Origin of the sequence: Bacillus cereus (assembly GCF_002561295.1) — a bacterium.
Lineage (GTDB): Bacteria > Bacillota > Bacilli > Bacillales > Bacillaceae_G > Bacillus_A > Bacillus_A cereus_S.
In genome coordinates this window covers 115344-173014 of the sequence record NZ_NTUG01000009.1, presented here as the reverse complement: position 1 = coordinate 173014, position 57671 = coordinate 115344, and the positions used below count along the sequence as shown (strand labels likewise).

Below are 57671 nucleotides of genomic sequence, written 5' to 3'. Positions count from 1 at the left end.
ACCAGGAAGTTCTGCTTTTATAACCAATTCATCGCCAGTTTCATATAGGTCAACAGGAAATGTTAATAAACGGTTTCCTTTTTGAAAAAAGTGATTCATATCTGCAATGACATCGCGTAGTGGTGTTTGTTCAAAAAAGTCGTCAATTTGTTTTAAGTAACTACGAATTGGTGGACGAGACGAAGAATCTTTTTTTTCATCACTCATGTTTTTTGCCTCCTAGAAATCAATTTGCAATATCATATGACAAATGTGTGCAAATGTGAGTGCCTATTTTTCATGTTTGTTTAAAAAAATTGGGTAAAATGTGAAATGGAGTGATTTTTTTATAGTTTTTGTCGCCATATTCAGTTGATTATGCTAGTATAAATAGGGTTGATATAGTAGTATAGAAACAGAATGAAAACTGAAAGAGGGTAAGAAGTATGTGTGGTTTTGTAGGATGTTTATGTGAAAACCCTAGAGAGTTTTCAGAAACAGAAAAACATCAATTTGAAAATATGAACACGATTATTTTCCACCGTGGTCCAGATGACGAGGGATATTTTCGTGATGAGCATGTACAATTTGGCTTCCGCCGTTTAAGTATCATTGACTTAGAGGCAGGACACCAGCCACTAACTTATGAAAATGATCGATATGTAATTATTTTTAATGGTGAAATTTACAACTATGTAGAATTACGTGAAATGTTACTTGAAAAAGGTGCAACATTTGCAACGCAATCTGATACAGAAGTTATCATTGCACTCTATGCACATATGAAAGAGAAATGTGTAGATTACTTACGTGGTATGTTCGCATTTATGATTTGGGATCGTGAAGAAAAGAAACTTTTCGGTGCACGTGATCACTTCGGTATTAAGCCGTTATATATCGCGCAGCAAGGTGATACAACATTCTTCGCATCTGAGAAGAAAAGTATTATGCACGTTATGCAAGATAAAGGGGTAAACCCAACTTCTCTGCAACATTACTTTACGTATCAATATGGTCCAGAACCAGAAACATTAACAACTGATGTTAATAAAATTGAACCTGGTCATTATTTCGTAAAAGAAATCGGTAAAGAGATGGAAATTCATCGCTATTGGAAACCGTATTTCAATGCTTCAAGTGCAACGAAAGAGGAGCACATTCAAGCGATTCGTGATGTGTTATATGATTCTGTAAAAGTTCATATGCGTAGTGATGTGCCAGTAGGTTCATTCTTATCTGGTGGTATCGATTCATCTATCATCGCTTCTATTGCTAGAGAGATGAATCCAAATCTTTTAACATTCTCTGTTGGTTTCGAGCGCCGCGGCTTCAGTGAAGTTGACGTTGCGAAAGAAACGGCAGAAAAGCTAGGTGTTACAAACCATAGTGTCTTCATTACAGCGAAAGAATTCATGAACGAATTCCCAAAAATCATTTGGCATATGGATGATCCTTTAGCTGATCCAGCGGCTGTACCGTTGTACTTCGTAGCTAAAGAAGCTCGTAAGCATGTAACAGTAGTTCTTTCTGGTGAAGGTGCAGACGAGCTGTTTGGTGGCTATAACATTTATCGTGAGCCGAATTCTTTAAAAATGTTCTCATATATCCCTACTCCAGGGAAAAGCGTCTTAAAAGCATTAAGTGGTGCCCTAAAAGAAGGATTTAAAGGGAAAAGCTTCTTAGAGCGTGGATGTACGCCAATTGAAGAACGTTACTACGGTAATGCAAAAATCTTCCGTGAAGAAGAAAAAGCTGAGTTAATGAAGTATTATAATGAAAGTGTTAACTACATGGATATCACAAAGCCATTGTATAATGAAATTAAAGATTATGACGATGTTAGCAAAATGCAATATATCGACATGTTTACATGGTTACGTGGGGACATTTTATTAAAAGCTGATAAAATGACGATGGCAAATTCATTAGAGCTTCGTGTACCGTTCTTAGATAAAGAAGTGTTTGACGTTGCGTCTAAAATTCCAACAGAATTAAAAATTGCAAATGGAACAACAAAAGCAATTTTACGTGAAGCGGTACGCGGAATCGTTCCAGATCACGTATTAGATCGTAAAAAGCTTGGCTTCCCAGTGCCGATTCGTCACTGGTTAAAAGATGAAATGCACGACTGGGCTGTTAATATTATTAAAGAAAGCAAAACAGAGCATTTAATCGATAAACAGTATGTATTAAACTTACTGGAGGCACACTGTGCGGATAAAGGTGATTATAGCCGTAAAATTTGGACAGTACTTGCATTTATGGTATGGCATCAAATTTATGTGGAACATAAATACGATACAAATGAATTTCATGAAGAAACAAAGCGTGCGTATAGCTTAGTATAAGTAAGAAAACCTTAAGATTGTATAACGATCTTAAGGTTTTTTTCATAAATATGTATGATGCTCGATACAATAAGAATAAGAGGGTGGACAAAATATGATTACGTTTGAAAAAGTGAATACAGAAACCAAAAAAGTCGTAGAAGAAATGTTTGCTTCACATGGTTTAAATAAGAAAGAAGTGCAATATTGTATAAAAGTTGATGATACATATATTGGTGTAATAGATTATATTGTACAAGGTGAGCATGCTATATTATCTAATTTAATTATTCATTTTGATTACCAAGGTTACGGATATGGAACAAATACTTATTTTACATTGGAAGAAATGATGAAGCATAGAAATATAAAGGATATTCAGGTGTTGCAAGGAGATGTAACGGAACAAGCTAAACCTTTTATAGAGGGACTCGGCTTTATATTGAACGGTGAAATGTATATAAAAAGCTTCTAGAAGGAAAGAAGATAGCTAAGGGGAGAAATGAATATAAGGCAGGTGGATGTATGACGATGACGTCTGGTTTTTTACTAATAGGGTGTTGTTTTATAGTAGCCGAACTATGCCAAATTTTCATTCGGAAAATGATGCGTAAAAAGCGTAAACCGTATGAATGGCAATACATTCCGGTATTTTGTATTCTGTTTTTTACTTTGTCTGTATTACAAAATATGACTCACTTTCCGCCGATGTTAAACATCTTTTTGAAATTTGGCTTAATATATAGTGGTAGTGGAATGATGATTCTATTTGGTTTATTTTGTATACGCCGTGTTCATTATCAGTCATACATATTCATTTTAAATTGGCTCAATAGAGACGACGGAAACCGCCTTACATAAGGGGGGTTTTTGTTTGGAACGAAATGTTTACGTTGTACATAATATAAAATAGGACGAGCATAAATATAAGTTCTATTAAATATAGAAAGGAAAGGATGTATGAAGTTAGTTATAGATGCAGGTCACGGCGGATACGATTCCGGTGCTGTTGGAAATGGTTTGGTTGAAAAAAATTTAACACTTCAAATTGCTAAACGTGTTCGGGATATATTGCTTGCAACTTATACAATTAATATTAAAATGACACGTGATAGTGATGTTTTTATCTCGTTATCAGAACGTGCAAATATTGCTAATTCTTTCGGAGCAGATTTTTTCATCTCATTTCATATTAACAGTGGTGGTGGAACAGGTTTTGAAAGTTATATTTATAATGGATTATCAGATAGTAGTTCTGCAGCAGCTAAACAGAAAAAGATGCATGCGGCAGTTAATCCTGTTTTAACAAAATACGGTTTGCGCGATCGTGGTGCGAAAAAGGCCAATTATGCAGTACTAAGGGAAACAGCTATGGATTCCTTATTAACAGAAACGGCTTTTATTGATACAACATTTGATGCAAATCTATTAAAAAATCCGCAGTTTATAGAAGATTTATGTCAAGCATATGCGAGAGGAATTGCCGAAATTTTAGGATTAACGGCAAATCCCAATCCATCAAATCCCAATCCATCAAATCCACCCCCTCAAAAGCTAGGTGTAGCCTATATTCGAGGAAAGAACGTGAATTTAAGAAGAGGCCCCTCAACATCATCCTCAGTGATTCGGCAGTTGAATTCTCCAGAGTCTTACGTAGTGTATCAAGAAAATAACGGTTGGCTCGATTTAGGTGCAGGCCAATGGATATATAATGATCCATCGTATATTGATTATGTGAAATACGGGAATAGTGATGGCAGTCCAATTGGAGTGGCGAATATTCGCGGGAAAAATGTGAATTTGAGAAGAGGCCCGTCAACATCATCTTCAGTAATGCGGCAGTTGAATTCTCCAGAGTCTTATTTAGTATACGCATATCAAAATGGTTGGCTGAACCTTGGAGGAAATCAATGGATATATAATGATCCATCTTATATTGATTACAATCAATATTAAAATCTAAAAGATTATCAATAGAATCGAATAATGCCCTGCCTTGAAATTCTTGTAAACAGAAGAATTTAGAGGAGGGTTTATTTGTGAGAAAATATATGATAGAAAAGTATTCTAAAATACATTATTGACAACGATTATTTAATAGATTAACCTTTAAAGTGTGAATGATAATCAATTTCATCTAGGAGGAAGTATGATTCGAACTAAAAATATTTTTATGCTCTGCATTGTAATGTTAATGGTTATGATTATGATTGCAGGGTGCAGCAAAGAAGAGAAAAAAGAAATGAATACAGCAGCAAAAGGGAAAGATTCGTATGTAATTAAGCATGCGATGGGTGAAACAACGATTAAAGGAACTCCCAAAAGAGTCGTTGTCCTGACAAATGAAGGTGCTGAAGCTCTTTTATCAGTAGGAGTTACACCAGTTGGTTCCACAAAACCAAGAGCTGGTGATGAATGGTATCCGCATTTAGCAAAAGAATTGAAGGATACAAAGGTTGTGGGAACTGAGCGCGATGTTAATTTAGAGGCGATTATGAAACTAAAACCTGATTTAATTATTGGGAATAAAATGCGTCATGAAAAGGTATATGAACAACTAAAAGAAATCGCACCAACCGTTTATGCTGAAACACTACGTGGAGATTGGAAAGAAAACTTCACATTATACACAAAAGCAGTAAATAAAGAAAAAGAAGGCAATACAGCCTTGGATGATTATAAGAAGCGTATTGAAGGGTTAAAAGAGAAACTAGGAGATAAAGTAGATTCTAAAGTTTCTATTATTCGTTTCGTTCCAGGCGACGTTCGTATTTATCAAAAAAATTCATTTTCTGGTGTTGTTTTAAATGATATCGGATTTAAGCGACCACCACTTCAGGATAAGGATGATTTTGCAATAAAAGGTGTTACAAAAGAGCAAATTCCGGATATGGATGGAGACTATTTATTCTATTTCACATCTGATAAAGATACTGATAAAACGAATGAAGGAAATACAATAGCAAAAGAATGGACAGAAGACCCACTCTTTAAGCAGCTACAAGCTTCAAAAAATGAGAAAGTATTTGAAGTAGATGAAGTCATCTGGAATACAGCGGGTGGTATTAAAGCTGCAAATCTTATGTTGGATGACATTGAAAAATACTTTCTGAAATAAGTAAAGTAGAGTAAAAAACACATCGCTATGTAAAGGGATGTGTTTTTTATAGTTTTAAATAACAGAAAATTCTTTCTGTTAAACGAGATGAAGTTGTAAAATGAAATTAATAAAAGGGAAAGGAGTGGGGAAATAGTGAAAGGTGCTCATAAAGATTGGATTTTGTTTAATGGAAGAATTGTAAATACGAAGGAAGAACAGCCAATGGTTGCATTGGAAGAGAGAGGTCTACAATTTGGGGATGGGATATATGAAGTATTTCGTTTATATAACGGGAAACCTCACCTATTAGATTTACATTTAGAAAGATTTTTTAAATCTATGAAGGAGATTCAGCTTGTCCCACCTTTTACAAAAGAAGAATTAATGGAGCAACTTCAGCAATTAATAGAAAAAAACCAATTTCAAGAAGATGGGAATGTGTATATTCAAATTTCAAGAGGTATGCAGCCTCGAAATCATGTGTATGAATCAAATTTAGTGCCAACTTATTTCGCAAATATTGTTTCATTTCCGAGACCGATATCTGTAATGGAAAAGGGAATAAAAGTAACAGTGGCAGAAGATATTCGCTGGAAGTTTTGTCATATCAAATCTTTAAATCTTCTTCCTAATATTATGATTAAAAATAAAATTAATGAAGAGGGGTATCAAGAAGCGATATTGGTTCGGGATGGGATTGTAACAGAAGGCTGTCATTCAAATTTCTTTATTATAAAAAATAACAAATTAATCACGCACCCGGCAAATCATTTTATTTTACATGGAATTACTCGTCATCATGTCATTTCGCTGGCAAAAGCTCTGCATATTGAAGTAGAAGAACGAGAGTTTTCATTACAAGAAGTATATGAAGCAGAGGAGTGCTTTTTTACAGCAACACCTCTTGAAATCTTCCCTGTTATCCAAATAGGAGATGAGCGATTTGGTAAGGGGGAAAGAGGCATAATTACGAAGAAGCTACAAGCTGCTTATGAAGAGAGTATCGCACCGTTAAAGGTAACAAACTGAATGTATAAGTAGCAAAAGCACTAGCATTGTTTGATTATAGAAAGTTCATTTCCAATCTGAATTTTTTACGTTTGTTGAAGCGTATTGCTGTATCAAAAAGCTGGATAAAGAGAAGCTGGTATTCCTCCAGCTTTTTTTCGTGATATAATCAAGCGGAGGATGATTCTGACAAAGTTATAAAAGGGGATTGTATATGAACTATGAAGCATTTAAAGAAGTGATTCACGGAAGACGAAGTGTTCGAAAGTTTACAGAGCAAGAAGTATCAGTTCGTGATATAGAAGAAATTATTGATTGTGCTCGTTACGCACCAAGTGATACAAACTCACAAACTTGGGAGTTTATTGTCATCATGAATCGAGATAAAATTAAAGAGATTGAACAAATGACATGGGATGCTTTACATAAATTGGCTGCACAAGCAGCGGAAAAAGGTGAAGAAAAAGCAGGTAAATTACTTACGCGTTCGTTTGGTCCATATGCAACTGCTTTCTCTGATGCACCTGTTTTAATCGTATGTTTAGCTACACCTTATGAGTCGAAATTTCGTGAAAAAATATTTGATCCAATCAACTTTGTTCCAGATGCGGTATGGGAAGAAGAGGGGATTAAGAGTAGTTGTTTAGCTGCACAAAATTTAATGTTAGCAGCACATGCAAGAGGACTTGGGACTTGTCCGATGACAGGGCCTGTGTTATTAGCACAAAACGAATTGCGACAATATTTACAAATTGAGCCTGAGAAGCAAATTAATATGGTAATTTCACTCGGTTATCCGAAAGACCAGCCGAAAAAACTTGCCCGAAAAGAAGTTGAAGCTATTACAAAATTTATTTATTAGGGTTTTATGTGAAAAATTAGAAAAAGATATTGGTGCGCCCAATGTCTTTTTCTAATTTTTCTAGAAGGGAATATTTTTTGTTAATAATGGGCTAAAATGGAGAATAAGAAAGAATTTCTAATTGTTTCTTGAAAAAAATTAATGATGTTAAAAAAGAAAATGTGGTACAGTAATGGTGAACAGAATGTTTGTTCACGGAAGTTTAATAAACTGAACTTAGAACAGATAGTTATTTCTGTATAATGAATAAAGAATAAATTTACAGGGGGGATGAATTTTGAAGAAATTCATAATCGCTGGATTGTCTGCTTTGTTATTGGTTGGGTGTGGTGTTTCAAATGAAAAAAATGAGGTGCAGTCTGTAAAAGAAGAACAGGTTGTAAATGCAAGTGATGAGATTGTAATTCCTTTCCCAGACGGTGTAACTCCAATTGGTGAAGGAACGGTCAAGGTGATCACACCAGATGGTACTTCTGAAGATGGAAATATACCAACGGTATTTATAAAGAAGGATACCCTAATTCAGCAAGTTGAATTAGAGCTTACTAATTTTCAAAATGATAAAGAAACATTTGTATTTGTAGATAATATATTTGAAGATAAACATCATGTTACAAGCAAGACGCAGACAACCGTCGAATTAAAACAAAAAACGTTAGAGATGGGGCAACACACAGTAACTGCAGTTCAATTTGAAAATAATGACCCAACAGGAAAAGTCATTAATTTTGTACAAGCTCAATTTGAAAATAAACCAGCACTTTAACATAGACCGACAGGTTATATGTAACAAAAAAGCACATTACTGAAAAAGTAATGTGCTTTTTTGTGCTGTATATTTTTATGAAATAACCGAATTGATTGTCAGGTGAAAGGATAATGACAATATATATACCTATAGTATAAATACCTTGTAGGAATTTTGTGTGAAAATGTCGAACGTAGTATACTGCGTCGTAAAAACACGTTTTCTATTGTTTAACGTGAAACGAGTAAGGAGGAAAAGATGTAATGAAACGAGCTCTTATCAATATTGATTATACATATGATTTCGTGGCCGAAGATGGTGCTTTAACATGTGGGAAGCCAGGGCAAATGATTGAAAAGCCTCTTGTAGAGATTACCAAGCAGTTTATTGAAAATGGAGATTATGTTGTATTTGCCATTGATAAGCATGAGGAAAATGATTCCTATCATCCAGAGACACAACTATTTCCACCGCATAATTTAGCGGGTACAAAAGGAAGAAATTTATATGGAGAATTGCAAAATTTGTATAAAAAATATCACAACAATGAGAATGTATACTATATGGACAAAACACGTTATAGTGCTTTTGCTGGAACGGATTTAGAAATGAAACTAAGAGAAAGGGGTATACAAGAAGTTCACCTTGTTGGCGTATGTACGGATATTTGCGTTCTTCATACAGCGGTGGATGCTTATAATAAAGGGTTTCACATCGTTGTACACGAAAAAGCAGTGGCTTCTTTTAATGAACAAGGACATGAGTTTGCCTTAGGACACTTCAAGTCTTGTTTGCACGCAGAAGTACAGTAAGTGTAGATAAGAATAAGAGCTATGTTTGTTATCAGCTGGCTAAATATAAGAATAGACCTTTCATTTTGAAGGTCTATTCTTACGTAAGTACATATGTTTTATATGGACACAATTTGTTGTTGAATGATTTTTTTAATGAAAGGACTAAGATTTTCTGGTAATTGATTTAGATTGAAAAATTTTACTTCTAAAGATTCAATGCCATCAGCTTGTAAAATGCCGCCATTTATTTCTTTACACATATAAGCGATTGTGATGGGATAAAATTCATCACCATTCGGTAATTTTACAAAAAATTCTTTTCCAGAAAAAACACCTACTAAATCGAGTTTTCCAATTTCAATACCTGTTTCTTCGAGAACTTCACGCCTTCCTGCTTCTTCTGTTGATTCACCTAATTCAATAAATCCACCAGGAACACCCCACACACCACTTTTTCTCTTCTGAAGTAAAATTTGTCCTTGCTCATTTAAAACAGCAACAGCAACGCCTGCTAGATTAAGTGGTCGTGAACCCGCAATTTCGCGTAAGTCTTCAATATAGCCCATATTATTGTCCTCCAATAATAGATTGTAAATTTCAAATTATGTATTCGAGATGGCCCTACTGTATTCCTTTATATTTGGATTGTTAAAAAGTTAAAGAGGTAATGGTTCTCCAAAATTAAAAAATTTCACATACCATAATGTAATTTGTAGTTTTTAGAAATTTCTTAATGTTATAATGGTAATTGGTGATGAATATGGACTATGATGAAAAGCAAATGCGGCGGTTAGAGGCGTTAAAAGAAATTGCAGAGTTGTTAAATGAGGCAACGGATTTACAGGAAATGTTAGAGAAAGTATTGCATACTTTATTGCAAGTTATGAATTTACAAACGGGTTGGATCTTTTTTATTGATGAAAAAGGAACACATCGTATGCTTGTTGATAGGAATTTGCCACCAGCACTCACATGGCAGGAAAAGAAACCAATGTGTGAAGGAGATTGTTGGTGTGTAAATCGATTTGTAAATGGACGTTTAGAAAAGGCGACAAATATTATTGAGTGTAAACGAATTGAAGATGCGATTGAATATAATTGGGGCGAGACAGAGGAAATTACACATCATGCGACGATTCCTCTTCGTGCTGGGGCAGAGAAGTTTGGCTTATTAAATGTTGCTTCACCTCATAAAACACATTTTACAGAGGAAGAGTTGGCATTATTAGAAGCAATTGCATTCCAAATCGGAACAACAATACAAAGGATTCGGCTAGTTGAGAAAGAGCGTAAATATGTGGTTATAGCAGAGCGGAATCGACTCGCACGTGATTTACATGATTCTGTGAAACAATTGCTATTTTCCATTATGTTAACGGCTAGAGGGACTCTTGATATGACAAAGGACAAAGAATTGCAAGAGATGCTTAGTTACATAGGGGAACTATCGCAAGAAGCGTTAGAAGAAATGACATTATTAATTTGGCAATTACGGCCAGAAGGATTAGAAAAAGGGCTTGCAGAAGCCGTGCAAAATTATGGGAAGCTATTAGGTATTCAAGTAGCAATTCGAATTGATGGGGTTATTTCAATTGGTGATGAAATAGAAGAAGTGCTATGGCGTGTGAGCCAGGAAGCATTACATAATTGTAAAAAGCATGCTTCATGTGAGATGGTATCTGTTAGCTTGAAAACAGAAAATAGTAAGTTGAAATTTCAAATTGAAGATAATGGCATTGGGTTTGTTAGAGAAACAGTACGAGATTCGGCATTTGGTTTAAAAAGTATGAAAGAACGAATTGAACTGATGAAAGGAACATTGCGAATCAAAACGAAGCCGGGGCAGGGAACGAAGATTGAGATTCAATTACCTGTTTGAAAGGGAGAATAGCATTGAAAATTAAACTATTACTTGTAGAAGATCATCATATTGTTCGGAGGGGACTCGTATTCTTTCTAAAAACGAAAGAGGAATTTGAAATTATAGGGGAAGCGGAGAATGGGGAAGAGGCGTTAGCATTTGTCCAAAAAGAAAGACCAGATGTAGTATTGATGGATGTATCAATGCCAAAAATGGATGGAATTGAAGCAACAAAAAGATTGAAGCAACAAGACGCTACAATTAAAATTCTTATGCTAAGTAGCTTCTCAGAGCAAGATTATGTTCTTCCAGCACTGGAAGCTGGGGCGGATGGTTATCAACTAAAAGAAGTACAACCAGACCAACTTGTTGCTTCTATTATTGCTGTATATCAAGGTAATGCAAATTTTCATCCAAAAGTAACACCTGCTTTGTTAGGAATACTGTCGGTGAAAGAGGAAAAGCAAGATAGTTTTTCTATGCTGACAAAAAGGGAGAAAGAAGTACTTCGTGAAATTACAAAAGGAAGAAGTAACAAGGAAATAGCAGCAGAGCTCCATATTACAGAGCAGACAGTTAAAACACATGTGTCAAATGTACTTGCTAAATTAGAAGTGGATGATCGTACACAAGCTGCCCTGTATGCGGTGAAAAATGGTGTGGTATAGAAAAAATATATGACAATACCGAATAAAGGTTTTTCTTCTTTCAATTATTAGGTACAATAAAGTGAAACTGGTGGATTAGGAACTCATACGAAAGTATGAGTTCTTTTTATGTTTCTCATACTATTTTCTCAAGGCTTTTCCCTCTTTTTACTGTTATTTGTATGGAATTTTCTGATAGTATAGAGATAGAACCTAAAATAAAGGAGAGAAAAACATGAAATTAGTCGTAATTAACGGAACACCACGTAAATTTGGTAGAACACGTGTCGTTGCAAAATATATTGCAGAGCAATTTGAAGGAGAGTTATATGATTTAGCGGCAGAAGCGTTGCCTTTATACAATGGTGAAGAATCACAACGTGAATTAGAAGCAGTAACGAAGTTAAAAACACTAGTGAAAGAAGCTGATGGCGTTATCCTGTGCACACCAGAGTATCATAATGCGATGAGTGGCGCACTTAAGAACGCATTAGATTTCTTAAGCAGCAGTGAATTTGTCCATAAACCAGTCGCTTTATTGGCAGTTGCGGGCGGTGGAAAAGGTGGTATAAACGCGCTTAATAGCATGCGCACAGTCGCACGAGGCGTATATGCAAATGCAATTCCAAAACAAGTTGTATTAGATGGTTTATATGTGCAAGATGGTGAGCTTAGTGAGGATGCAAAACCATTAATTCATGATCTTTTTAAAGAATTAAAAGCATATATGGGTGTGTATAAAGAAGTGAAGAAGCAATTAGGGGTTGAGTGATAAGCGGCTACTTTGTTAGGAACCTTAAGATGAACTTTTAGGAGTTAATGGTCAATTATCCATTGGCTCTTAGATAATATGAAAACGATACCATTAAAACTGGTTGCAGATTCATAAGTAGTGATTGAAAACAAGGTGGGAATGAGGATGATTACACATTTTTCACTCGGGACGTCGAGTCTTGAGTTCATTCAAATGGTCCAGAAACATCTAAGACAAAGCGATGTACCATTTTATTTTCATAATAATGAAATATCGTTTGCTCAAGAAGGGTATTCTTTTTCTATACAACATACTCCACATTTTAAAGCTGATATTCCTAAAAAGTTGAAAATACCACTTTTTATTTAAGTGGTATTTTTTGAGTTGTTATTATTGATATGATTTTAGATAGTTGGAAAATCATAACATATATTTATAAGGGAGTAATCTAAAAACAGGTATTTTGACATGAGTCAAAAATACCTGTTGCTTCATCAACGATCTGGATACATTTCTTGTAAAAAACTGATAGATTGTTTAATTAGTGCTTTTAAAACAGTAATATCAATGTCTGCTACTTTATTAACGTATATACATGCCTTTCCAGATGTGTGTTTTCCAAAGTCTTTTAATAGTTCTTCTCGCTCAGGATCGCCAGTTGCGAAATATAGGCTAATTTTAGCTTTTCGGGGTGAAAAGCCTACTAATGGAGCATCCCCTTCATGACCAGATGCATATTTATAATGGTATGTACCAAATCCAATTATACTTGGGCCCCACATCTTTGCTGAAAAACCTGTTGTCTCAGTAAAGATATCTAATAACTGATATGCGTCTTCTCGTTTTTTTAGGCTATCAACACTTTCAATAAACTCGATTACACTATTGTTGGTTTCAGTTGTTTTGAGTTTATACATAAGAGAATCGCCCCCTTTTTAGATATAAGTTTTATTACATATTTTATTATAATACATACAGGATCCCATGTATTCTTAAAAGAAATAGAAGCTTTTGAATAAAAGTTTATTTTCTATTTTTACCAAAAAAAATAACACAAAATTATTTCATTTCATCTAACTTATCTTTTTTTCTAAGTAAATTTGCTTTTGTTACACCTCTAGAGATAATAAATAAAAATAAGTTAACTAAAACTAAAATGACATCTATACAAATGACCCAAGAATCATTTTTTATAAAAGAATTGGTTATAACCAATAGTAATAAGCTAATTCCTGAGATTAAACGTACTGTATTTTGTTCTATTTTTAACATAAAATCATCTCCTTTTCACCATAGTATAATATTTTAAATTTTATTTATATATATTATAAATAGATACACTAAATGTAACCTTTTATCCTAAATGAATGGGCAGAAATATATGCCTTTCAAGATGTAAGGGGCAATAAGGAAGTTAGGGATTTTACAGCCAGTGGGAGAGCTACACGCTGATTAAAGTTTCATATTATTTTGATACCACATGCGTTGGAAATAAGGAGAAACTTCCAATAAATCCATTGTATGACGAGAGAGAAAATACAAAATCTATAAGGGAACCATATAAAAAGAGGATGTGAAACAACATGGGAAAAACGAAAGCGTTAGGATCAGCGAAACATAAAGGAAATCAAACTCAGTGCCATACATCTTCTAAAAAAGGGCGTAATGCTCAAAACGCAGGACAACGCAGTCACTAAAAAATACTTCTGCCTCCCTTTCTTTTTCTATATAATATAAAGAAAGGGAGTGTAAGCTTATATATGAACAAATGGATTCTACTTGTTATCTTATTATTTCCACCATTATGCATGATGTATATGACATATCGAATGAAAAAAGTTGCTTATGAGAAAGTAAGTGATCACGCTCCATATGTATTAATTTTAGGTGCAAAATTATTTGGAGATAAACCTTCTTTATCTCTTCAAAATCGGTTAGATGTAGCCTTAATGTATGTAAACTCTCATCCAGAAGCAAAAGTAATTGTTTCCGGGGGACAAGGTGAAGATGAGGATATCCCTGAAGCCCACAGCATGCGAAATTATTTAATACAACACGGAATTGAAGAGGGGCGCATTTTTATTGAGGATCGTTCGACAAGTACTTATGAAAATTTAAAGTTTAGCATGGATTTATATCATGTAAAGCATGCGGTAGTTGTAAGTAATACATATCATCTATATCGAACAAAAATTATTGCTAAGCGTTTAGGAATGCAAATGGAATCACTCGCAGCACCGACGCCAAGGCGCTCAAAGAAGAAGGCATATATACGTGAATATGCAGCCATTATTAAAACAACATTATTCGACCATTAGAGCTCAAATAAGAGCTCTTTTTTTGTGCAAACAAGCGTATCATTTGAAATGGAGACAGGTTTCCATCAGAATGGAAGAAACAACAATAAGGGAGTTGTATTTGTGATTCGATTTGAACGCGTTTCAAAGATGTATAATGAAACGAAAGTGGTAGACTCGTTACATTTAGAAATTAAAAAAGGAGAATTCTTTGTCCTCATTGGTCCGAGTGGCTGTGGTAAAACGACGACGATGAAAATGATTAATCGTTTAATTGAAACAACCGAAGGAACCATTTTTATCGATGGAAAAAATATTCAAGATTATAATATTGACGAATTGCGTTGGGATATTGGATATGTTCTTCAGCAAATTGCGTTATTTCCTCATATGACAATTGCCGAGAATATTGCAATTGTGCCGGAAATGAAGAAGTGGGATAAAGAGAAGATTAGAAAGCGTGTGGATGAGTTGCTCGATATGGTTGGTCTAGACCCAGATGTATATCGAAACCGTATGCCTGATGAATTATCTGGTGGACAAAAGCAGCGTGTTGGGGTGGTAAGGGCGCTAGCCGCTAACCCGAAAATTGTTCTAATGGATGAACCATTTAGCGCGCTAGATCCATTAAGCCGGGAACAGTTGCAAAAGGATATTGTAAAATTACAGAAAAAAATCCAAAAAACAATTGTATTCGTAACACATGATATGCAAGAAGCGTTAACGCTTGGTGATCGTATTTGTGTGATGAGAAAAGGGGAAATTGTTCAATTGGATACACCAGAAGGAATCATACATAACCCAGCAAATGATTTTGTAGAAGAATTTATTGGAAATCGTGTTCGCCCCTGGTATGAAGGGAAGATTATTGAAGATGTGTTGCCACTTGTGAGTGGTGGACAAGTAGACAATGATGCTTCTCCTCTCTCTATATATGCTTCACTACAAGAGGCATTGATTCGTTTGGAAGTAGAAGAAGCTGTCCCAATTGAAAGAGATGGGCAATACGTGGGAGCGTTAACGAGCCGTCATATTGTGACGTATTTAGCTGCACAAATGAGGGAGAGGGGGTAAACTGGTGTCTGCATTATTACAAACGTTTCAAGAACGAAAAATAGAGTTATTTCATGCGCTGCTTGAGCATTTACAAATTTCACTTATTTCTTTATTCTTTGCGGTGATGATTGCAGTTCCACTCGGTATTTGGTTAACGAGAAGAGAACGAATTGCTGAGTTTATTATAGGCACATCGGCGATTATGCAAACAATCCCTTCATTAGCTTTACTTGGACTTTTAATTCCGCTTGTTGGCATTGGGAAAGTACCAGCAATTATCGCGCTGGTTGTGTATGCGTTATTACCAATTTTACGAAATACATATACGGGAATCCGTGAGTTAGATGAATCACTTATTGAAGCAGCAAAAGCGATGGGAATGAATAGTTTTAGAAGACTATGGAAGGTGGAACTTCCGCTTGCATTGCCAATTATAATGGCTGGAATTCGCACGGCAATGGTATTAATTGTCGGAACAGCTACATTAGCTGCTTTAATAGGAGCTGGAGGGCTTGGAAAGCTTATTTTACTCGGTATAGACCGAAATGACCATGCTCTTATCGTATTAGGGGCTATACCAGCCGCACTGTTAGCTTTATTCTTTGATGGAGTACTTCGGATGTTTGAAAGTACAGGGCGCTCTCCTAAGCGAATTATAGCGGCAATTTGTATTATCGCTGTAGTTATTGCCGCACCATTTCTTTGGAATACGCAAAAGAAAGATATTGTGATTGCTGGAAAGCTTGGATCTGAACCAGAAATTTTAATTCAAATGTATAAGCAATTGATCGAGCAAGATACGGATTTAGATGTAGAATTAAAACCAGGACTTGGAAAAACAGCGTTTGTTTTTGAAGCTTTAAAATCGGGAGAAATTGATATATATCCTGAATTTTCAGGGACTGCTTTATCTACTTTTGTAAAAGAGGATCCGAAAAGTACAAATCGTCAGGAAGTATATGAACAAGCGCGCCAAGGGATGGAAAAGAAATATAATATGGTAATGCTGCAGCCGATGGAATATAACAATACATATACGCTTGCAATGCCAAAGAATGTGGCAGAGCAATATAATGTGAAGACAATCTCAGATTTACGAAATGTTGCAGCAAATGTTAAGGCTGGATTTACATTAGAGTTCGCAGATCGGGAAGATGGATATAAAGGGATCCAAAAGTTATATAACTTCCAGTTTTCAAATGTCAAAACAATGGAACCAAAGTTACGTTATAGTGCAATAGAATCTGGAGATGTTACTGTCATTGATGCTTATTCTACGGATAGTGAACTTGAGCAATATGGACTACAGGTACTAGAAGATGATAAAGGACTATTCCCACCTTACCAGGGAGCTCCTTTATTAAGAAAAGAAACTCTTGATAAATATCCTGAACTTGAAAAGACATTAAATAAACTTGCTGGGAAAATTTCAGATGAAGATATGAGAAAAATGAATTATGAAGTAAATGTAAATGGTGAAAGTGCGGAAAAAGTAGCGAGACAATTTTTAGAAAAAGAGGAGTTAATTCATTAAAATTTGCAAAAAATATACAAATTAATAGCTAAGAATTAACCGTTCATAATAAAATGAACGGTTTTTTTGTGCATACTTATACATTTTTTCAAAAAAGTATTCCCTTTTTGCTCATTTTCTTTTAGAATAAGTAATGTTTTCCTGAAAAAATATAATAGAAACATCTATTAGAGAAAAAGGTGACTTTAATAGTTGAACGGATAAGCATAACACCTAGAATGACAGATGGGGTGGTACCAATAGAAAAGAAATTAGGATTTTTTCCATTAATCGCATTAGTAGTAGGAACAATGGTTGGCGGTGGTGTTTTTAGTTTACCGCATGATTTAGCAGTAGGTGCAAATAGCGGCGCAACGATAATTGGGTGGTGTATTACGGCATTGGGAATGATTCCGCTTGCGCTTGTATACCAAACGTTAGCAAGACAAAAACCAGAGCTTGAGGGTGGAATTTATAGTTATGCACGTGCAGGGTTCGGTGAATACATTGGCTTTAACAGTGCATGGGGATACTGGCTTGCAGGAATTTTAGGAAACGTAGCTACAATTATGTTATTGTTTAGTACGCTTGGATACTTTTTCCCGATTTTTAAAGGAGGGAATAATGTTGCATCTATCGTTGGTGCATCTCTATTATTATGGACACTTCATTTCCTTATTTTAATTGGGATTCGTGAAGCATCGATTATGAATTTTGTTGCAACAATTGGAAAATTGGTTCCGATTTTATTATTTATTGTAGTTATGGTTACAGCATTTCGTTGGGATACATTTACACATGATTTTTGGGGAGAGGGAACCGTTTCTATTTCTTCTGTCCTTGGTCAAGTGAAAAATACGATGCTTGTTACACTTTGGGTATTTATCGGTGTGGAAGGAGCAGTCGTATTATCTGGTAGAGCAAAAAATAGTCGTGATGTTGGGAAGGCAACAGTTGTTGGATTAATTTTAGTTATGTCGATCTATATTTTAATCTCAGTCCTTTCCATGGGGGCTATGACAAGGCAAGAACTCTCCGTGTTAGAAACGCCTTCAATGGGACATGTATTAGAACATGTTGTTGGACCATGGGGAGCAATTGCTATCAATATTGGATTGGTCGCTTCACTTGTTGGAACTTTAATTGGATGGTTCTTACTCGTTTCTGAAATTTCTCACGTGGCAGGAAAAGATGGTGTATTTCCGAAAGTCTTTACGAAGACAAATAAAAAACAGACACCGCATGCTGCATTATGGATTTCAAATTGTGTCGCACAAGTGATATTTATAATTGTTTTGTTTTCGGAATCAACGTATCAAATCATGTATTTTATCGCGTCTACATCTATTTTACTGCCGTACTTATTATCAGCACTGTATCAGTTAAAATTAGTTATAACGAAGGAACTGAAACATGCGAGGCTGAAAAGTGGAATACTTGCTTCAATTGCTTCATTATATTCCGTATGGCTGATTTATGCAGCTGGCTTGAAAAATTTATTACTCGTCTCAATCGTGTATGGTATTGGACTAGTTGTTTATATGTTTGCTCGAAAAGAAAAAGGAAATCGTTGTTTTTCTGGCATGGAGAGATATGTCATGGTTGTAATTGTGATTGCAGCAGTGGTATCGATTTATATGCTTGTAACAGGAAATATAAAAATGTAAAAAGAAAAAGTCCTTCTAAAGGACTTTTTTCTTTGGATACAAGGAATTTTATGTTATTTATAGAATATTTAATATATAAGATGTTTAGGGGGGATGAGAATGGAAGAGAAAGAACAACTGTTAAGAATTATCGAATTAGCAAGTGATTTGCGAAAAGTATTAGTGCAAGAATCTTTTTTTAATCATCATCCCGAACTACGTGGAGCAATTGAAAATTTGGCTTGTTCTGTAGAAACTTTAGCAAGCTTGCAGCATAATCAAGATGAAAATGCCGAGGATAAACTACGATATGTACTTGCTAAAATGAAAATTGCTAACAATGCAATTATGCAGGAGAAAAAAGCTTTTCCTTCTCATTAATATAAGTTTACTTTTTGTAACCTGACGGAGTATGTCAGGTTTTTTTTATTTCTAGTTTACCTTTACAGTTCATACAATAAGAATAGCATGGAAAAAAGAAGGTGAGTCGTATTGAAGTTACAGAAAGCTCTCCACTCAAGCTTTATAAAACGGATGTATCACATGAGGTTTCTTGGGAAGTTTGTTGAAGGTGAGGAGGAGAAAAAAGATACTTTTTCTGTACAGTGTCTTTCACAAATTCCTTCAATCTTAAAATCGCAATTTGAAGGCGAAACATATTTGTTTGAAGGGTTATATGCCAACAAAAAAAATGAGAGAATCTTTGCGGACTTGAAGAAAAAGAAGTTAGAAAGACAGTTGGTATTGTTTCGCCTTTATTATGATAGAGGGAATTTGTACGTTGAATTAATTTGTACAGAGCAACAAGAAATTGTGACTGGTGGATATAAGATCATTCCATCGCCAAGATTAGTAGGATATAAAAAAAGGGAATCTTTAGAACGAAAGCTAGGTAATGGGTATTTATCTTTTCTGATCCCTAAATTTCCAAATGATTTCGAACTGCCTGAGCTATTATGGTATGAAGGCAGATTATATGGAAATTTATCATTAAAAGCATCCATTAGTTCAATTGCATACTGCGAACAAAAAAAGGAATGTAAGTATATTGAAATTGATGATTGGAACAAATATATAGAAGTGAAAGCGGATGATCATTTGTATTTTGTACGGGAAAATATGTATGATCAGCTGCTAAAGAAAATTATCGAAGAGGGAAAACGGGTGGAAGTAGTAGACATAAAAGTGCAAAAAGAAGAACCCGAATGGAATGAGCGTGAATCAACCTTTATACAGTATGTACAGGATGTAATTAATGATAAAGGCCTATATTTAGATACGACGGATATTTTCAATTTTCACATTAGTGCAAAAACAAATCCATTAACAATTCTTGCGGGTATTCCGGGAATCGGAAAATCACGATTTGTGCAGGCATATGCAGAAGCGTTAGGGTTAACATATGGGGAAGAATTGCTATGGATTCCCATTTCTCCGTCTTATCAAGAACCGCATGATATACTAGGCTATCTTCATCCAAATGGAACGTATATTGAGAGTGAAACGAGGTTGATTCGGACATTATTAAAAGCATATGAAAATCCGAATCAACTTTATATGATTGTATTTGATGAAATGAATATGTCACATATTGAACATTGGTTTACACCATTTTTATCGATTCTGCAATTAGAAAAGAAAAATCGTATTCTTTCCTTATATGAGGAAGGGAATGAGATAGAAAATATAGTTCCGCCCAAAATTGAAATTGGTGAAAATATTATTTTTATTGGGACTGTAAATTTTGATGAAACAACGAAAGAGTTATCCGATCGTTTATTAGATCGCGCAAACCTTATTACACTTCAAAAAATTCCATTTTGTGAAATCAATATGCAGAAAAATCAAGGGATACAAATTCCGCCACTGCAAGTCACAACAGGAGAATTTCGTATGAGTTGGTTACGAAATAAAGAGATGATTGATGTGTTTTCTGAAGAAGAATTAGAACTATTAGACAAATTACATGCCTTAATATCATCACATGACGCATCGAAAGGCGTTTCTTTTCGATGTGCTGCTGCGATTGCAACTTATTTGCAAAATATCCCCCGAAAAGATAATCAATCTTATATGATTAGCCGAGAAGAAGGTTTTGATTTACAAGTAAAACAGCGTGTTTTAACAAAATTACGTGGCACGGAAATGACAATCGGCCCTCTTCTTCGTGAAGATGAAAAGAAAGGACTATCGTTAGTAGCATTATTACAATCACCACTTGCGAATTGCGTCTCTGCATTCGAACATTCTTTAGCTTATATAAGAGAAAAACGGCGGGAATTGGAGTTGTATGGGTATGCCAAATGAGGAGCAACATGAGACAGAAATTGTAGACACAAAAGATAAGCTCCCGTTTGTATTGAAATTAATTATTGGAACAGAAGGAAAGGGAGATTTTGTATTTTTGAATCGACTTTGTAAACATACGACAACAATAGCGCATTGTGTTTATAAAGTGCAAGAATTAAAAGCATTACGTTTGATGTTACATTGTCAAAAACCGCTTCGTGTTACTTTTATATGGAATAAAGTGTATGAAGGGCAAAAAGATAAGAAAGAATGGCAATATGAATTGCATGAAAAAAAACAAAAAGTATTGTTATATGAACATGGAAAAACAGATTATTTTTATCCATGGCGCTGTGGTTTGTATCATTTTGAGGTACAAGTGGAAGAAGAGGTATATTACGGAGCGTTTCAAATTGTTCCTAAAAATTTTTTTGATGACCAATTCGATACGATTCAAAGTTATGTGAAATCTATTTTGAATGAAATTATGTTAGATCGCGGTTATTATAAAAAGACATTCTCAACACTAATTGATATTGAAGATTCCTCCTATTTAATGCTACTTCGGGTGTTGCCACAAAAAATAAAAAAAATAAAACAGCTTTATAAAAAGATTGAAGAGAAAACAAAGTACATGGATAGCTATCAGTGGGAAATAAGGGAACGGAAATCGACAATGAAAAGTGTGATTATGAATGAAAAAAAGCTTCATGCCAAGTATTATAATCGACGGTTTATAGAACAAACAAATAGTTTAGAGAATGCTTTTTTAAAGTTTACAACGAAACAATTTTATCAATATTTGCTTGAAGCTCAGATTTTTTTACAAAAGACCATTGAAATATTAGAACGAGAAACACATATAAAAAAAGAAGAATATCAATCTGTGAAAACAATTATGAAAACGATTGAAAGAAACGGATCTGTAACGGATAGGGAGAAACAAAAATATCGGAATATTCATTTGTTGAAAGAGGCTGACTTACGGAAAATGTCTGTGAAAATACAAGAGTATAAAATTTTAAATCATATTTTACATCAAGCTGTACAGTACTTTCAAAGTTTGTTGAATTCTTCGTTTTGGAGAGGAATTTCTGAACGAACAAATATAACGATGCATGCTTTACCGGTTACACACCGTCAGCTGTTACATCATTTAGAATTTCTACCACGTTATAATCAACAATCTCCAGCTTTCCTATTTGTATATAAACCAACGTTTTTAGTTTATGAGTATTATGCGTTTTTTATCATTATTTCCATATTACAACAATTAGGATTTAAAGATGACATTCCATTACGCGAACAAATTCAAACTTATTTTTACTTAGATGGTTTACAAGACGGCACAACCATTGTTTTAAATCGTGAAAATATTCAAATCCATGTAGCGTTTAATGACTTAATTGAAACACATCCGCTCATTGCACTTAGTAAAGGTAGTCATTTTTATAATGGAGAAGATACGAAGAAGCCAGACATTCGTCTAGATTGTTATGTGAAGCAAGGCGAGCGGCATGAGTACCAATCGTCTATTATTATTGAAGTGAAATATAGTCCGATGTTTAATATTTTTCAACCTGTAGGAAATACAAAAGCAACAGAGCAAATGTATAAATATTGGTCTATTAAATATGTAGAAGAACAGGGTGGAAAACGTATTTTTCACCGAAGAGCGATTCACGAAGTGGTTTGTGTATACCCAGGTAGTCATATGCACGGGAAGAAAATAGAGGCAGGTTGTGGAGTTTTTCTACAATTATATCCTTATAAAACGAAGCAAGGGGAAGAAAAACTAGCTGGAAAGCATGGACTTGTGCAAATTTTTGAGAAGTGGTTAAAAAATATTGGAACATGAAAAGAAATCCTCTTCTGTGGAAAGGATTTCTTTTCATGTACTTTATATGAAGAGTGAGACATACACTGTATGAATAAAGAGAGTGTAATACCCGGGTGTTTCTAATGAATGTAAAGTATGTTTTATTATTGTAAAATTTTCACATAAATGCATAACTGGAATAGGAGATCGTTTAATTTAATAGAATGTATGATGTAGGAAATATTTTTAGGTTGCATACGAAGGTTTGTTCTTATATGATAGATGATGAAAGCGTTATCAAAAAAAGAGCGACGATGGGAGAGGCGGAGAAATATGTTCCAGCGTGTTCAAACAAAGGAAGAGCATTTTTGGTTCGAACAACTATGGGGAGATTTTTGTGAAGAGAGAGATTTAATGTTTGTAGAGCGCAATTTAAATCCATCACGATTTTTATTAATAGAAGGTGGACATTTTATCGGTACAGTAGAGTGTATGCGGTATTCGACACCTGAACATTCTAATTCTGAGTTTTTCTATCCGTTTTCTGAAAATGAATTAGTGAAAGGGTTAAAAAATGTTTATGAAATAGGGAAGTTAAGTATTGTGAAAACGTCACGCGGGAGAGGGCATTTCAAAAGGTTAACAGCTATTTTATTTATACATGCTCTAGAAATGAAAGCTGAGTGGTATATTGCTGTTGTTACAAAAAGAATGTATATGTATTTACTTACACTTGGTTTTCCAATTGAGCCAATTGATGACCCGTTTCCTTTTCATGATACACTGCAAGGAGTACCTGTTCGGATTCATGCACGGAAAGGGTTAACACATTTGTATTCTTTAAAAGAGTTCCGGGATATTATTCAAGGAAATGCCCATGCCCAGGCGTTAATTAAAGAAAATATTATGTTAACGAGATGATGTGTCACAAATTTTTATAAATTATTGTGATTGATATCACATCCTTTTCTCTTCATGTATATTACACTTTAGTTGTAATGAGTGATTAGGAAAGGGTGGGGGATATGTTTTGCTATCAATGTGAACAAACGCCAACGGGCGGATGTAAAGTAATCGGTGTTTGCGGAAAAAATGAAACAATTGCAAGTTTACAAGATACAATTGTATTTGGATTAAAAGGAATTGCTGCTTATCGTACCCATGCTGCACAGCTTGGATATACGGATCCATTTGTAGATGCTACAACTCATGAAGCTTTATATATGACACTAACGAATTCTAACTTTAATGAACAAGAACATATTGATATGGCTATGAAAGTTGGAAAATCAGCTTTACGGGTGATGGAGTTATTAGATGAGGCCCATACGAATCATTTTGGTATTCCAGAACCTGTTCAAATTACACAAAACCGTGTAGAAGGTAAGGCAATTGTTGTTACGGGCCATAATTTATTTGCATTAGAGGAATTATTAAAGCAAACAGAAGGAAAAGGAATTAATATTTATACGCATTCGGAAATGTTGCCAGCACATGGATATCCACAGCTGAAAAAATATGCACATTTAAAGGGGAATATTGGTAAAGCGTGGTATGATCAGAGACGTCTCTTTGAAAAATTTACCGGCGCGATATTAGCTACAACGAACTGTGTGATGCCAATTAAAGGTTCCTATTCGGATCGCTTCTTTTCGTATGATATTGCGGGCCTTGAAGGTGTACGGAAAATTGAAAATGAAGATTTTGCACCATTGATCAAAAAAGCACTGGAGCTTCCGGAAGTACATATGGAATCGGATGAACAGTTAGTAACAGGCTTTCATCATAATACAGTATTATCATTAGCGCCAGAAATCATTGATGCGGTAAGAGCAGGGAAGATTAAACGCTTTTTTGTTATCGCAGGTTGTGATGCTCCAGGTAAAGGTGGAGAGTATTATCGTGAATTAGCAACGTCACTTCCACAAGAAACGGTTATCTTAACGACTTCGTGCGGGAAATTCCGCTTTAATGATGTGGATTATGGTGTTGTACCAGGTACGGAAATACCACGTTACATTGACTTAGGACAATGTAATAATTCTATCTCCACAATAAAAATAGCAGCGGCTTTAGCTGATGCTTTTCAATGTGAAGTGAATGAATTACCAGTTAGTATTGTTTTATCTTGGTTTGAGCAAAAAGCGGTGGCGATTTTACTTGGCTTATTTAGCCTTGGAATTCAAGATATTCGTATTGGTCCAAAGGCACCTGAATTTATTTCACCTGGTGTCCTAGATGTATTACAAGAAACATTTGGTTTGAAGCTTATTACCACTGCAGCAGAAGATATAGATATGATGTTATCATAACAAAAAGGATGTCTTGTAATGAGACATCCTTTTTATCGTCCCGCAAAACTTTCATCAGTAGAAGTCTTTGTCGGTTGCGACCTTAATCTGGTTACATAAAAAAGCGCATGATATGTGACTAGGGGGGAGTCAATAATCATGCGCGAACAAACGATTGGAAAAGAACTAAAATCCAAATATACTTAAAATCATTTTGCGACGTTTCGGTTTTTCTTTTCGTTCATAAGTCGGCGTGATATCAGCTGTAATATCGGGTGTGATGTAAAGTGGTTCTTTTTTTTCAAGAGCAGCCTCTAATTGTTGAATTCTATTCATCATTTCTTCCATTTCTCTGCGATGTTGTAGTAATTGATAACTGACGACATCATCTGCTTTATCTAGCATTTTTTCCTCTATACGATTTAAACGGTGTGTAATTGTATTTAATTGTGTAACAAATTTTTCGAGATCAATTGCTAATTCTGTAGCTAGTGGCGCAGTTTGTTCGATTTGAGAACGATGATATTCCAACATTGTATCTAAGTCGTCTTGAGTGAAAATGAAATGACCATATTTGTTTTTTTCTATATTGAGATTCAATTGTTGTGCAATCCGAACCACTGCCTTTGGGCTAACACCTAACTTCTTCGCAATAACGGGCGTTTTATATTCCAAGGTAAATCCCTCCTATATATATCCTGTTGAATGATTTCGATGTAGGAAGTTTCTTCCCTGCATGAGTGACAAAAGAAGTGAGGAATCGGCAAAGAAAGTGCTTTTTCACGAGGAGTAGCTTTGTAGCATATAAATTCTTCTAAAAAGAGAGAAAAATGTCTATTTTTTTACGAAGATTCTTGTTTGACGGAAAGAAGATAATTAGATTATCATAAATATAAATATCCTCTTTATGTATGCATATAATGTATAAAAAGGTGATGGCGAATGTAGAAACTTGTAAGATGATAAGAAAAGATTTTTCGTTCGAATAAATTTAGTAGGAGGTGGCTTCCTTGCTTACAAGGTAAGTAAGGAAACGTATTTGGACATATATAGTATAAGTATGGTGATTGTTTTGATTGCTTTAACTGCATTTTTCGTTGCAGCTGAATTTGCAATTGTAAAAGTAAGAAGTTCACGCATCGATTCTTTGATTGCAGAAGGAAATAAGCGTGCAGCTTCTGTGAAAACAGTCATTACAAACTTAGACGAGTATTTATCTGCTTGTCAATTAGGGATTACAGTTACAGCTCTTGGACTTGGGTGGCTAGGAAAACCAGCAATCAAGCATATGTTTGACTCGCTTTTTGCGAGATGGGAAATGTCATCTCAGGTTGCTGATATGTTAGCTGTGACTCTCGTGTTTATGTTCATTACTTTTTTTCATGTTGTTGTGGGAGAATTGGCGCCAAAAACATTGGCAATTCAAAAAGCAGAACAAGTGAGCTTACTTGTTGCGAAACCCCTTATTTTCTTTTACCGAATTACTTTTCCGTTTATATGGCTTTTAAATGGTTCGGCACGATACGTGGCTAGAATATTTGGTCTAGAAACGAAAAAAGCGCATGAGGAAGTTCACTCAGAAGAAGAATTACGGTTGTTAATGTCGGAAAGTTACAAAAATGGAGAGATTAATCAATCTGAATATAAATATGTAAATAAGATTTTTGAATTTGACGATCGTATTGCAAAAGAGATTATGGTACCGCGGACAGAAATGCATATTTTAGATAAAGATATGCCTGTTACAGAAGCATTGCAAAAAATGTCTCATGAGAAATATACAAGATACCCAGTTGTTGATGGGGATAAGGATCATGTCATTGGTTTTGTAAACTTTAAAGATATTTTCACAGATTTTGTGAAACATAGTGGTTTTAGTAAAGAAACGGTAGAGCAGTATACGCGTCCTATTGTACTTGTTATTGAATCAATTGCAATTCATGATTTGTTCTTAAAAATGCAACGAGAACGTACACATATTGCTATATTGATTGATGAATATGGTGGTACATCGGGGCTTGTAACGGTCGAAGATATATTAGAAGAAATTGTCGGTGACATTCAAGATGAATTTGATATAGATGAAAAACCAGAAATTCAACACATTAGTGAAACAAAAACAATTTTGGAAGGAAAAGTTCTTGTTAGCGAAGTAAACGCATTATTGGGTTTATCGATTGATGACGATGACATCGATACAATTGGTGGATGGATTTTAACAAAGAATCTAGAAATTGTAGAAGGTGATGTTGTTGAAATTGGAGATTATAATTTTTGTGTTAAAAAATTAGATGGTCACTATATTAAACAAATAGAAGTGATAAAACGAGCGGTGCCCATTTTAATTTCAGAAACAGAAAATCGAGTAGCATTACAAGAACAGATAAGTTCGTAAACTTTACAGGTCAGCGTATTTACACATGATTTAACGAAAGTAATGGGTGCAATTGAGGTATGAGTAATGACATTCCAATTTTCTGAGTTACATGCTATATGGTGATGTGAAAGAGAAGGGGATTAAATATGGGATGGAAGAAATGACAGAACTGAAACAAATATGTATTAAAAAATAACAAAAGGTACACTTTCTATTTAAGGAAGTGTACCTTTTGTTTATCCCGTGTTACTGCATTTCTTGTTTGAAAATCGCATCTTCAACATAGATTTGTTCTTTATCTACTGCTGTACTATGTGCAAGAACTAAACCAATTGGTGTATGTGTGCCTTTATTTTGGACGATTGTAAATGGTACATTTTTTTCATTTGCCAATTTAATGTATTTTGATAAATGTGGGTAAGAGATGCTGCCGTTTACATACAGTTGTAATGATTGAGAAGTGCGCATGCTATTTGCTATTTCTGTGTAAACACTACTTTGCATCACTTGACCGATCGTTAAAGCGATTTCTACGCGTTCACGCAATGTGCTTAAGTACATATTACGTTCGTCTGGTTTGTTTTGCTTTTGGCCATGAATGCCTTCTTGGAGATAATCTTCCACATTTTTATTTACCATATTTTTCACACCTTTCATATCTTATTGTACGCAAGAAATGAAAAGGATGCAAAAAAAGTCATTTTAAATCCTGTATTTAAATTAATTTTATCAACAGAAATTAACAAAATGTGACAATAATCCCTTAACGAAACTTGTTTTTTGTGTTAATATTCAAACTATATAGGGTATGCGTCGCATGGAAATGGAGGGAATGGGGGTTTTTCCAATCGATAAGGATATTAAAGAAGTATTTTGTTCGCACTTGAAAAACAATAGGCACCAATTCGTAGAGAACTGGAAAAACAAAATGATAATTTCCGAAAAAGATCCATTTAAGCAAGAAGTAGCTCGGAATGGAGAGGAACTATTAGAGCTAATTATTGAACTTATTATGGAAGATAGGGATATAGCTCAGCTACAGCCGTTATGTGAAAAAATTGCAATTGAGCGAGCAGGGGCAGATGCTAATATTGGAGATTTTGTTTATAATGCGAATGTAGGAAGAAATGAACTATTTGAAGCAATGTGCGAATTAGATGTTAAAGCTCGAGAATTAAAACCAATTATGACAAAAATACATACTTGTTTTGACAAACTAATTTATTATACGGTTTTAAAATACTCGGAAATTATATCGAGAAATTTAGAGGAAAAACAGCAATATATTAATGAAACACATAAAGAAAGATTGACGATTTTGGGACAAATGTCAGCTAGTTTTGTTCACGAGTTTCGAAATCCACTCACCTCAATTATGGGGTTTGTGAAATTATTGAAATTAGATCATCCGAATTTATCATATTTAGATATTATTTCACATGAATTGGATCAATTAAACTTTCGTATTTCACAATTTTTACTTGTTTCAAAGAAAGAAATGTGGAATGAGTCTGAACGCTTTTGGCTAAATGATCTGTTTCATGACATTATTCATTTCTTATATCCAAGTCTAGTTAACTCAAATGTTTCAATTGAAAAAAACTTACCGTACCCTATTCCATTTGTAGGATACCGTAGTGAAGTGAGACAAGTTTTCTTAAATATATTAATGAACTCAATCGATGCCCTCGAAGTGCTTAAAGACGAACGGAAAATTATTATCGATGCATGTGAAGATGAAGAGAGGATTCATATTGTTATTAAAAATAACGGGCCAATGATTCCAGCAGAAAGTATTGAAACGATTTTCGAACCATTTGTCACAACAAAGAAATTAGGAACGGGTATCGGTTTATTTGTATGTAAACAAATTGTTGAAAAACATAACGGAGCTATTACATGTCGCTCTGATTCGGAATGGACAGAATTTCATATGTCGTTTCAAAAATAAAGGGGAAAATCTACACCAAAGAAGAGTGGTGTAGATTTTTTAATTTGTAAGAACTATAGCTTCTAATTTTGGAGAGTGATGTGAATAACCTACTAATGAAAATGTGTAAATTGTATTTGGTTCTACCTTTTGGTTAGGAATCGTTGCAAGTACTTCTTTTGTATCAGCAAGAGAAATTTCAATATCAGCTGTTCCAGGGCTCACCTGTAAATAATCAGTTACTTGTCTAAATAAGACATTTTCAAATAAATAATCGCCTCCTTTTATTAATACGTGAACGGCAGGAGTATCAGGTGAAAAATGTGAAAATCGTATTTTTGATTGGCCGGATTGTAATGGAGTATTATCAAGCATTGGTTGCAACTGTATATGTGTATCTGTACCGATTGCTGCAAGTGTATAAGAATGGTTACCCATCATAGGAACAAGTGCGGAAAAAATAGGTGTTTCATTGCCGACAGGTACAATATCAATTCGGTACTGCCCTTGAGATAAGGATAAATAAGGACTGTATTGTTTAAATGAAATATTTTTAATTATCCTCTGTCCATTCACCAAAAGATCAATAGTTGGTGTTTGAGGAGATGCATGGAATATTCTCATATAAGATGGCAGAGTTGCTTCTTGAGAATCACGTTTTTCATACGCATGTACAAGTTTCGTCATCGCATTATGATATTTCATATATAATTCCATATATTTTTTTTGATTTGTATATTGATAGTAACGAGTAAGCTGTTCATACAGAGCGGCCTCTTGTCCATATTTTTCAATTTCAGATTGTGCCATGTAAATTCCTCCTTTTTCATCACTATAACTATATGCGTCTGAGAAAAGGGCTTATGCAAGAAAATTGCTTCAAGATATAAAATGAAAACGGACAGTGCATCACGCTATTTGCGAGTAATCAGTGGAGGGAAGAAAAAATTACTGATTAAAGTTTTTGTTTACTTGATATCACAAATATTATCTCTATACAAGCGGGAACATCTCGTGCGAAATATAAAATTTCTAGCCGAGTTAGGGATTTTTTGATTTATCCCGCATTAACGGACAGTAACACTCCCACCTCAAAATTCAGCGGAAGCAATGTCCAGCTCTAGCGGCTAAAATCTCCAGCCGTTTCGCTCCCTCGGACGAGGCAAAAAGCGCCTCTNNAACTAATAATCAGTGGGGGTGGAAAAAACCCCCACTGATTAAAGTTTTACTTTATAGGCAAACGCACATACAAAGTGATAGTTGTCCTACATATTTTATTAAGGAAAATTAATTTTTAAGTACGGAGGGAGTGGAGCAAGTCATGTGGGGATATGGATACCCTAGCAGTTGTTGCGGATACGGTGGCTATGGCGGCGGAGGTTGCGGTACAGGTTCTGGATTTGCGTTAATAGTTGTATTGTTTATTTTACTAATCATTATTGGGGCAAGTTGCGTACGTTAATTACCAATAAAGAGCGTCATGCTGAACTGGTTAATAATCGTTAATCGGTTCTTTCTTTTTATTTAAATGTTTAAATATCAGTTGAACACGAGGTATTATGATATTGTACACAAAAGAACAAATGAAGAAGTTGCAGTGGGGGATTCGCTGTTGCATATGTACTTGGGAATTTGAAATTACATTGAATGTAAGCATGTGTAAGGTTACATAGGATTGTATTTATCCAGTATTAGAAAAAAATACAAAAAAACATCTTCCTGGCTTTTCTTAAGTAAATGGTACAGAAAGGGCAGGAAGAAAAATGGTTTATACTTTCATCAAATATGTCTATTAATTGTGTATACGCTGTTCTGTACTGATATCGAAAAAGTGGGCTTTCGCTAAACTAAAAGCTAGCGGAAGTTTATCGCTCGCTTTAATTTCTGAACGAGCGTTGATTCGTGCAACAAAGTTTTGACTCGCAAGTTTTCCATGAATCATCGTTTCAGCACCTAATAATTCAGCGACTTCAACTGTAATTTCGACGGTTGATTCAGGAGAAGATTGAAGAACAATTGGTTCATCATGAATGTCTTCAGGACGAATACCGAGTATAATTTCTTTTCCATTATATCCTTGTTTCTTTAATGTTTTTAGTTGACCATCTGGTACTTTAAAATGAATATCTTCGATGTGAAAATATTCATCTTTTAATGTTCCAGTAAAGAAATTCATAGCTGGAGAACCAATGAACCCACCAACAAAAATGTTTTCAGGAGCATCATATACTTCTTTTGGAGTACCAACTTGCTGGATAAGCCCATCTTTCATAACAACAAGGCGAGAAGCCATTGTCATTGCCTCTGTTTGATCATGTGTCACATATATAGTGGTCGTGTTTAAACGGCGATGAAGTTTAGAAATTTCAGAACGCATACTTACGCGCAATTTTGCGTCTAAATTGGATAGAGGCTCGTCCATTAAAAACACTTTTGCGTCACGAACGATAGCTCTTCCTAGCGCAACACGTTGGCGTTGTCCACCTGATAATGCCTTTGGTTTTCGTTTTAAGTAATCTTCAAGTCCTAAAATTTTTGCAGCCTCTGTTACGCGGCGATTAATTTCCTCTTTTGGAAGTTTGCGTAGTTTTAAACCAAACGCCATATTATCATAAACAGACATATGTGGATATAGTGCGTAATTTTGAAATACCATCGCAATGTCACGATCTTTTGGAGCAACATCATTCATACGTTCTCCATCAATATAAAATGAGCCATCAGAAATATCTTCTAGACCTGCAATCATACGGAGAGTCGTTGATTTCCCGCAGCCAGAAGGACCAACAAAGACGATAAACTCCTTATCTTCAATATGTAAATTAAAATCAGAAACAGCAGTCGTTTTATTATCATAAACTTTAAAAATATGATCTAATACAAGTTCTGCCAAGATTACTCACTCCTTTTTTTTTGAATTAATTGAATTATAAGTTTTTTTAGGGCGCAGGTAAATTGGCAGGTTGCACAAAAAAATGAGAGGTTTTTATGCAAGTTTACGAGATGTCTAAAGAAAGGAATGCCATGTAAACTGTTACAGCGCCTTCAAATGTTTTTATATTAATTCCCGTTTTTTCAATAAACTTGTCAATTCGATATTGCAAAGTATTACGATGTAAATATAATTGTTTTGCTGCAAGTGAGACATTTAAATTGCATTGGAAGAATACTTTCACACTGTCTATTAATTCTTTGTCATTTGAAATATGTGCTAATAATTGATTCGTGTACTTCTCTCTTTCTTCTTTCGGTAATGAGATTATTAATTGATAAGGAAGTAGTTGTTCAATGTGTATAATTTTTTTGAATAAATAGGGAGAAAGGAAAGAAAATAATTTTCGCTCCCATTGATACAGTTGAGCAATTTCATCTGTTTGCATGTAGTGCTTTCCAATAAAAAAGGTTAGAGATATAAAAAAATCTGTTTCTAATGTATCAAGGGCTGTTTGTAATGTATATTCCGATATATTTTCTTCTAAGATGAGAACGCCAGTTTGTGAAGTTTCCCATATTGTTGTAGTGGTGAAAGAAAACATAGACTGTAAAGCATCTTGAAATTCTTCTCGCTCAACTATCGGTTGCGTTGTGAAGAAGTGTAAAAAACGAATCGACACGATAGACATGTTTTTATTTTTATATAATGCTTCATACCACAATTTTTCTTTTTCCGTTTCATAAAATGTATCGGTATGAATGGGCGTTAAGATGGATGAAAGTAATTGCCGTTCCCTTTGATGTAAGCGAGATTTTCGAATTCCCACTTTGTTTCCTTCAACTAAAAACCAGTTATAATCTTCAGATAACACGACTTCATTGATCTTTATATCTTTCCCATAATATGTTTTTAATTGTTGAATCATCGGAACACTCCTTTTTATATGAATTAGGCTTCATTTTTGGCTATTCGTTAGTGCAGAAGAAGTTTGTTAAAGTATAAATGATATTTTTGGAAAAAACAGAAAAATTCATTTAAGAAGAAAAAGTTGTAATTGTATACTTCATAACAACTAGTAATGATAACATGATATATAAATAATATATCATGAAGAGGAATGCAGTGGTGATGGAAAAGGATGTTACGAGCGAAGTACATCAATGTCTGCACTTATTTGCCGATATAAAGAAGCATCCCAGTTGCAAGAAATAGATAGAGGCAGAAATAAACGAATTCTTATCTAAAACATCAATTGAAATACGAGGGCTTACGCTTACCATACAATAGAAAAAGTGAACCTATTGCAGTGGGATAAACTATATATAATAGAAGGAAAAAGATTTTATTGGAGAATACGGTTGGTATTTTAATTGTTGCATTAACTGAAATATACGACATGGCAGCCCACGTTACAAAATAGATGCGGCAATGTTGCCTCACATTAAAATAGTTCTTCTACGATAAAAAGTTAGAAGAACTATTTTAATTCCGCCATGAAGGGATAAGTGGCCATGGTTTGAAGATTTTACAAAAAATCAATTTGAAGCATTATGTTATGTGATGGAAAATCCCCATTAGCACACATTACCCCGATGTTGGAAAGCTTGAAGGTAAAACCAGAGTTGTCGTTGTTTGAGTTGGTGGAGAAAGCAGTGCTTGGACTAGTTAATAAGAAAGGGGACGAGAAAGAAAAAACTCCTTTATGATGCTAAAGGAGTTTGTAAGCTATGTTATGTTCATTGTTTGAATGAGGCTAGGATTCCAATCGTTGCGAAGTGCTTGCTGAGAACGCCATAAATTCGCTAATAATCTTGGCATCATTTGTTTAGAGGGGACAATATCATGAATTACATAATAAATAAAATATTGTAAATACAATGTTGAGACAACTGGAATATGAATATTTTCGTAATAGTATTTGTTCTCTGTTACCGTTGCGAATGAATGAGTTTCGGCACCAGCAATAAAACGTGTTTCTAAGCTATTATATGTATTTCTTATATAATGCAATGTTGCTGCAATTTGCGGATCATCTGCACCATCGACAAACGCAATCCTTGCTTGCTCTAATGAAGAAATACTTTGTAAATCATCAACGTAGATTGCAGTATGAGCGAATGCTTTATCAAAGCCATTTTCAAGCGATTTAAAATTTTCTTGCTGCAACCTTTGCTGTAATGGAGATGTTACGTGGGAATGTTTCATATATTCAGGAATGAATGTTTGTCTCGCGAGTTTGGCTTCCGAAAGTGTACTAACAGTGAATGATGTAAAGTAAAACCAATTATTACAATCGTCTTTTACAAGCATACATAAATATGGATGAGAATGTTTTATATAAGTTGAAAATCGTTTATGTGTATCAAAATTATAGTTTTCCTCATTTTGAATGATGTAATTATTATTGAGTAACGGTTCAAATATTGGCACAGTAACAGTTATGTGAAAAACTTGTGTTGGCAAGGTGACTCAATCCCTTTCATTATAGTATGTAGTCAAATGATAAACAAAATTGAGCCTATCCGTCAATGAAAGGGAAATTTAGTAAGAAAACAGGGATAGGAAAATGGACCCTCCTATGATCACTCAATCATAGGAGGGTTCTTTTTTTAGATTTTGTCTAATTTTGTCGGAAAGTATGACAAGCAAACCAAATAAATAGGAAGGAAATTGACGGGAGTTTCGTCGAAGTTTACACAATGTCAGCAATTACGTAAAGCTGATAGTATGGTAAGAAAATAATGAGTTAGTATGTTTTTTAGGTTTATTTTTTTATAGAGGGGAGGATCCTTTTAGAGGGGGAAAGGGTTAAGCCTTTCGTTATATATCTGAATTTTCATTTTTTATTTTAGTTTTTAGCACTCATTTGTATATTTTATAATAGTTTTTTGATAAATTCACTGCGCCTGCAGAGGATTCTTTTTTATGAAAGAAACGTCAATTTTCTTCATATATATATACAAATTGGAGAAATGGGGGAGCGCTATGCGCGATTACTTAATTAAGCCACTTGTTGGTCAGCCGTATCCAATGATTTCACATGGAAAAGGTGTGTATTTGTATGATCAAAATGGTAATAAATATTTTGATGGTTCGTCAGGAGCGATTACGGCAGGTATCGGACATGGCGTAGTAGAGATTGCGGAAGTGATTAAAAAGCAGGCAGAGGAGATTGCTTTTGTGTATCGCTCACAGTTTACGAGTGAGCCAGCTGAGAAATTAGCAAAGAAGTTAAGTGATTTAAGTGTAGGAGATTTGAACTGGAGTTTTTTCGTGAACAGTGGTACGGAAGCGAATGAAACGGCGATGAAAATTGCGATTCAGCATTTTCAAGAGCGCGGTATTCAAGGGAAACATAAAATTTTGTCACGCTGGATGAGTTATCACGGTATTACAATGGGGGCTTTATCAATGTCAGGGCATCCACTTCGCCGTCAGCGATTTGTATCGATTTTAGAAGATTATCCAACTGTACCTGCGCCGTATTGTTTCCGTTGCCCAGTGCAGAAGGTATATCCAACGTGTCAGCTTTCTTGTGCGACTGAGCTAGAACGTGCAATTGAACGGATTGGTGCAGAACATATTGCAGCTTTTATAGCGGAACCGATTATTGGTGCGGCAGGCGGTGCGATTGTACCACCGAAAGAATATTATAAAGTGATTAAAGATATTTGCAGTCATTATGATATTTTATTTATTGCGGATGAAGTTATGACAGGTCTTGGACGTACTGGTGCTTGGTTTGCGATGGAGCACTGGGGTGTGGAGCCGGACATCATGACGCTAGGAAAGGGATTAGGTGCTGGTTATACACCGATGGCCGCAGCTGTTGTGAGTGATCGTGTGATGGAGCCGATTTTACGAGGATCGCGTTCCGTTATGAGCGGGCATACGCTGAGCGCAAATCCATTGTCAGCGGCGACAGCGTTAGCGGTTATTGAATATATGGAGAAACATAACTTACCTGAGAAAACAGCGGAAAAAGGGGAGTATTTAATAAAAGGATTACAAAAAATTCAACAACAATCGACAATTATTGCTGATGTGCGCGGAAAAGGATTCTTGATTGGTGTAGAATTGCAATCGTTTACAAAGGCGTCTGAACTCATTTCAGTCGCGGCGAAAAACGGACTTCTTTTATATCAAGCTGTATCAGGGCAGGCGGGAAAAGAGGATAGTGCGCTGCTTGTTGCACCGCCGATGACAACTACATATTCCGAGTTGGATGAATTACTTGAGATTTTTGCGAAAAGTGTGGAAGAGATGATGCAAAAAGGAGGGCACAGTGTCGTATGACAACCATTACAAATACATTTGGAAAATTAAAAGAAATTGACGATGTTATGTCGTTATTTCATGATGATATGACGTTAATGTTTGGAGGATTTGGTGGGATTGGCTCTCCTCCTTCATTAATACAGGCGATTGTAGAAAAAGGAATTACCAATTTACATTTAATCGGAAATGATACAGGGTTTCCAGATGTAGGAATCGGCCGCCTTGTAACGAAAGAACGGGTGAAATCACTAATTACTTCACATATTGGTTCAAACCCAAATGCAGGCAGACAGTTAAATGAAGGACGATTACAGATTGAGTTTTCACCTCAAGGGACGCTAGCAGAAAGGATGCGCGCTGGTGGTGTTGGGCTTGGCGGAGTTCTTGTCGATGTCGGCGTAGATACAATTGTGGAGGAAGGAAAGCGAACAATTGAAATGAACGGAAAAACATATTTAGTGGAAACGGCTTTAACTGCAGAAGTATCGATTGTATATGCGAAAAAGGCGGATCCGTTTGGAAATCTTGTGTTTGATAAAAGCGCCCGTAATATGAATCCACTTGTGGCGATGGCTGGAAATATTACAATTGTTGAGGCTGAAGAAATCGTACCACTTGGAAGTTTAGATCCTGAAGAAATTATTGTTCCAGGGGTTTTTGTAGATTATATCGTGCCGTCGGAAGGAGTGAATTGGAAATGGGTATGGGAGTAGAAGTGAGAGATAAGATTGCAAGACGGGCTGCGAAAGAGATTCAAAATGGAATGATTGTGAATTTAGGAATTGGTATCCCTTCTCTTGTACCTAACCATTTGCCAGAGGATATACATGTTATGTTCCAGGCGGAAAATGGTATTGTTGGAATGGGACCGACGCCAAGTAAAGGAAATGAAGATGAAAACTTGTGTAATGCGGCTGGGTTACCGACTTCACTCATTACCGGAGCAAGTTATTTTGATAGCTGTACAGCATTTGGCATGATTCGAAAAGGGTTGCTTGATGTAACAATACTTGGTTCACTGCAAGTGAGTGAAAACGGTGATTTAGCAAATTGGATTGTTCCGGGGAAACGTGTTCCTGGTATTGGCGGAGCGATGGATTTAGCGCAAAAAGCAAAGCGGGTTGTTGTTGTGATGAATCACGTTGATAAGTATGGAAATGCAAAAGTTGTTTCAGAATGCACGCTTCCATTAACGTCGAAAAGGTGCGTGGATTTAATTATTACAGATATGGCTGTAATGGAAGTTACTTCTGAAGGGTTAGTACTGCAAGAGTTAATGAGTCCTTATACAGTAGAGGATGTAAAACAAAATACTGAGGCATCTTTTCATGTGAGTTCTAATTTACTTGTGATTGAATGAGAGGAGCTAACAAATATGGAGCAATTAAAAAAACAAGTATGTGATTATATTGAAAGTCATGAAGGGGAAAGTGTAAAGTTTCTAAAACGATTAATTCAAGAAAAAAGTGTATCTGGAGACGAGAGCGGCGCGCAAGCAATTGTCATTGAAAAACTACGTGAATTAGGTTTAGATCTCGATATTTGGGAGCCTTCTTTTACAAAAATGAAAGATCATCCGTATTTTGTTTCTCCAAGAATGAATTTTTCAGATAGCCCAAATATCGTTGCGACGTTAAAAGGAAGCGGCGACGGAAAATCAATGATTTTAAATGGACATATTGATGTTGTACCAGAAGGTGACGTGAATCAGTGGGAACACCATCCATATAGTGGTGAAAAAGTAGGCAACCGCATATATGGTCGTGGAACAACGGATATGAAGGGCGGAAATGTGGCTCTTATGTTGGCAATGGAAGCAATTGTAGAACTGGGTATTGAGTTAAAAGGAGATGTTTATTTTCAAAGCGTAATAGAAGAAGAGAGCGGCGGAGCGGGTACTTTAGCAGCAATTTTACGAGGGTATAAGGCAGATGGGGTTATTATTCCAGAACCTACAAATATGAAATTCTTTCCGAAGCAACAAGGTTCTATGTGGTTTCGTCTACATGTAAAAGGAAAGGCAGCCCATGGCGGGACTCGTTATGAAGGAGTTAGTGCGATTGAAAAAAGCATGTTTGTCATTGAGCATTTGAGACAATTAGAACAGAAAAGGAATGAAAGAATTACAGACCCGTTATATAAAGAAATTCCAATCCCTGTTCCAATCAATGTTGGGAAAATTGAAGGTGGTAGCTGGCCAAGTTCTGTACCAGATGCATTGATTTTAGAAGGAAGATGCGGAGTTGCGCCGAATGAAACTATGGAGGCGGTAAAAGAAGAGTTTGAAAATTGGATAGGGCAATTAAAGAATGTAAATCCTTGGTTCGAAGAATATCCAGTAGAAGTAGAATGGTTTGGAGCAAGATGGGTCCCAGGTGAATTGGATGAGGAGCATGAACTTATTACAACGCTTCAAGATAATTTTGTTCAAATTGAAGGAAGAAGCCCAATTATTGAAGCATCACCATGGGGGACAGATGGTGGTTTGTTCACACAAATCGCAGAAATCCCAACTATTGTATTCGGACCAGGTGAGACAAAAGTAGCACACTATCCAAATGAATATATTGAAGTGGATAAAATGATTGCCGCAGCAAAAATTATTGCATGTACATTACTAGACTGGTGTGAGGTGAAAAGATGAAATATTATGAATCATTCAGAGAACAGACAAACTACTATACTGTAGAAGGGGTGCTGGATTATTTTAATAAACGTATTCGAGTAGATCATTATACAGGAAATGTAGAAAGCCTTACGCAAAAAATAGAAGAGTTAGCAGAGAAGCATTCTTTCACTAAATGCATTATAAAAGGAAAGGGAGAGCATGTTTCGACGTGGCTCTCTTTTGGCTTTTTATTAGAAGCGACGATTCCGCATTATTTTCAAGGGCATGATGCCTACTTTTTTGTAAAATATCGTGATGATGAAAGACGAAATAGTGTCCAGTGGATTGATGAGGACCGCATTATAGATGGTGTGAGAGAAAAGGAAGTGAAGGAGAAGCAAGTTCCTGAGAAATTTGTATTGCGAAAAGCGACAGAAGCAGACGCAGAAGAACTAGCAAGTGTGTTCGGAAAAGTGTTTGAAATTTATCCGACGCCGTTAAATGAAGCAGACTATGTTGCTCAGACGATGAAAGAAGATACAATTTATTATGTGTATGAATCAGAAGGGCGTATTATTAGCACTGCTTCAGCAGAAATGAATGTAAAAGAGGGTAATGCAGAATTAACGAATTGTGCAACGTTACCTGAATATCGAAAACACGGATTTATGAAAAGTTTACTTATTAAGTTAGAAGAAGAACTACAAGAGAGAGCAATTTTTTGTTCTTACACAATTGCTCGTTCACTTTCGTTTGGCATGAATGCAGCTTTTCATCAGCTAGGATATACGTACACAGGAAGGTTAGCAAACAATTGCTACATTTTTGATAAATTAGAAGATATGAATGTATGGGTGAAAGATTTATCCCGCATGAATAGGTAGTAAGATCTTCACTTGAAAGTTTAGAATACTTGATTGTTGTGGGCTAATAATCAGTGGAGATGGAGTCCCCACTGATTAAAGTTGTACTTTATTACTTGTTGGCGAGAAAGTAATGATATGAAATAAATAGAAAAATAGAACAGAATCACAATGCTTATAATCGCACGCAGGGATGCCGAAAATTCGGCATATAATTTGCTGAATTTTTGGCAAAAGGGGGGATGACAATGCTAGCAGTTTCGACACAAGAAGTCATTGAGGCGATTTTGAGCAGTATTGATGAAGCGATTCATGCAGTGGATGAGGATGGTATTACAATTTTTTATAATACAGTTGCTGCAAAACATGATGGGTCAAAGATTGAGAATGTATTAGGAAAGCACTTATTAGAAGCATTTCCGTCCTTATCAAGAGAAACGAGTACACTTATGAAAGTTTTAGATACAAAAAAGCCGATTTTACATCAAGTGCAGCGGTATCAAAATTTAAATGGTGAAGATATATGTACTGTAAATACGACATTACCTATTTTTATAGAGGATAAAATTGCAGGCGCTGTTGAGATTGCAAAAGATTACTCGACAGTTCAAAAACTAACAGATACGATTGTCGATTTACAATCGAAAATGAAACGTTCTTCTAAGAAAAAGGTAACAAAGAAGCACGTTGCTTTTAATACAATCGTGACAGAAGATTTTCGCTTTAAACAAACAAAAGATTTAGCGCAAAAGGTTGCCCCAACAGATGCAAATGTTTTGATTTATGGGGAGACAGGGACAGGAAAAGAATTATTCGTACAGGCGATTCATGAAGCTTCAAAACGTAAAAATAAACCGTTTATTGCTCAAAACTGTGCAGCTCTTCCAGAATCGCTTTTAGAAAGTTTATTATTTGGAACAACAAAAGGTAGTTATACAGGTGCGATTGAACGTGCGGGGTTATTTGAACTTGCAGATGAGGGAACTTTGTTTTTAGATGAATTAAATTCGATGCCCCTTGATTTACAAGCAAAGATGCTTCGAGCGTTAGAAGATGGAGTGATTCGGCGCATCGGTGATAGTAAGACGAGAAAAGTTAATGTACGCGTCATTACGGCGATGAATCAACCTCCAGAGATATGTTTACGTGAAAATAAAATTCGAACGGATTTATATTATCGCTTAAATGTATTTTCGCTATATATTCCACCGCTTCGTGAACGAAAAGAAGACGTATTATTGTTAGCGTCGTATTTTTTACACGATTATAATAAAGAATATAAAAAAGAGGTACTTCATATTGATAATGAGACGAAAGAAAGATTACTAGCATACCATTGGCCTGGAAATGTAAGAGAGTTGAAGCATACGATTGAACACGCTGTAATTATTGCAGAAGGAGGTTCATTAACGGTTAGTTGTTTACCACGAACATTTCGAAAAGAGGTAGCTGCAAAGAAAAAGAAGAAAAGTATCCTTCCATTACGTGAGGCGCTTTATCAAACAGAAAAAGAATTGATTGATCAAGCGCTAACAGAAACAGAAGGGAATATTTTGCAAGCTGCTAAATTACTAGGTATTCCAAGACAAACATTGCAGTATAAATTAAATAAATATGATAAAACCGCCGAATAATCGGCGGTTTTTGTGTGTTTGCACCAATAAAAGAGCGTTTACATATACAGAAAGTAATGAATATTATATTGAAAAGAGCGCCATTTAAAATTTAGAAAAAATATTTTTCCTTAATATAATAGGGGATTTCTCGTTTAAATTTATTGAAAATTTAGAATTGGCATAAAAATTGCTTATATAAATGGTGAGCGTAAAAAAAGGGGGAATAGCAATGTTACATGATGTATACAAACCAAATCGTCACTGGAAAGATATCGAGTTATGGAAAGATGTTACAGAAGAGCAATGGAATGATTGGGTTTGGCAATTAACAAATACGATTAAAACATTAGATGATTTAAAGAAAGTAATCAATTTAACACCAGAAGAAGAAGAAGGTGTTAAAATTTCAACAAAAACGATTCCGTTAAATATTACACCGTACTATGCTTCTCTTATGAATCCTGATGATCCACGCTGTCCGATTCGGATGCAATCTGTACCGATTTCGGAAGAATTATATAAAACAAAATATGATTTAGAAGATCCACTTCATGAAGATGAAGATTCACCAGTTCCAGGTTTAACACATCGTTATCCAGATCGTGTTTTATTTCTAGTAACAAATCAATGTTCTATGTATTGTCGTTACTGTACACGTCGTCGTTTTAGTGGACAAATTGGAATGGGTGTTCCGAAAAAACAACTAGATGATGCGATTGCATATATTAGTCAAACGCCACAAGTACGTGATGTATTAATTTCTGGCGGTGATGGTCTTCTTATTAATGATAAAATTTTAGAGTACGTATTAAAGAACTTACGAGCAATTCCGCATGTGGAAATTATCCGTATCGGAACGAGAGCACCAGTTGTATTCCCACAACGTATTACAGAAAATTTATGTAATATTATTAAAAAATATCACCCAGTATGGTTAAATACACATTTTAATACTTCAATTGAAATTACAGAAGAGTCAAAACTAGCATGTGAAATGCTTGCAAATGCAGGTGTTCCAATAGGGAACCAAGCAGTTATTTTAGCTGGAATTAACGACAGTGTACCAATTATGAAAAAGCTAATGCATGACTTAGTAAAAATTCGTGTTCGTCCGTATTATATTTATCAATGTGATTTATCAGAAGGTATCGGTCACTTCCGTGCTCCAGTTTCCAAAGGATTAGAAATTATTGAGGGGTTACGTGGTCATACTTCTGGTTACGCGGTTCCGACGTTCGTTGTTGATGCTCCAGGTGGAGGCGGGAAAATTGCCCTTCAGCCAAACTATTTAATTTCACAAAGTGCAGATAAAGTTGTACTCCGTAACTTTGAAGGAGTTATTACAACATATCCAGAACCAGAAAATTATGTACCAGGAAGAGCGGAAGGTTACTTTAAAGAGATTTATCCAACATATGAAGAGAAACGTTCAGATATTGGTGTAGCTGGATTGATGAGTGATAAGAAATTCAATCTTGTTCCAGATGACTTGCAGCGCATGAATCGCCGTAAAGATTATGAAACAAGTGACGAACATGCTTCTTTAAAAGATAAGCGTGATAAGCGTGATCAGTTAAAAGATAAAAAATATCAAGCGCAAATGGCGAAATTAGAAGAGAATAAAAAAGCTGAGGGTGACGCAGTATGAATTGTATGTGGTGCGACAGTACAGAAGCGAAAGAAAGTCTGAATACTGTATATTGGGAATTGCCAGATGGTACAAAAGCCATTGAAATTCAAAAGACACCATGTATTTCATGTTCATCATGTGGAATGGATTATCAATCTGATCATGTTGTAAAAGAAATAGAAGATCAATTGTTTTTAATTTATACAAAAGATTTACCGAAACAATTAACATATGAAGAACTAATGGAACGTCCACGTTTACTAAAGAGAAATTATTTTGACTTTTAACCAAAAAACCAGCGATTATGCTGGTTTTTTTCTATTCTCCCTTGTATAATGTACCCAAGTTAGAAAGGTAGGGAATATGTTTGAAAAAGTCATTTTATCACTATATGATGAAGCACCGTGCGTCTTTAATTAATAATGAAGTATCGAATTTAGCTGAAGCTATGTATGATGATTTAAGTTTTCCGAAGCAATCAGAAGATTACGATGAAATTAGCTCGTATTTAGAATTAAGTGGATTACTAGACAGCATGTCTATTTTTGATGAGGCGTGGGGGTTATACATACAGGAAAGATAGTAATCAAACAAAATATATCGATATTGGTACATCACTTTATAGAAAGTGATGTATTTTTTATTGGAAAAATTTTTGAATATAAGCTTATGTGGTAAGCGTTTTTTCCTCGTTTGCATATACTGTTATCAAAATCACGACTTTAAAAAGGAGAGATAGAGATGGCACGAAAAAAACAACCTAAATATAATGTGGGAGATATAGTCGTGATTACGCTATATGGAACTGTTGGTAAAATTACAAATATGAAAATATTAGATGGTGTTTATGTATATGAAGTTAATAATCATGATGGATTTTATGTGGAACAAACACTTCAACATGTCACGGAACAAGAAATGAAAAAAGGTGAAACAGAATGGATTGAATTGCGTTATCATTTTACATTCGGTGACCTAGTGCAAGTTACGGGATATGATAAAGATGTCTTTCGGATTGTTGGGTTTCGCACAGAGGTGTGGCGGTATAAAAATGATGCTTGGGAAGATACAATATATGAATTATCGAGAATTACAGATGGTGAATGGTTAGAGGCTGATGAATCAGATTTAACTTTGCTTGCAAATGCGCAAACTGCTAATGCAATCTTGAAAAAACTAAAACAAGATAAAGCAGGGATGAATAAATTAGATTTAGGGAAATTGAAGTCGATTAACAATACGAAAAAAGTGAGTATTAAAACAAGTAGACAAGAGATTATTGATGGATTGTTAGATATCTATAATGACTATCAATTACTATATGAAACATTTCAAGATGAAGAATATAAAATTGTTATGGATGTCGTTCATAATTATTTAGTTAAATTAACAGAGAAAAAATAGTTAGAAATTAAGAAGGAACTGAATGAAAATATATGCAGTGTAAGGTATACCTACAATTGTTAAAAAAATAATAAGCCCTTTAATGACAGAGTCTGCCCACTTATCTTCATGCACGAACTCTTCTTTTCTTTGCTCTACTTCATATTGGTAGTCCATTTTTTATTTCCCCCTTCAAATAGCTTGTACTACAATCGTATGCTAGGAACCGAAGTGATATGACAGACAAGCATGATATGGAAAAGAAAATCTATTTTTATTATCTTGTATACATAATTTTGAAATTTCTTCATAAAACAGAAATAAAGGAGTGATGCTCATGAAGGAAATTGAAGTCGTAATTGATACGGAAGAAATTGCGGAGTTTTTTTATGAGCAACTAATTGAGAGAGGGTATGTCCCTAAGCGAGAAGAGATTGAAGATCTTGCTGATATTACATTTGAGTACTTATTAGAAAAATGTATGATTGATGAAGTATTTGATGAAGAGGAAGGTTGAAAGTAACGGCGGGATCTACTCGTCGTTTTTTACACTTTAAGATGCTTTCTTTACAAACTTGTCACAAACATAAAGGATGATTATTGGTATAATAAAAAGAAATTTCAAATAAGAGGTGAAGGGATGTTCAAAAAAATTATTGATTCTTTACTAGGAAAGAAAAATAGATATCGTTCCTACTCAAGTAGTGATTATCGTCATAGAGGTCGCTCTTATTCAAGTAGCGATTATAACAAGAGAAGAAATTCTCATGGTTATGGACATCAGCACTATAAAAGAAAACGTAAAAGTCATAGTTTTTTCTCAAGTAGTTGATGAAATGGCGTAATGTACTTGCTTGGTTCGATAAGCCGCTGCGCAATGATACCATTGTTACGCAGCGTTATAAAATTGAATCAGTAATTGGAATGGGCAGCTATGGCTTTACATATATCGTTTATGATTTGAAAACGAAAGAAAAAAAGGTTTTGAAACAATTAAGACAGAGTAAGCAAAGGTATATGTCAGGTAGAAAATCATTTGCACAGGAGCAAGTAATTTTAAAACAGCTAGATCATCCGGCAATACCAATGTTATATGATAGTTTTATATGGAAAAAACAGCCGTTTTTTGTAATGGAATACATGCCGGGGAAGAATTTTGAAGACTTTATTTTCAAAGATGGACATGTATATGAAGAGGGTGAAGTTTTTCAAATTTTATATAAGGTACTTGAGCTTGTTTCTTATTTTCATAGTAAAGGTATTGTTCATCGAGACTTACGAACTCCCAACATTTTAATGAAAGATGGCCAAATTAGCATAATTGATTTTGGGTTAGCTAGATTTATAGGAGAAATCGATGAACGAGCATCGACCTATGAAGGAGAACAAGCATGTATGCGGGAGGTCCACTATCGCAGTGATTTTTATGCACTAGGCCATTTTGTATTGTTTTTATTGTATTCTGGCTATGAGTCTACTGTACAAGAAGAAAGACCATGGCATGAAGAATTACAGTTAGCGAAAGAAAACCGTGATATTATTATGCGAATGTTACGGATGAAGACGCCATATTATGAAGGCGTACAAGATATTAGAAAAGATGTCCAGCATACACTAGAAAGGATGGGGGATATATGTTTCAAAAGTTTTTAGCAAGCGTTGGAATAGGAAGTGCGAAAGTCGATACAGTTCTTGAGAAAGAAGAGTATGTAGTAGGAGAAGAAATTGTAGGTGTGGTTCATATTACAGGCGGATCAGTTGAGCAACAAGTTGAAAGCATTTACTTAACGTTAACAACGTCGTATGTACGAGAAATGGATGATAAAAAAGTAAGCGCTACATTTGATTTAGAGCGAGTACGTTTAACGGATCCTATTACGATACCTCCAAATGAAAAAGTAGAAATTCCATTTTCATTCCCAATGCCAATTGAAGCGCCACTTACATTTGGAATGAAAAATGTTTGGGTTCATACAGGTTTGGATATTAAGCGAAGTATTGATCCGAGTGATCGTGATTACATTCAAGTGTTGCCGAATGCATTATTAAACAGTGTTTTAGATAGTGTAAAACAATTAGGATTTAGACTTCGTCAAGCAGAGTGCGAAGAGTTACCACGCTATTTACGTACGAATATTCCATTCGCGCAAGAATTTGAGTTTGTGCCGGTTTCAGGGCAACATTATGGGAAATTAGATGAATTAGAATTATTGATTTTACCACGTGCGTATGATCGATTGGATATCGTTATGGAAGTAGACAGAAAAGCTCGCGGATTAGCAGGGTTATTTTCAGAAGCATTAGACTTAGATGAAAGAGTTGTTCGCTTTACTGTAACGCTTGAAGATATTCCTGGTATGCAGCAAAAAATTAACAATTATATTTCTTAATAAATCATGCATAAAAAAGAAATGGAGAGGAAAACTAAAACAACCGCTCCATTTCTTTTTTATTTTTATATAGTGAGGTTATGTATGTGAAACGATCTCGGCATGTATACTTGTTAAGTACGTTACTCATTTGTTTTGTCGGATTATCACTTTCGTATCATACCACTTGTGTAGAGAGATTTGATGATGTTATTTCCGGGTTTATTCAAAGTTTTCGGAACGAGTATTTGACAGCTTATTTTACATGGATGTCTTATATTGGTTCAAAAAAAATATATTTTCCACTACTAATTATAGTTGCAATGTACTTTCTCATTCGAAAAAAGTTGTTAGGTGCGTTACTTTTAATCATTAATTATTATGGATCTCGCTACTTAAACAACCTTTTTAAATTATGGTACGAACGTCCAAGACCAGATGTGTCGCAGCTTGTCACAGCTACAGGTTATAGCTTTCCAAGCGGACATACGATGAATGCTACAGCATTTTTAGGATTTATCGCTTATGTAACAATCACAGAGCATCGCATTACACTGCATAGAAAGCTGTTGATTATTTTTATTACATGTTTCGTTATATTTTCTATTTCCGTTAGCCGTGTATATCTTGGAGTTCATTATCCATCTGATATATTAGCGGGCTGGGCAGCGGGTGGAAGTTGGCTTGTTTTATGTATTATGTTCCATGAAGCATTCATCAAAAAAGAACCTATGTCATCATAGGTTCTTTTTGCATAGGTTCAACATGAATATGGGTATGTAAAATCCCATATTTTTGTTCTAACATTTCTTCAATTTTATCAGTAATATGATGGCTTTTACTCACGTCCATGTGAGCATCTACTTCAATTGTAATATCTACATACGTTTGGTTTCCATACATACGTGCACGAATATCAACAATATGTTCCACCCCGGAAACAAGTTTGACAGCTTGTGAATATTCCTCCATTTTATCTGGATCAATGCCATCAGTTAACATATGAGAAGCTTCTACAAAGATGTCCCATGCAGTTTTGCAAATGATAAAACCAACGACTAGGGCCGCAATTGGATCAAGAATAGGCATGCGGAACTGAGAAGCGACAATACCGATAACCGTACCGATACTAACGAGAGCATCAGATAAATTATCTTTCGCTGCGGCTTCTAGTGCTTTGCTTTTTGTACGCTGTGCAATTTTATTGTTATATTTGTACACGATGTACATGACGACAGCGCAAAATAAAGCAACCCAGGCTGCAAGCATACTTGGTGTGTTTTTTTGCGGATTAAAAAATGATTGGATCGCACTCACAATAACTTCCAAGCCGACCGTTGCCATAATAAAGGAAGCAACAAGTGAAGCAATTTGCTCTGCGCGTGAATGACCATATGGATGGTCAGGATCACGAGGTTTTCGAGAAATTTTCAAACCGATTAATACAGCTAAAGAAGCACCAATATCCGTTAAATTATTTAAACCGTCTGCACGTAATGCACTGGAAAGAGCAATATAGCTTATTATGATTTTCAGTGATGATAAAAATATGTAGGCGATAATACTGACAATAGCTCCTTTATCAGCTTCTTTATTAGAAAGTGAATTCATAACGATCACTCACCTTTCTGTTAAGAATTTCTTTCTAGTAATAGAGTATCAAACGAAACTCGTGTGGGTCTATACAAACATTGTTGACGTTTTATAGCTTTTTAAGTAAGGGATAACAAAGTTTCGCAAAGGAAAAATATGTTACGAAGTACAAAGTGATTAAAATTGTATGGAATTCATTTATATCTTGGAGACGCAGGGGAGCAAAGTGTCATCATGTATATTGGTCATGAAGAAACAGCATATTATACTTCTGCCGAAATGACCAAACAATTACGAAAAATAATCATCAAAAACGAATAAAAAAGTGCCTCTGAAAAAAATATATCTCAGAGGCACTTTTTCTATTTTAGTACGCTTCTAAAAACTCAGTCACTTGCTCTTCTGTTTTTGCATTTGCGCTATGTAAATGACCAAGTTTTTCACCATTTTGATACACTAATAAGCTAGGGATTCCCATCACTTGATACTCTTCTGCAATACTTGGGAACTCATCTTTATTAATAGAATACCATTCAAATTTGTTGAACTCTTCCATTACATCAACGATAAAATTGTCCATACGAACGCAATCTGGGCACCATGTAGTGAAGAATTTAACTACTACTGGCTCCTCGCTTGCGATAATGTCTTTGAATTCCTTTTCAGACTTGATTTCTTTCATGTTTGATTGCTCCTTTTTCATTCGTTATATTTGTTGTTTTTTAGGCGGTGTTTTTGCTAGAAAACGAAAACTTCTAACAAATTTCTAACGAGAGTTGTCCTTTTTGAATAATTCGTTCGCAAATTGATCCACCGCAATTTCTTGAAGGCCTGGTACAACATGCGAGTAGGTGTCTAATGTGATACCTACTCTTTTATGTCCTAATCGCTCACTCGTAATTTTTGGATGAATGTCTCGTTTCAACATTAACGTTGCATGAGTGTGTCTTAAATTATGGAAGCGAATATCAGGAACCTCACTTTTCTTTATAAGCTTTTTCCAGAGCTGTGTCAAACTTCTGAAATTGCAAGGATTTCCGTTAAAGGTAGGGCAGACTAAAGCAAAATCATTATACTCACTTCCATAACGTTCTTTTTCTTCTTTTATACGTTTATATTGTTCTTTGAGAGCATGTATTGTAATCTCTGATATAACGATTAAACGTTTATCTGAAGAAGTCTTAGTTTCATGAAATTCATTTGTGATATGAGAAAGGGAATGGTTGACTGACAATGTTCTTCTTTCGAAATCGATATCCTTCCATTGAAGACATAATATTTCTCCTTTACGCATACCGCAGGTGATTGCAAGAAGATATGCAATATAATATCGACCTTCTTTAACGTGTTCTAAAAAATGAAGAACTTCTTCCTCAGTCCATGTATTTACTGTTTTAGCATCAGCTGTTGGTGGACTAATTACATCAGTAACAGTCTTTTTTGCGATTTCGTGATGTACAGCATAAGCAAGAGCTGTTCTAACGATTTGTTGAATACTTCGAACTGTGACAGGTTTCATAGATTCAGGTAAATCACCATAGCACTTTTGAAGACTTATACCTTTTCAGTACTCTTTTTGTTTTAACCAATTAGAGATTTGAGTAAATTCAATTCATAGATCAAGAGGGAAGATTTCGTTTCACTTTTAAAATTTTTTATTTAAAGGAGATGATTATTAGATAAGAAAGTTTTAGGTATACAAGTTGAGAAATATTTTTAGAATATTGAAATAAATTATAGATTAATATATAATAAAAGTAAGAATTGGAAAAGGGGGAATTTAATATGATGCTACATGAAGTCTTAGAGGGATACAAAAATGGTCAATTTAAAGAAGGCGATGTATTCCAGTATCGAAATAACCCTAAAGTGAAGGCGACATTGAAAGCAGGAAGCATGGTTTGGGATGAGGACAAATTACCTGTGAGCTGCAAAGATATTTTCCAAGATGTATGGACAAATCAAGAACAAGAAATTTATATTTAATATAACTATTTAAAGAAAAGAGAGACAATCGTCTCTCTTTTTATTTTGAAATCGTATCGATATATTATCAAAAACTTTTCTTATCACTTTCGGTGATTTTTGTAGGTATTTCTTGGGGGAATGGGATACAACATTGAAAATCTTAGTTGCGATGGCAGTCAAACGGGTGGCTAAATCTTGGAGGCGATCAGTGGATTAAATATGATCCATCATATATTCGTTATACGGGGGCAAATTATCTGTATTCTTCCAAGCATTTAAAACAAATGCACAAACAATCTCGTTCAAAAGATGAATCAGAAGCGATATGGATGTACATGCAGAACCATGAAATCGATGATTATGAATACAAAAAATACGATACAAGAAAAATGGAGAGAAGAGACGAATCATTCCAGATGTAAAGTATCGTGATGATCTGGTAAATAAAATCTTTAACAATCACAGTTGCATTCATTGTAATATTCATCGCATGAATTGTTTTTATAAAAATATTGATGAGAAATTCAAGGTGACCGTCACACTTACTATTGGAAACATTAAAAATTCACGACTTCTATGATTACGAAGTGCATATATATAGTCATAATGTATTTTGAAAGTCCAGCTTATGCGATGGATCGCAGATGGAACAAGATACAATATCGTAAGTTAGACATCGAAGAAAATAAGGATGAAAAACAAATACAGAAGGGTGAGAAGGAAATGAAGAATACTATAACCCAAGAAGATATTAATGACATTCTAGAAAAGACCCGATGGACAGTGGAAGAATTTCATGGCAAATGTACAGTAGTGATTGCTAAGTTGCCAAATGGATTTATTTTGACCGAATCCAGTGCATGTTTAGCTCCTACTAATTACGATGTGAATATTGGAATTAAATGTTGCAAAGACCGTATTATTGATAAAATTTGGGAGTTAGAAGAATATAGGTTGCAATGTGAATTAGTTAAGTAAGTTAGGACAGATGAACTGTCCTTCTAATTTTCAATCTTTTTAGTGAATCATAGACGTATTGAGCAGAATTTTCAAAATGAAAATTCCTTCTTTTCTTGAGCTACAAAGATTTGCAAGTTAATAGATTTATAGAGAAAGACTGTTGATCATTTTAATCAAGAAGGCAGCTTAATTAAGAGAAAAAACATAGAATGAATGGTAAGAAATCTTCATAAATCGAACACCTTTTTAGCGGGACAAGCATATAGTGAAGTATGGGACAAGCGTAAATCGCTTTTTTCATACTCATTGAAAACTCCTTATCACAGAAAGAGCACTTTTAAGTGCTCTTTTTCATTTATCCATATGAAAAAGAGGAGAGGAGTAGTTCAAGCACAAAACGACATGGCCGAAAATATAATGGGGAAATATAAGGAATGTATTTAGGGACCAAAGTATGAAATGAAAAGTTTTTATTTAACAGATGATTCTAATATAGGTGGCTGAATAATATGAATCCAAGGGGTTTAAATGTTACGGGAGCATGGTTTCAAGTAGGTGGAAATACGATGGCTGCCATTGGGACGACAAGGGGATTTATAGGAGAAGAACGTGTAGAGGGACCACTCGTCATCGTAGGTAGTTCATTGCAGGCTCTTGGATATATACTGCAATTAATAGCTTTAACAGGCTCCTTAGATAAACAAGAAATACAAGGGGAAGAAAAAATATTTCAGAAAGAGGAACAAACGGATCGAGGCGATAAATCTTTCGAGAAAATAGGGATTGAATTATTAGCTTTAGGGAATGTCTCGAATGTAATAGGGACATCTTTTAATATACAAAAAGAAACGGAAGCGAATGATTTTCTTATTATTACAGGAAACAGTCTACAGTCTATTGGGGCATTTGTAGGGGTAGAAGTAGCGCTAAATGTGGAACCTGAAATTCCATGGCTAATTGTAGTGGGCAATTCATTGCAGACACTAGGTGCTGGGTTACAAGCATATCAAGGCATACGCAATCTATCGAAGGAAAAACAAATGGTTGAAAAAACTGATAATGAAAAAGAAGATGAGAGATTAGTTGGGTTAATTGGTATTTGGATACAAGCAATTGGCACAGCTATTTCTGCAGTTGGAATCACACAAATGATTGAGGGGTAAGGGTGAAAATGTGGCTATCAAAATAGACTTTCTTTCTTTTTAGTAGGACAAGGATTATAGGAAGAATCTCTTTTTCGTTTTATTATTTTGTAATTTAATAAAAGATATGTAATTGTGTAGGTTTTTCTACTTTCCTGTCGAAGAAGTATTAAAAGGGAGGTAGTGAAATGGCACAGTTTGAAGTAGAAAAAATCACTTATTTAGGAAAGAGAAAAGAAGAGATTGATTTTCAGATAGCTTATGTAAGGATTGATGACTATTTAGACTGGGAAGTTATTGTACGTGGAACTACTGATAAAGTTGCATTTTTCGTTGAAATAATGAAGAAAAGTGAGCAACCAATATTTGAATTTATTACTACTGAAGGGGACGTTTTTCAAGGTAGGACAAAAATAGTGAAATTCATCCCAAAATTAATTGATACAGAAATCGATTTATTTGGTATTGGAAAGCTAAATGGTTATGAAATAAAAAGCGTCCATTAGGATGCTTTTTATCATTTATGAAATAGAATCGGTAAAATAAACGCCTATTTTAATCGATTTTTACTATATACATATTGTTAGATTGTATCAAGTATTTGAACAGTCTATGAGACAAGCTTTGAATATAGTATTACAAAAGGAGAAGAGGAATAATGGGCAAATATATTATTGATATTTCTAAGTGGAACGGTAATATCAATTGGGATGTGGCTGCATCGCAAATTGAATTAGCGATATGTCGTGTGCAGTATGGTTCAAGAACTGTTGATGAGCGTTATAAAAGTTATGTAACAAATTTGGAGCAACGTGGCATTCCGCATGCAGCGTACGCTTATGGGTGTTATGTTTCGGTTAATGATGCGGTGATAGAGGCGAAAGATTTTATGAACAGGGTAAGTTCTAACGCTAAATTTCTTGTTCTTGATGTTGAAGATGATACGTTAAAAAGTTGTGGCCCAAATAGGTTAGCTAAAGCATCTCAAGCATTTATTAATACTTGTAAAGCTGCGGGGTGGAAAGTTGGATTGTATGTAGGGCACCATATGTATAATAAATATGGTTTAAAAGAAGTGGAAGCGGATTTTCTTTGGATTCCACGTTACGGTGGTAATAAACCGGCATATCCGTGTGATATATGGCAATATACTGAAGCAGGAAATGTTGAAGGGATTGGAAAAGTTGATTTGAATGATTTGGTTGGTAGTAAGCCTTTGTCATGGTTCCTAGGTAGTACGAATCATATACAAAATTATTCAGAAGAAATTGTAGGTATTGGAATTGCTCATTCAAAATACCCCGAAGGTTACGGAATTAATTTATATGAGAATCCAGCAGATCCTGTATTTACTGGACATATCATAAAGAAGATTCCTTATTTGATTTTTGAAGGGTATTGGGGTGGCGGGGATAAAGATATGATTAAATTAGGAAACGAGCAACAGTGGGCGAAATTAGAGCATTTTGATGTAGAATGGTTTCAAGCTTATTCAAAATACCCAGCTGGATATGGGGTTAATTATTACGAAGAACCTGAATGTATAAATTTAAAAGGTGTAATTAACGGCTCAGTTTCTTATCGGATTTGGGCAAGAAAAGAGGGTGCTATTGATATTGGATAAAATAGCTGGGTGAAAGAAGAACATGTAGTGATTAAATAATGGCCGAGAGAAAGGTATTACGTTGCATAAACAACGTAATACCTTTTGTGTTTTACATAGGGTTTTTTACAATGAGATAAAGCGAAACTTTAACCAGTGGGGGACTTACTGCCCGTTAATATGGGATAAATTGTTTTCAATTGCCTTTAAATTTTAGTGTGACGATAGGAATTTTTAATATAGGTATCATAATAATAGCTTTTGGATTGGGCGTTTTTTAACCCTTTATATATACTTTCTGGTACAGCATAAAAATCATATGTGCCATTTCTAAATTCAATTCGTAAAATCATAGAGGATGGATTATAACCTACAGCGACTAAGTTTTTTGAAATTATTGGATATAAAGTCATGTTAGTTCATCTCCCTTCTTTAATATATTTAGATATTGGTAAAGGAAAACCCTGCCATTTTGTCGAAAGATAATTATTGTGAAGGAGTGGATCATATGAATGAACAAGAATTTATAGATATTATATTGGAAGAGGGAGAGTCTTTAGCACATATTTTAAATAAAATTGTTGAACAAAGAAGAGAAGAAACAGGCTCTTATAACATTACTGTTCAAAATGTAATTCCGGTTAGGGAAAAGTATTTTACGGTAATTTTATGTAAGGTTGTTTCGAATTTTTAATAGTATTCCAATAGAAGCCCCTTCTTTAAAATACTCATAAGAGTGTCAAGGAGGGGCTATTCATATTATAGAGTGAAATTGAGGGTGTTTTTGCTATGTATTGACTGAATGGCACATTGTAAATAGTATATAGATTGTTGGATCATATACCATATTTATTCTCAAATCAGCTATGTTTCTGCATTTTACTAGAAGTTCACACGAAATTCATATTGTTATGATATTTTAATTTCACTATTGATTTGTCACTAACGATTGAATGAAAGGGCGTTATATTTTCCGTAGCATTAATGGGCAGTAAGATCCCACTCTTAAGATTCAGAGAGAAACGCGGAAGATAGATAGGGGATCAACTGCCTGTAAGGCCTGATTGGTGGGGGCTAATAATCAGTGAGGGATGAAGAAAAACCCATTGATTACAGTTTCACTTTATTAATGATAAATCAATAAGAGATTGAAAGGTAGGAGAAAGCAAGATGTCAGAAAATTATCGTTCTCGAGAGGAGCGAAGACAAGTACAAAAGAAACAGCAACCAAGTACTAAGAAGGAAAAAACAAAAGGTAAGACATCTGTATTTCGTAAATTTTTAATTGGTTGTTTAATACTTGGAATCGTGGCGCTCGTAGGAGGAGTAACTACTTTTTTCATTATGATAAAGGATGCTCCAAAGCTTGACAAAGAAAAGCTTGTCAATCCGTTATCAGCAAAAATTTATAATAACAAGAAAGAGCTGATATATGAATATGGGAAAGAGAAGCGAACAAATATTACGTATGATCAAATACCAAAATTAGTAGAAGATGCCTTTTTAGCTACAGAAGATGCACGGTTCTATGAGCATAATGGAGTTGATTTTAAGGGTACTTCACGTGCGATTTTAGTCAGCTTAACTGGGAATTATGGCTCGCAAGGTGGTAGTACAATTACACAACAGGTTATTAAAAACTATTTCTTATCTATGGAGAAAACACCTAAGCGTAAGGCGCAAGAAATATATTTAGCTCATAAGTTAGAGCAACAATATTCGAAACATGAAATACTGGAAATGTATTTAAATAAGATTAACTTAGGAAATCGTTCTTATGGTATTGCAACAGCAGCTGAAAACTATTATTCAAAAGAGTTAAAAGAGTTAACTCTACCAGAGGCTGCTATGCTTGCAGGACTACCAAAAGGACCGAGTATTTACGATCCAACAAAACCACAAAATGTGGAAAGAGCAACAGAGCGTAGAAATGTTGTATTACATTTAATGAACCGACATGGATATATTTCAAAAAAAGAAATGGAAGAAGCATCAAAGGTTCCAGTAACTGAAGGATTAAATCCTTCTAAAGAACCTACAGAAATGCCGTATCCAGCGTTTATAGACGCTGTTGTGAAGGAAGTAGAAAAAGAGTTACCAGATGCAAACATTGGATCTGATGGATTATCTATTTACACAACATTAGATGAGGATGCCCAGAAATACGCAGAGAAGCTTTTAAATGAAGATATTATTAGCTATCCGAATGATAAATTCCAAGGTGCTTTTACCTTTATGGATACAAAAACTGGAGAGGTTCTCGCTATAGGTAGTGGGCGTGGTGAAAATAAAGCGACATTTAAAGGGCTTAATATGGCGACTGAATTAGATCGTTCAGTAGGTTCAACAATGAAGCCGATTTTTGACTATGGTCCAGCAATTGAATATTTAAAATGGCCAACTTATCATCAACTTGATGATTCACCTTTTAAATATTCAACAGGGCAAGAGCTTCGAAATGCTGATAGAACATATCAAGGTTCGATGACAATGCGTGATGCGCTTAAAATGTCACGTAATATACCAGCAGTTAAAACAGCGAAAGAAGTAGGGTTAAGTAAAGCGCAAAGTTTCGCGGAAAGTTTAGGTATTCCATTTAGTAAACCAGCAGTTGAAGCAGATGCGATTGGAACTAACGAAGCTTCACCACTTGAAGTTGCAGGTGCATATGCTGCATTTGGTAATGATGGTAAATATATAAAACCACACTTCGTTAAAAAAGTGGTTTATCCTGATGGGAAATCTCAAAGTTTTGAACCAAAACCGAAACGTGTTATGGAAGATTATACAGCATATATGATTACGGACATGCTGCGTTCTGTTGTTAAATCTGGTACTGGTACAGCAGCGGATGTAAGTTCATTAGATGTTGCCGGTAAAACAGGAACGACAAACTATTCAGCTGAAAAATTAGCACAATACGGTATTCCGGCTAGTGCTGTACGTGATAGTTGGTTTGCTGGTTATACACCGCAATATACAATGGCAGTTTGGACCGGATATATGAAAGACGGTACAGAAGAGTATATAAGCAGTAAAAATACGAAAATTGCTCAACAAATTTTTAAAGAAATGATGAGTCAGTTTGGAACAGATACGTCACGTTTTAAGATGCCAAGTAGTGTTGTTCAAGAGGGTGATGAATTGCGTGTAAAAGGTGCAAAGCGAGATTCTTCTCCAAATCCGAGCACGTCAAACTCAAGCTCGAGCGAACAAAAGAAAAATGAAGAGCAAACTAAGCAGCAAGAAGAGCAGAAACAAACAGAAGAAGAGAAAAAACTGCAAGAGCAAAAACAAAATGAAGAAAATAAGAAAAATGAAGAACAAAATCAAGATGATGCAACAAATAATCAAAATGGAAATGGTCAAGGAAATACAACGCCGCCAGGCAATGGAAATGACCAAGGGAATATGACTCCGCCAGG

General features: G+C 35.0%; 63 protein-coding genes and 1 pseudogene (2 of these 64 cut by a window edge). 49 read left to right on the top strand and 15 right to left on the bottom strand.

Annotation, left to right across the window (positions count from 1 at the left end; all coding sequences use genetic code 11):
• Positions 1-207, bottom strand: partial view of an Hsp20/alpha crystallin family protein gene (locus CN373_RS08025; RefSeq protein WP_001278767.1) — the start only. The gene continues 261 nt to the left of window position 1, outside the view; 207 of the gene's 468 nt are visible here — the first part of the coding sequence; the start codon lies at positions 205-207; its stop codon lies off the left edge, out of view.
• A gap of 218 nt (positions 208-425) precedes the next feature.
• Between CN373_RS08025 and asnB the strand changes: the two genes are divergently transcribed.
• The 9 genes from asnB to CN373_RS07980 all read left to right on the top strand — a co-directional run bounded on the left by asnB (position 426) and on the right by CN373_RS07980 (position 8836).
• Positions 426-2327, top strand: a complete 1902-nt coding sequence (gene asnB / locus CN373_RS08020) for an asparagine synthase (glutamine-hydrolyzing) (RefSeq protein WP_000333811.1) — start codon at positions 426-428, stop codon at positions 2325-2327.
• Positions 2328-2421: 94 nt separating this feature from the next.
• Positions 2422-2781 (top strand): GNAT family N-acetyltransferase, encoded by a 360-nt coding sequence (locus CN373_RS08015; RefSeq protein WP_000627498.1) that lies wholly within the window; start codon positions 2422-2424, stop codon positions 2779-2781.
• A 50-nt stretch (positions 2782-2831) separates the two neighbouring features.
• Positions 2832-3167 carry a hypothetical protein gene (locus CN373_RS08010; protein WP_176538730.1) on the top strand — a complete coding sequence of 112 codons (336 nt, stop codon included), beginning with the start codon at positions 2832-2834 and terminating at the stop codon, positions 3165-3167.
• Positions 3168-3266: 99 nt separating this feature from the next.
• Positions 3267-4262 carry an N-acetylmuramoyl-L-alanine amidase gene (locus CN373_RS08005; RefSeq protein WP_098359045.1) on the top strand — a complete coding sequence of 332 codons (996 nt, stop codon included), beginning with the start codon at positions 3267-3269 and terminating at the stop codon, positions 4260-4262.
• A 193-nt stretch (positions 4263-4455) separates the two neighbouring features.
• Positions 4456-5424, top strand: coding sequence for an ABC transporter substrate-binding protein (locus CN373_RS08000; protein ID WP_098359044.1), 969 nt, complete (start codon positions 4456-4458; stop codon positions 5422-5424).
• Positions 5425-5559: 135 nt separating this feature from the next.
• Positions 5560-6435 (top strand): D-amino-acid transaminase, encoded by an 876-nt coding sequence (gene dat / locus CN373_RS07995; RefSeq protein ID WP_000675384.1) that lies wholly within the window; start codon positions 5560-5562, stop codon positions 6433-6435.
• A 193-nt stretch (positions 6436-6628) separates the two neighbouring features.
• Positions 6629-7276 carry a nitroreductase family protein gene (locus tag CN373_RS07990; RefSeq protein ID WP_001105133.1) on the top strand — a complete coding sequence of 216 codons (648 nt, stop codon included), beginning with the start codon at positions 6629-6631 and terminating at the stop codon, positions 7274-7276.
• 277 nt (positions 7277-7553) lie between these two features.
• Entirely contained in the window at positions 7554-8042 is a 489-nt protein-coding gene (locus CN373_RS07985) for a hypothetical protein (protein WP_000713446.1), read from the top strand.
• Positions 8043-8287: 245 nt separating this feature from the next.
• The gene (locus CN373_RS07980; RefSeq protein ID WP_000816752.1) at positions 8288-8836 is read left to right on the top strand and encodes a cysteine hydrolase family protein; all 549 of its coding nucleotides are present in this window, start codon (positions 8288-8290) and stop codon (positions 8834-8836) included.
• A 98-nt stretch (positions 8837-8934) separates the two neighbouring features.
• Here CN373_RS07980 and CN373_RS07975 read toward each other — a convergent pair whose 3' ends face one another.
• On the bottom strand, positions 8935-9384 hold the full coding sequence (locus CN373_RS07975; protein ID WP_000540445.1) for an NUDIX hydrolase: 450 nt from the start codon (positions 9382-9384) through the stop codon (positions 8935-8937).
• Between the two features lie 194 nt (positions 9385-9578).
• Between CN373_RS07975 and CN373_RS07970 the strand changes: the two genes are divergently transcribed.
• The 4 genes from CN373_RS07970 (at position 9579) to CN373_RS07955 (ending at position 12449) form a co-directional block, all read left to right on the top strand.
• Positions 9579-10697, top strand: a complete 1119-nt coding sequence (locus CN373_RS07970) for a GAF domain-containing sensor histidine kinase (protein ID WP_000384261.1) — start codon at positions 9579-9581, stop codon at positions 10695-10697.
• A gap of 14 nt (positions 10698-10711) precedes the next feature.
• Complete coding sequence (locus CN373_RS07965; RefSeq protein ID WP_000694620.1) at positions 10712-11347, top strand: response regulator; 636 nt, start codon at positions 10712-10714, stop codon at positions 11345-11347.
• A 214-nt stretch (positions 11348-11561) separates the two neighbouring features.
• Positions 11562-12098, top strand: coding sequence for an NADPH-dependent FMN reductase (locus CN373_RS07960; protein WP_000780364.1), 537 nt, complete (start codon positions 11562-11564; stop codon positions 12096-12098).
• 147 nt (positions 12099-12245) lie between these two features.
• Entirely contained in the window at positions 12246-12449 is a 204-nt protein-coding gene (locus CN373_RS07955; protein WP_000627879.1) for a hypothetical protein, read from the top strand.
• 125 nt (positions 12450-12574) lie between these two features.
• On the opposite strand, the gene CN373_RS07950 is transcribed toward CN373_RS07955, so the two are convergent.
• The gene (locus tag CN373_RS07950) at positions 12575-12997 is read right to left on the bottom strand and encodes a DUF1801 domain-containing protein (protein WP_000277457.1); all 423 of its coding nucleotides are present in this window, start codon (positions 12995-12997) and stop codon (positions 12575-12577) included.
• A gap of 142 nt (positions 12998-13139) precedes the next feature.
• Complete coding sequence (locus CN373_RS07945; RefSeq protein WP_000912319.1) at positions 13140-13352, bottom strand: hypothetical protein; 213 nt, start codon at positions 13350-13352, stop codon at positions 13140-13142.
• Positions 13353-13840: 488 nt separating this feature from the next.
• Between CN373_RS07945 and CN373_RS07940 the strand changes: the two genes are divergently transcribed.
• From CN373_RS07940 to hcp, 9 genes are all read left to right on the top strand, one after another.
• A complete protein-coding gene (locus tag CN373_RS07940) occupies positions 13841-14398 on the top strand; it encodes a YdcF family protein (RefSeq protein ID WP_001045799.1) in 558 nt (185 codons plus the stop codon).
• A gap of 102 nt (positions 14399-14500) precedes the next feature.
• Positions 14501-15451: an ABC transporter ATP-binding protein gene (locus CN373_RS07935; RefSeq protein WP_033664686.1), complete on the top strand. Its 951-nt coding sequence runs from the start codon at positions 14501-14503 to the stop codon at positions 15449-15451.
• Positions 15452-15455: 4 nt separating this feature from the next.
• Positions 15456-16967, top strand: coding sequence for an ABC transporter permease/substrate-binding protein (locus CN373_RS07930; RefSeq protein ID WP_001275064.1), 1512 nt, complete (start codon positions 15456-15458; stop codon positions 16965-16967).
• Positions 16968-17185: 218 nt separating this feature from the next.
• The gene (gene arcD / locus CN373_RS07925; protein WP_002056612.1) at positions 17186-18613 is read left to right on the top strand and encodes an arginine-ornithine antiporter; all 1428 of its coding nucleotides are present in this window, start codon (positions 17186-17188) and stop codon (positions 18611-18613) included.
• 99 nt (positions 18614-18712) lie between these two features.
• Positions 18713-18973 carry a hypothetical protein gene (locus CN373_RS07920; protein ID WP_000391443.1) on the top strand — a complete coding sequence of 87 codons (261 nt, stop codon included), beginning with the start codon at positions 18713-18715 and terminating at the stop codon, positions 18971-18973.
• Between the two features lie 111 nt (positions 18974-19084).
• On the top strand, positions 19085-20899 hold the full coding sequence (locus CN373_RS07915; RefSeq protein WP_098359043.1) for an AAA family ATPase: 1815 nt from the start codon (positions 19085-19087) through the stop codon (positions 20897-20899).
• Positions 20889-22739 carry a hypothetical protein gene (locus tag CN373_RS07910; RefSeq protein ID WP_001132394.1) on the top strand — a complete coding sequence of 617 codons (1851 nt, stop codon included), beginning with the start codon at positions 20889-20891 and terminating at the stop codon, positions 22737-22739. The genes CN373_RS07915 and CN373_RS07910 overlap by 11 nt, the downstream gene beginning before the upstream one ends.
• A gap of 294 nt (positions 22740-23033) precedes the next feature.
• On the top strand, positions 23034-23621 hold the full coding sequence (locus tag CN373_RS07905) for a hypothetical protein (protein ID WP_000487797.1): 588 nt from the start codon (positions 23034-23036) through the stop codon (positions 23619-23621).
• Positions 23622-23725: 104 nt separating this feature from the next.
• The gene (gene hcp / locus CN373_RS07900; RefSeq protein ID WP_000458875.1) at positions 23726-25012 is read left to right on the top strand and encodes a hydroxylamine reductase; all 1287 of its coding nucleotides are present in this window, start codon (positions 23726-23728) and stop codon (positions 25010-25012) included.
• A gap of 165 nt (positions 25013-25177) precedes the next feature.
• Here hcp and CN373_RS07895 read toward each other — a convergent pair whose 3' ends face one another.
• Positions 25178-25666, bottom strand: coding sequence for a hypothetical protein (locus CN373_RS07895; RefSeq protein ID WP_000456028.1), 489 nt, complete (start codon positions 25664-25666; stop codon positions 25178-25180).
• Positions 25667-26051: 385 nt separating this feature from the next.
• Here CN373_RS07895 and CN373_RS07890 point away from each other — a divergent pair, with 385 nt between their 5' ends.
• Positions 26052-27386: a hemolysin family protein gene (locus tag CN373_RS07890; protein WP_000237226.1), complete on the top strand. Its 1335-nt coding sequence runs from the start codon at positions 26052-26054 to the stop codon at positions 27384-27386.
• A 3-nt stretch (positions 27387-27389) separates the two neighbouring features.
• A pseudogene (locus tag CN373_RS25815) lies at positions 27390-27564 on the top strand (aldehyde dehydrogenase family protein); the annotation flags it as partial.
• A 50-nt stretch (positions 27565-27614) separates the two neighbouring features.
• Here CN373_RS25815 and CN373_RS07885 read toward each other — a convergent pair.
• Entirely contained in the window at positions 27615-28007 is a 393-nt protein-coding gene (locus tag CN373_RS07885) for a YueI family protein (protein ID WP_000247553.1), read from the bottom strand.
• 178 nt (positions 28008-28185) lie between these two features.
• On the opposite strand from CN373_RS07885, the gene CN373_RS07880 reads away from it, so the two are divergent.
• Positions 28186-29319, top strand: a complete 1134-nt coding sequence (locus CN373_RS07880) for a BA2291 family sporulation histidine kinase (protein ID WP_000425103.1) — start codon at positions 28186-28188, stop codon at positions 29317-29319.
• Positions 29320-29358: 39 nt separating this feature from the next.
• Here the strand turns inward: CN373_RS07880 and CN373_RS07875 are convergent, their stop codons facing one another.
• Positions 29359-30108: a DUF4397 domain-containing protein gene (locus tag CN373_RS07875; RefSeq protein WP_000079178.1), complete on the bottom strand. Its 750-nt coding sequence runs from the start codon at positions 30106-30108 to the stop codon at positions 29359-29361.
• A gap of 511 nt (positions 30109-30619) precedes the next feature.
• On the opposite strand from CN373_RS07875, the gene CN373_RS07870 reads away from it, so the two are divergent.
• Entirely contained in the window at positions 30620-30760 is a 141-nt protein-coding gene (locus CN373_RS07870) for a YjcZ family sporulation protein (protein WP_000264592.1), read from the top strand.
• Between the two features lie 330 nt (positions 30761-31090).
• Here the strand turns inward: CN373_RS07870 and CN373_RS07865 are convergent, their stop codons facing one another.
• The 3 genes from CN373_RS07865 to CN373_RS07855 form a co-directional block, all read right to left on the bottom strand.
• Positions 31091-32191, bottom strand: coding sequence for an ABC transporter ATP-binding protein (locus CN373_RS07865; protein ID WP_098359042.1), 1101 nt, complete (start codon positions 32189-32191; stop codon positions 31091-31093).
• Positions 32192-32294: 103 nt separating this feature from the next.
• Positions 32295-33158 (bottom strand): PucR family transcriptional regulator, encoded by an 864-nt coding sequence (locus CN373_RS07860; protein WP_000615943.1) that lies wholly within the window; start codon positions 33156-33158, stop codon positions 32295-32297.
• Between the two features lie 800 nt (positions 33159-33958).
• Positions 33959-34696 carry a hypothetical protein gene (locus tag CN373_RS07855; RefSeq protein ID WP_098359041.1) on the bottom strand — a complete coding sequence of 246 codons (738 nt, stop codon included), beginning with the start codon at positions 34694-34696 and terminating at the stop codon, positions 33959-33961.
• A 522-nt stretch (positions 34697-35218) separates the two neighbouring features.
• On the opposite strand from CN373_RS07855, the gene CN373_RS07850 reads away from it, so the two are divergent.
• From CN373_RS07850 to CN373_RS07805, 10 genes are all read left to right on the top strand, one after another.
• Entirely contained in the window at positions 35219-36529 is a 1311-nt protein-coding gene (locus CN373_RS07850; protein ID WP_098359040.1) for an aspartate aminotransferase family protein, read from the top strand.
• Complete coding sequence (locus tag CN373_RS07845) at positions 36526-37224, top strand: CoA transferase subunit A (protein WP_000208099.1); 699 nt, start codon at positions 36526-36528, stop codon at positions 37222-37224. The genes CN373_RS07850 and CN373_RS07845 overlap by 4 nt, the downstream gene beginning before the upstream one ends.
• On the top strand, positions 37209-37871 hold the full coding sequence (locus CN373_RS07840) for a CoA transferase subunit B (protein ID WP_000525289.1): 663 nt from the start codon (positions 37209-37211) through the stop codon (positions 37869-37871). The genes CN373_RS07845 and CN373_RS07840 overlap by 16 nt, the downstream gene beginning before the upstream one ends.
• A gap of 15 nt (positions 37872-37886) precedes the next feature.
• Positions 37887-39155 carry a peptidase gene (locus CN373_RS07835; RefSeq protein WP_000436707.1) on the top strand — a complete coding sequence of 423 codons (1269 nt, stop codon included), beginning with the start codon at positions 37887-37889 and terminating at the stop codon, positions 39153-39155.
• On the top strand, positions 39152-40003 hold the full coding sequence (gene ablB, locus CN373_RS07830) for a putative beta-lysine N-acetyltransferase (RefSeq protein ID WP_000878625.1): 852 nt from the start codon (positions 39152-39154) through the stop codon (positions 40001-40003). The genes CN373_RS07835 and ablB overlap by 4 nt, the downstream gene beginning before the upstream one ends.
• Positions 40004-40224: 221 nt before the next feature.
• Positions 40225-41616 (top strand): sigma-54 interaction domain-containing protein, encoded by a 1392-nt coding sequence (locus tag CN373_RS07825; protein WP_079999494.1) that lies wholly within the window; start codon positions 40225-40227, stop codon positions 41614-41616.
• A gap of 211 nt (positions 41617-41827) precedes the next feature.
• Positions 41828-43246: a lysine 2,3-aminomutase gene (ablA, locus tag CN373_RS07820; RefSeq protein ID WP_000902140.1), complete on the top strand. Its 1419-nt coding sequence runs from the start codon at positions 41828-41830 to the stop codon at positions 43244-43246.
• Positions 43243-43515, top strand: a complete 273-nt coding sequence (locus tag CN373_RS07815) for a YokU family protein (RefSeq protein ID WP_000995767.1) — start codon at positions 43243-43245, stop codon at positions 43513-43515. The genes ablA and CN373_RS07815 overlap by 4 nt, the downstream gene beginning before the upstream one ends.
• Before the next feature lie 80 nt (positions 43516-43595).
• Positions 43596-43811: a YozE family protein gene (locus CN373_RS07810; RefSeq protein ID WP_098359039.1), complete on the top strand. Its 216-nt coding sequence runs from the start codon at positions 43596-43598 to the stop codon at positions 43809-43811.
• 158 nt (positions 43812-43969) lie between these two features.
• Entirely contained in the window at positions 43970-44632 is a 663-nt protein-coding gene (locus CN373_RS07805) for a hypothetical protein (RefSeq protein WP_000101492.1), read from the top strand.
• On the opposite strand, the gene CN373_RS07800 is transcribed toward CN373_RS07805, so the two are convergent.
• Entirely contained in the window at positions 44633-44788 is a 156-nt protein-coding gene (locus tag CN373_RS07800; protein ID WP_000386451.1) for a DUF3930 family protein, read from the bottom strand.
• 160 nt (positions 44789-44948) lie between these two features.
• Here CN373_RS07800 and CN373_RS07795 point away from each other — a divergent pair, with 160 nt between their 5' ends.
• From CN373_RS07795 to CN373_RS07775, 5 genes are all read left to right on the top strand, one after another.
• A complete protein-coding gene (locus CN373_RS07795) occupies positions 44949-45128 on the top strand; it encodes a YozD family protein (protein ID WP_018782183.1) in 180 nt (59 codons plus the stop codon).
• Positions 45129-45251: 123 nt separating this feature from the next.
• Positions 45252-45443, top strand: a complete 192-nt coding sequence (locus tag CN373_RS07790; RefSeq protein ID WP_033664089.1) for a hypothetical protein — start codon at positions 45252-45254, stop codon at positions 45441-45443.
• A complete protein-coding gene (locus tag CN373_RS07785; protein WP_000872026.1) occupies positions 45443-46264 on the top strand; it encodes a serine/threonine protein kinase in 822 nt (273 codons plus the stop codon). Before CN373_RS07790 ends, CN373_RS07785 begins: the two co-directional genes overlap by 1 nt.
• Complete coding sequence (locus CN373_RS07780) at positions 46246-47001, top strand: sporulation protein (RefSeq protein WP_098359038.1); 756 nt, start codon at positions 46246-46248, stop codon at positions 46999-47001. Before CN373_RS07785 ends, CN373_RS07780 begins: the two co-directional genes overlap by 19 nt.
• 86 nt (positions 47002-47087) lie before the next feature.
• Positions 47088-47723 (top strand): phosphatase PAP2 family protein, encoded by a 636-nt coding sequence (locus CN373_RS07775; protein WP_111901922.1) that lies wholly within the window; start codon positions 47088-47090, stop codon positions 47721-47723.
• Here CN373_RS07775 and CN373_RS07770 read toward each other — a convergent pair.
• The 3 genes from CN373_RS07770 to CN373_RS07760 form a co-directional block, all read right to left on the bottom strand.
• The gene (locus CN373_RS07770; protein ID WP_001087272.1) at positions 47710-48591 is read right to left on the bottom strand and encodes a cation diffusion facilitator family transporter; all 882 of its coding nucleotides are present in this window, start codon (positions 48589-48591) and stop codon (positions 47710-47712) included. The genes CN373_RS07775 and CN373_RS07770 overlap by 14 nt on opposite strands.
• Before the next feature lie 349 nt (positions 48592-48940).
• Positions 48941-49255 (bottom strand): thioredoxin family protein, encoded by a 315-nt coding sequence (locus CN373_RS07765; RefSeq protein WP_000658772.1) that lies wholly within the window; start codon positions 49253-49255, stop codon positions 48941-48943.
• Positions 49256-49339: 84 nt separating this feature from the next.
• The gene (locus CN373_RS07760; RefSeq protein WP_111901924.1) at positions 49340-49993 is read right to left on the bottom strand and encodes a site-specific integrase; all 654 of its coding nucleotides are present in this window, start codon (positions 49991-49993) and stop codon (positions 49340-49342) included.
• Between the two features lie 365 nt (positions 49994-50358).
• Between CN373_RS07760 and CN373_RS07755 the strand changes: the two genes are divergently transcribed.
• The 6 genes from CN373_RS07755 (at position 50359) to CN373_RS07725 (ending at position 54267) form a co-directional block, all read left to right on the top strand.
• Positions 50359-50559 carry a hypothetical protein gene (locus CN373_RS07755; RefSeq protein ID WP_000979157.1) on the top strand — a complete coding sequence of 67 codons (201 nt, stop codon included), beginning with the start codon at positions 50359-50361 and terminating at the stop codon, positions 50557-50559.
• 146 nt (positions 50560-50705) lie between these two features.
• Complete coding sequence (locus CN373_RS07750; protein ID WP_001267529.1) at positions 50706-50963, top strand: hypothetical protein; 258 nt, start codon at positions 50706-50708, stop codon at positions 50961-50963.
• A 301-nt stretch (positions 50964-51264) separates the two neighbouring features.
• A complete protein-coding gene (locus tag CN373_RS07745; RefSeq protein ID WP_033664691.1) occupies positions 51265-51519 on the top strand; it encodes a Gp49 family protein in 255 nt (84 codons plus the stop codon).
• A gap of 491 nt (positions 51520-52010) precedes the next feature.
• Positions 52011-52664, top strand: a complete 654-nt coding sequence (locus CN373_RS07735) for a DUF6944 family repetitive protein (RefSeq protein ID WP_001069567.1) — start codon at positions 52011-52013, stop codon at positions 52662-52664.
• 167 nt (positions 52665-52831) lie between these two features.
• Positions 52832-53149 carry a hypothetical protein gene (locus tag CN373_RS07730; RefSeq protein ID WP_000046653.1) on the top strand — a complete coding sequence of 106 codons (318 nt, stop codon included), beginning with the start codon at positions 52832-52834 and terminating at the stop codon, positions 53147-53149.
• A gap of 152 nt (positions 53150-53301) precedes the next feature.
• Positions 53302-54267, top strand: coding sequence for a GH25 family lysozyme (locus tag CN373_RS07725; protein WP_098359035.1), 966 nt, complete (start codon positions 53302-53304; stop codon positions 54265-54267).
• A gap of 185 nt (positions 54268-54452) precedes the next feature.
• On the opposite strand, the gene CN373_RS07720 is transcribed toward CN373_RS07725, so the two are convergent.
• Positions 54453-54659 (bottom strand): KTSC domain-containing protein, encoded by a 207-nt coding sequence (locus tag CN373_RS07720; RefSeq protein WP_000177490.1) that lies wholly within the window; start codon positions 54657-54659, stop codon positions 54453-54455.
• Between the two features lie 95 nt (positions 54660-54754).
• Between CN373_RS07720 and CN373_RS07715 the strand changes: the two genes are divergently transcribed.
• Together CN373_RS07715 and CN373_RS07710 are read left to right on the top strand one after the other, a co-directional pair.
• Complete coding sequence (locus CN373_RS07715) at positions 54755-54940, top strand: hypothetical protein (RefSeq protein WP_001005209.1); 186 nt, start codon at positions 54755-54757, stop codon at positions 54938-54940.
• Between the two features lie 476 nt (positions 54941-55416).
• On the top strand, positions 55417-57671 hold the 5' portion of the coding sequence (locus tag CN373_RS07710) for a transglycosylase domain-containing protein (RefSeq protein WP_098359034.1). It continues 256 nt past the right edge of the window; only the first 2255 of its 2511 coding nucleotides appear in the window; the start codon lies at positions 55417-55419; its stop codon lies beyond the right edge, outside the window.

What these genes read in the sequence shown, in the direction of transcription:
- asnB (WP_000333811.1), top strand. Translation starts at nt 426, where the DNA reads ATGTGTGGTTTTGTAGGATGTTTATGTGAAAACCCTAGAGAGTTTTCA.
- CN373_RS08015 (WP_000627498.1), top strand. Translation starts at nt 2,422, where the DNA reads ATGATTACGTTTGAAAAAGTGAATACAGAAACCAAAAAAGTCGTAGAA.
- CN373_RS08010 (WP_176538730.1), top strand. Translation starts at nt 2,832, where the DNA reads ATGACGATGACGTCTGGTTTTTTACTAATAGGGTGTTGTTTTATAGTA.
- CN373_RS08005 (WP_098359045.1), top strand. Translation starts at nt 3,267, where the DNA reads ATGAAGTTAGTTATAGATGCAGGTCACGGCGGATACGATTCCGGTGCT.
- CN373_RS08000 (WP_098359044.1), top strand. Translation starts at nt 4,456, where the DNA reads ATGATTCGAACTAAAAATATTTTTATGCTCTGCATTGTAATGTTAATG.
- CN373_RS07990 (WP_001105133.1), top strand. Translation starts at nt 6,629, where the DNA reads ATGAACTATGAAGCATTTAAAGAAGTGATTCACGGAAGACGAAGTGTT.
- CN373_RS07980 (WP_000816752.1), top strand. Translation starts at nt 8,288, where the DNA reads ATGAAACGAGCTCTTATCAATATTGATTATACATATGATTTCGTGGCC.
- CN373_RS07975 (WP_000540445.1), bottom strand. Translation starts at nt 9,384, where the DNA reads ATGGGCTATATTGAAGACTTACGCGAAATTGCGGGTTCACGACCACTT.
- CN373_RS07970 (WP_000384261.1), top strand. Translation starts at nt 9,579, where the DNA reads ATGGACTATGATGAAAAGCAAATGCGGCGGTTAGAGGCGTTAAAAGAA.
- CN373_RS07960 (WP_000780364.1), top strand. Translation starts at nt 11,562, where the DNA reads ATGAAATTAGTCGTAATTAACGGAACACCACGTAAATTTGGTAGAACA.
- CN373_RS07955 (WP_000627879.1), top strand. Translation starts at nt 12,246, where the DNA reads ATGATTACACATTTTTCACTCGGGACGTCGAGTCTTGAGTTCATTCAA.
- CN373_RS07950 (WP_000277457.1), bottom strand. Translation starts at nt 12,997, where the DNA reads ATGTATAAACTCAAAACAACTGAAACCAACAATAGTGTAATCGAGTTT.
- CN373_RS07945 (WP_000912319.1), bottom strand. Translation starts at nt 13,352, where the DNA reads ATGTTAAAAATAGAACAAAATACAGTACGTTTAATCTCAGGAATTAGC.
- CN373_RS07940 (WP_001045799.1), top strand. Translation starts at nt 13,841, where the DNA reads ATGAACAAATGGATTCTACTTGTTATCTTATTATTTCCACCATTATGC.
- arcD (WP_002056612.1), top strand. Translation starts at nt 17,186, where the DNA reads ATGACAGATGGGGTGGTACCAATAGAAAAGAAATTAGGATTTTTTCCA.
- CN373_RS07920 (WP_000391443.1), top strand. Translation starts at nt 18,713, where the DNA reads ATGGAAGAGAAAGAACAACTGTTAAGAATTATCGAATTAGCAAGTGAT.
- CN373_RS07910 (WP_001132394.1), top strand. Translation starts at nt 20,889, where the DNA reads ATGCCAAATGAGGAGCAACATGAGACAGAAATTGTAGACACAAAAGAT.
- CN373_RS07905 (WP_000487797.1), top strand. Translation starts at nt 23,034, where the DNA reads ATGTTCCAGCGTGTTCAAACAAAGGAAGAGCATTTTTGGTTCGAACAA.
- hcp (WP_000458875.1), top strand. Translation starts at nt 23,726, where the DNA reads ATGTTTTGCTATCAATGTGAACAAACGCCAACGGGCGGATGTAAAGTA.
- CN373_RS07890 (WP_000237226.1), top strand. Translation starts at nt 26,052, where the DNA reads ATGGTGATTGTTTTGATTGCTTTAACTGCATTTTTCGTTGCAGCTGAA.
- CN373_RS07885 (WP_000247553.1), bottom strand. Translation starts at nt 28,007, where the DNA reads ATGGTAAATAAAAATGTGGAAGATTATCTCCAAGAAGGCATTCATGGC.
- CN373_RS07880 (WP_000425103.1), top strand. Translation starts at nt 28,186, where the DNA reads ATGGAAATGGAGGGAATGGGGGTTTTTCCAATCGATAAGGATATTAAA.
- CN373_RS07875 (WP_000079178.1), bottom strand. Translation starts at nt 30,108, where the DNA reads ATGGCACAATCTGAAATTGAAAAATATGGACAAGAGGCCGCTCTGTAT.
- CN373_RS07870 (WP_000264592.1), top strand. Translation starts at nt 30,620, where the DNA reads ATGTGGGGATATGGATACCCTAGCAGTTGTTGCGGATACGGTGGCTAT.
- CN373_RS07860 (WP_000615943.1), bottom strand. Translation starts at nt 33,158, where the DNA reads ATGATTCAACAATTAAAAACATATTATGGGAAAGATATAAAGATCAAT.
- CN373_RS07850 (WP_098359040.1), top strand. Translation starts at nt 35,219, where the DNA reads ATGCGCGATTACTTAATTAAGCCACTTGTTGGTCAGCCGTATCCAATG.
- CN373_RS07845 (WP_000208099.1), top strand. Translation starts at nt 36,526, where the DNA reads ATGACAACCATTACAAATACATTTGGAAAATTAAAAGAAATTGACGAT.
- CN373_RS07840 (WP_000525289.1), top strand. Translation starts at nt 37,209, where the DNA reads ATGGGTATGGGAGTAGAAGTGAGAGATAAGATTGCAAGACGGGCTGCG.
- CN373_RS07835 (WP_000436707.1), top strand. Translation starts at nt 37,887, where the DNA reads ATGGAGCAATTAAAAAAACAAGTATGTGATTATATTGAAAGTCATGAA.
- ablB (WP_000878625.1), top strand. Translation starts at nt 39,152, where the DNA reads ATGAAATATTATGAATCATTCAGAGAACAGACAAACTACTATACTGTA.
- CN373_RS07825 (WP_079999494.1), top strand. Translation starts at nt 40,225, where the DNA reads ATGACAATGCTAGCAGTTTCGACACAAGAAGTCATTGAGGCGATTTTG.
- ablA (WP_000902140.1), top strand. Translation starts at nt 41,828, where the DNA reads ATGTTACATGATGTATACAAACCAAATCGTCACTGGAAAGATATCGAG.
- CN373_RS07815 (WP_000995767.1), top strand. Translation starts at nt 43,243, where the DNA reads ATGAATTGTATGTGGTGCGACAGTACAGAAGCGAAAGAAAGTCTGAAT.
- CN373_RS07805 (WP_000101492.1), top strand. Translation starts at nt 43,970, where the DNA reads ATGGCACGAAAAAAACAACCTAAATATAATGTGGGAGATATAGTCGTG.
- CN373_RS07800 (WP_000386451.1), bottom strand. Translation starts at nt 44,788, where the DNA reads ATGGACTACCAATATGAAGTAGAGCAAAGAAAAGAAGAGTTCGTGCAT.
- CN373_RS07795 (WP_018782183.1), top strand. Translation starts at nt 44,949, where the DNA reads ATGAAGGAAATTGAAGTCGTAATTGATACGGAAGAAATTGCGGAGTTT.
- CN373_RS07790 (WP_033664089.1), top strand. Translation starts at nt 45,252, where the DNA reads ATGTTCAAAAAAATTATTGATTCTTTACTAGGAAAGAAAAATAGATAT.
- CN373_RS07785 (WP_000872026.1), top strand. Translation starts at nt 45,443, where the DNA reads ATGAAATGGCGTAATGTACTTGCTTGGTTCGATAAGCCGCTGCGCAAT.
- CN373_RS07780 (WP_098359038.1), top strand. Translation starts at nt 46,246, where the DNA reads ATGTTTCAAAAGTTTTTAGCAAGCGTTGGAATAGGAAGTGCGAAAGTC.
- CN373_RS07770 (WP_001087272.1), bottom strand. Translation starts at nt 48,591, where the DNA reads ATGAATTCACTTTCTAATAAAGAAGCTGATAAAGGAGCTATTGTCAGT.
- CN373_RS07765 (WP_000658772.1), bottom strand. Translation starts at nt 49,255, where the DNA reads ATGAAAGAAATCAAGTCTGAAAAGGAATTCAAAGACATTATCGCAAGC.
- CN373_RS07755 (WP_000979157.1), top strand. Translation starts at nt 50,359, where the DNA reads ATGATGCTACATGAAGTCTTAGAGGGATACAAAAATGGTCAATTTAAA.
- CN373_RS07745 (WP_033664691.1), top strand. Translation starts at nt 51,265, where the DNA reads ATGAAGAATACTATAACCCAAGAAGATATTAATGACATTCTAGAAAAG.
- CN373_RS07735 (WP_001069567.1), top strand. Translation starts at nt 52,011, where the DNA reads ATGAATCCAAGGGGTTTAAATGTTACGGGAGCATGGTTTCAAGTAGGT.
- CN373_RS07730 (WP_000046653.1), top strand. Translation starts at nt 52,832, where the DNA reads ATGGCACAGTTTGAAGTAGAAAAAATCACTTATTTAGGAAAGAGAAAA.
- CN373_RS07725 (WP_098359035.1), top strand. Translation starts at nt 53,302, where the DNA reads ATGGGCAAATATATTATTGATATTTCTAAGTGGAACGGTAATATCAAT.
- CN373_RS07720 (WP_000177490.1), bottom strand. Translation starts at nt 54,659, where the DNA reads ATGACTTTATATCCAATAATTTCAAAAAACTTAGTCGCTGTAGGTTAT.
- CN373_RS07715 (WP_001005209.1), top strand. Translation starts at nt 54,755, where the DNA reads ATGAATGAACAAGAATTTATAGATATTATATTGGAAGAGGGAGAGTCT.